We start from the raw sequence: 57671 nt of genomic DNA on the forward strand, positions 1-57671 counted from the left end.
TAAAAAATAAGAACGAAATTTTGGAAACTGAAAGCGATTCTGTGTATGTTCCATCAGAAAGCACAGGCAACACCGTTATTCATTTCAGCAAAGCTTTTCAGCATGCAGCAGGAGATACGGAAACACTTAAAATATATGCACCTGTTTCAGGCACATTGGTAAGCCTTATAAGTACTATGAACCCTTACAAAGCACTTGTTTGGAAAGATGCGCTGGGCACTAAAATAAACGGGCAGCAAAACGACAGGTTTTTTAAAGAGATAACAAACTTCTCCAGCTTTTATTACCAGGAATAAAAACCTGTAGTTAACTTATAATTTTTTAATCTTAATGGCCCGGAAAGAGGCCTCATCAACGTGATCCTGCAGGGCTATGCGGCCTTTGGTAAGCTTTCCAAAATCAGGATATGTGTGCAGTGAACTTTTGGCAACAAGTTCATTCCATTCATCACTGTTAATTAAAATATCTGCGGTTTCAACACCATTAAGCCAGAAAGTTATTTTACCATTGGTTTGCAGAATGCGGGATTCATTCCATTCGCCAAACGGTTTTGGCTGCACTTCATTTTTAACCGGCAACACGCTATATACGGCGCCTGCAATTTCTGCCGCCTTGCCTTTATGCACCTCATCATTGGCATTGTCCAGCATTTGAAATTCAGGCCCTGTAAAAAAAGTGGCCGCGTATTTTGGGTCTTCCTGCACATTTATCATTACACCGCTGTTGCCTGCTTTCTGTATTGTCCATTCAAAACGCAGGTCAAAATTTTCATAAATACTATCTGTAACAAGATCTGCATGATCAAGGTTATTAGGTATCTGCACACATTTCAATTCACCATTTTCCACTTTCCAAACAGGTGGTATATGTTTTTGATTGTAGGCATGCCATCCATTCAGGGTTTTACCATCAAACAGCAATTGCCAGCCTTCATTTTTTTCTGCTTGTGTAAGCGAATTATGCGGGTCTGTTTGTGTGCAGGAAGAAAATAAGATGAAAGCAAAAGCGAATAAATAAATACTAATTTTTCTGTAATCAATCTTCATTTGGATGTTGTTATGGAACGATATTAAAATTATACCTGTTATGCCAGCAAAATTTCAGAAAGCATCTGTTAAATAACGTTCTTGGCACGTCATGTCGAGGTAACGAGACATCCCTGCTCTGTTATAAATTCAAAATAAGGCAGAGATTTCTCCTGTCGTCGAAATGACGGTTCAATTTTCTTCTATATAGTTTAATAGCACAACACGTTAAAATTGTAATATTAAATATTTTTATAGCAACAACGCTAACTTCAATCTGCAATTTATTTTTTGATATAAGCAATAGCGGTAAATGAAAACGATTGAATGATTATAAACGTATGTGGCATACACTTAACTTGTCACCTTAAAAGATTATAATTTAAAGCGGCATTCTTTTGGCATAAAACAATTATATGAATGATTACGTGCAGCAAATAACAGGCGAATTAAAAAACTGGCAACGGAAGATGGGGCGAAGGCCTGGATTGATAAACCGGCTTTCCAAAAAAATGCAAACAAAAATAAACAGCTATATACCTGAAAAAATACATAAAGCTGTTACAACTGCCATAAAGCAAATGGTAAGGAGTGTATTGTTTGGCGCTGGCATTACCACTTCAAAACCTAATACAAAAGACAGCCTCGAAGTAAAGGAAAGGCTGATTGAAGAACGCATTAAATGGTATAAAACAACGGCAGCAGCGGAAGGCGGCGTTACAGGCGCAGGCGGCATTTTATTAGGCCTTGCAGACTTTCCTTTATTGCTGGCCATTAAAATAAAACTGCTGTTTGATATTGCTTCCATGTATGGATTTGATATAAAGGATTATAAAGAACGCATCTATATTTTGCACATTATGCAGCTTGCCTTTTCAAGCGATGAAGAAAGAAGAAATGTATATCTGAAAATTGTTGACTGGGATGGGCATGCCAGCCAGCTACCCGATGATATTAATCAATTTGACTGGCGCACTTTTCAACAAGAATACCGCGATTACCTTGACCTTGCAAAAATGGCGCAGCTATTGCCGGTAATTGGCGCACCGGTTGGCGTAATTGTAAATTATCGCCTTATAAAGAAACTTGGCATAACCGCAATGAATGCATACAGGATGCGGTTATTAAGTCAATAAACCTTAAATAAGGTTCACTGCTTTGAAGCGCTCTTGAGAGGCATGAAAAAATATTGCTTATAACGTTTTATCTTTCACGCATGAAAAAATTAAGCTTTATTTTTTTACTGTTGTTTGCAATGAAATACGGCAACGCACAAACATCCGGCAACCCAATTCTTAAAGGATGGTATGCAGATCCCGAAGCCGTTATATTCAACAATCAATACTGGATATATCCAACCTATTCTGATGTATATGAAAAGCAGGTTCTTTTCGATGCGTTTTCATCGCCCGATTTAGTGCATTGGACAAAACACGAACGCATATTTGATACATCAGCTATAAAATGGGCAAAACGTGCTATGTGGGCGCCGGCTATCGTTGAAAAAGATCATAAATATTATTTCTTTTTTGGGGCAAACGATATTCAAAGCGACAAGGAATATGGTGGCATTGGCATTGCTGTTGCCGATAAACCGGAAGGCCCTTATAAAGATTATTTGGGCAAACCATTGATAGATAAATTTTATAACGGTGCGCAGCCAATTGACCAATATGTTTTTCACGATAAAGATGGCGCTTACTATATTATTTATGGCGGATGGCGCCATTGTAATATTGCAAAATTAAAAGACGATTTTACAGGCATTGTTCCCATGCAGGATGGCACGCTGTTTAAAGAAATTACACCGGAGAAGTATGTTGAAGGCCCGTTCATGTTTATAAGAAATAACAAATATTATTTTATGTGGAGCGAAGGCGGTTGGACAGGCCCGGATTATGCAGTTGCCTATGCCATAGCCGATTCTCCTTTTGGCCCATTTAAAAGAGTGGGTAAGATATTGCAGCAGGATAGCACCGTTGCCAGGGGCGCAGGCCATCATTCCATAATACATAATGAAGCAACTGATAAATGGTATATTATTTATCACCGCAGGCCGCTGAACGAAACCGCGGCAAACCATCGTGCAACCTGCATTGAAGAAATGTTTTTTGATGAGAATGGCATGATAAAACCAGTGAAGCTAACTTTTACAGGCGTTGCACCACAGCCTTTGCAATAATTATTCAACATGCTTTTATAAATTAAAAGCAAATTTGTAAAAGCACCTGCAGCTTATGAAATATAAAAAAATTTTCTTCAGCTATTCAAGAACCGATACTGCTTTTGCCATAAAGCTTGCACTGGATCTAAAGAAAGATGATTATGATGTATGGATTGACCAGGAAGATATTCGTGCAGGCAGTGAATGGGATATGCAGATTGAACAGGCATTAACCACCTGCGATTGTTTGGTATATATCCAGTCTGAAAGATCAGCCGCTTCACAAAACGTGCTTGATGAAGTTTATTATGTACTGGAAGAAAATAAACCCGTTATACCGGTGCTCATCAGCGAAAGCAAAGCGCCCTTCAGGATAAAAAGATTGCAGTACATTAATTTCATTAATAATTATGAAGCCGGCCTGCAAAGCCTGAAAGATAATTTAAGCGGCGCAGCACTCCCCGATGTAAGCAATGGAAATTTTAAGGAAGGTAATCCGGTTTATAAAAACCGTTCAAAATATTTAATTGGATTATTGGTTTTAATAGCCGCGGCTGCCAGCCTTTTCTATTTTTTTCGCACCGGCACAACCGCACCTGAAACAATTATAAACAATGAAGATATTAGTAATAAAGACAGTGCGATTTCAAAAGAAATTTTTACAGGGAATTGGATATTGACGGGAACGCAACCTGATATGAGCGAAAGAAAAGGTTACTTGAAAATAGAGGACAGTGATAATGGAAAACTGAATATTAAAACCAGCGTGCAATTCTATTATCCCAAAACAAACGACACTGCCTATCATGAAGTGTTCAATGCTTTTGCCGAATGTAAAAATTGTGTGTTTAAAAATGAAATAGAGATAACCGATAAGCAGGTTGATGTAGGCTCGCATCGCTATATGATTTTAAAAGAAGATGAACCAGGCAAAGGGAAGGCCGGCGATACAGTATTAAATGCAGGTTTAAACACTGCAGTAAAAGCATCAGTTGTGTTGCATTTAAGCAAAGACAAAGTGTTACTTACCATCAATAAGAAAGATTCATCAGCCGCATCTTACGGCATTACTATTCCGCCATTTGAGTATGTATTCTCTTTTAAGAAAGAGGAGTAAATAATTTATTTCAACAGTTAACATTCGCATAATACATTTTACTTCTAACCTGGTAAATTTGGGTATTGGTTATAACCATTTAACCACATAGCTGCATAGCCTCTATGTGGTTTATATTATAAATGCACTTACTTAAAAATTATAAATTAAAATGCCATGCAAAACAGGAGAAGCTTTTTAAAACAAGGAATGAAAGCCATAGTTATGATTGGTGCAGGCAATGCATTACAATCATTCGCCGCATCATCGTTCAGGCTTCCGGCCAAAGAAAATGTATTGCTTCGCTTTGCCACCGTTTCTGATGGGCATTATGGCCAGCCTTCCACACAATATGAAGCTTTGCATAGCCAAATGGTTAACTGGCTGAATGCTGAACAAAAAACAAGGGGCCTTGATTTCACATTTGTGAATGGCGATTTATTTCATAACGATACTTCAATGATGCCATTGGTAAAACAGCAATGGGATAAATTACAAATGCCTTATCATGTATCGCATGGCAATCATGATATGATAGATGAAGAATTGTGGCGACAAATGTTTACAACAAAATGGCATTACAGCTTTGAAAAAGACGAAGCTGCTTTTATTGTTCTAAATACTGCCGATGAAAAAGGCAAATATATTTGCCCCGATCTTGAATTTACGAAAGAGCAATTGAATAAATATGCTGATAAAAAGCACTTGTTTGTATTCATGCACATAACGCCTTTTAATTGGACGGGCGCCGGTCTTCCATGCCCCGAACTTGTAGCCATGTTTAATAAACAATCAAATCTTAAAGCTGTATTTCAAGGCCACGATCATGATGAAGATGGCATGAAAGAAAATGAAGGCAAACATTATTTCTTTGATTCGCATGTAGCCGGCAACTGGGGCACAAAATATCATGGCTACCGGATAGTTGAAATATTAAAGAATGGCAAAGTGCTTACATATCAAATGAACCCATTAAATCAACAGCAGGTAAATAATAATACACTTACATAATTAGTTTAAGGCAGCCTTGTCCAAACTTCATGCACAGGATCACCTTTTGAACTTTTACCGCTATGGTTCCATTCATCGCCGTTAACGGAGCCATTAAAGCTTAAACTCATTCCCACCCTTGTGTTGTCTCTTGGAAAGAATTCAATATTCTCTGTATAAATACCGTTTTGAAAACTGTAATTACCACCGCCCGTTCCAAAAAAATCACCCGTTGCCGTATTAATGGCGGCCCATTGAAACCTTGTTCCTGAAAGTATTTTAATAGTCTTTCTTTCACCCGGCGTCATTTTATTCATTACACCATTCTGTTCACGGCCGGTTATAACCCATAACCCTGCAAGCGCTCCTTTATTATCGTCAATCTGCTTCCATTCTTTATCGCCATTGATAATATTACTGATAAGCGCATCATTGTTTATGGCTGCATTAAAATTTATTTTCTTTCCAACCTGCGTCTTATCTGCTGAATTAAATTCAATAAGAGCGCTGATATTATGTTCCTGTTTGCTGTAACTGCCACCCCATGTTTGTACAAACTTTTTATTGGGGACATCAAATATGGTAACGGTAAAATAAGAAGGTTCAAATATCAAAACAGTTTCAACAGTGCCTTCTTTATATTGCCAGGCGCCGGTAATATTTTCCTGCGCATTAACTGCAAACGGGCAGAGCATAATTAAAATAACAGGCAAAATGTTTTTCATACAGCATGGTTTTATTGAACGATAAAATTAGCAATTGTTGTTATAAATATCCCCGCTAATAACGCTGCATGCAGTGCTAATTTTCGGATGTTATTAACAGCATATTCCAGATATAAATTTCATCGTGGAAATTATCACCCAAATAAATACAACGATATGCTAAGAAATAAAATGAATTGCTTGTAAAAGTTTCAATTGGCATGCAATTAGCAAAACATCCTTTCCTAAAAAATATGTTATGATCAAGAAAGTAATGAAACTGGGAGTATTAACAAGTCTTGCTGCATTTTCTTTTATTGGATCAAAAGCACAAACCACAACACCAACCAACAATGGCGGAGTGTATATAAGAGGTGGTTATAACCTGTCAAATATTTCTACCAGCAATGATGGTTCTGTAAATGATTCAAGGGCATTGAGCACTTTTCATGCAGGCGTAATTGCTGATTTGCCGGTAGCGCCAATATTATCTGTACAAACCGGTTTATTGTTAAACGGGCAGGGATCTAAAGCAAACTGGTATTTGGATGATGATAATAAATCAGACAACTACGTTAAAACCAAATTCAACCCGCTTTACTTGCAGTTGCCGGTAAATGCCGTGGTGAAACTGCCGGTATCTGAATCAACTAAATTTATTGTAGGTGCAGGCCCTTACATTCAAATGGGCATAGGCGGCAAATCAAAAATTGAAAGCTCCTTTGCCGGCGTTAAATCTTCATCTTCTGAAAACATTAAGTTTAATAATGATGACCCTACAACAGGCGACCAGGAAGGTGCAAGGTATGACAGGCTGAAAAGGTTTGATGCGGGTATAAACGCACTCGCCGGTTTTGAAATTGACAGGTTTATGATAACTGCAAATTATGGTTTGGGCTTAACCAAGATCAATTCTACACAAACAGATAACGATAATAACGATAAAAATAAATTCAGAACATTCAGCGTTGGCGTAGGATTCAGGCTGTAATAACGAATTATAATAACTAATGTGAGTTGTCAGTCGTGAATCGTGAGCAAGCCCTAAGCATCCACTTACAGTTGACAATTCATTCACTTAACACATGTACTTATAATTTGTATTTTTTATTGCAATATTTTAGCAGAATGCCTGGTTTAACCGCCAGGCATTTTTATAATTATTTGGTTAAGCATTTGCTTGTATATTTAATTAAACAACTTCTATGCAATCATTTCCATTAACTGTAAGGAGATCTATTGAACTGGTGGGGCTCGTGGTATTAGGCATGGTGATAATATATGGCCAGCAAATAATAATGCCGTTGCTCATGGCTTTTTTTATGAGCATAGTATTATTGCCTGTTTACCGTTTTTTGGTGCGTAAAAAATTTCCCCGTGTTTTAGCCATTTTTCTTGCACTGCTGCTGATGATTATAATAATAACGGGCATTATGTTTTTTATAATGATGCAAACAAAACCCGTTATAAGCGACTTTGCCACCATTAAGCAAAACATCCTTAACCACATTAATGAGCTTAGTGCATGGTTTAGTGAAAAAACAAGCATTTCAACAGCGCAGCAATCGCAGTTTGCAAATGAGCAAAGTAAAAAGATATTGGATTCGGCAGGCCAGTATCTCGGCGGCGCAGCAGGTTCTATTGGTTCTGTACTTATATTTTTTGGCTTGTTGCCAATCTATACTTTTCTTATGCTGCTGTATAAAGATATACTGAAGCAGTTTGTTTATTTATGGTTTCCGCAGCAGCAGCATCCAAAAATAAAAGACGCGCTTGCCGAAACTGAATCTATTATTAAAAGTTATATCGCAGGCTTGCTGATACAAATAACCTACATCACTATTTTACTTGGCGGTGGCTTGCTGATAATGGGCATTCCGCATGCTTTATTGATTGGAGTAATATTCGCCGTCCTTAATTTAATTCCTTATATAGGCGCCCTGTTTGGCAACATACTCGGCGTATTGCTCACCTTAAGTTCTTCACCCGATTTAAGCGACGTAATAACGGTGCTTATAACCATAGCCATTGTTCAGTTTCTTGACAATAATATCCTTATGCCACGCATAGTAGGCGGTAAAGTAAGGGTAAATGCATTGGCAAGTCTTGCCGGTGTTTTTGTTGGCGGCGCTTTAGCCGGCGTTCCGGGCATGTTTCTTTCACTGCCTTTGCTGGCCGTAGCAAAAGTAATATTCGACCGCACGGAACAGTTTAAACAATGGGGTGTTTTGTTTGGCGATAAACTGCCGCAAAAAAGAAACCTTTTAAAAAGAAAACCGAAAGCACCGGTAAAAAAATGAGATCAGTTTTTCTTTAATCTCTTTTCAACGGTTGCTTTTCTTTTCTTCCATTCGGGAACGGGAGCTGGCTCATATAATTCTTTACCGCGGCTATTGGTTAAGCCAAGGCTTTTATTCAAACGCTGGCTTAATCTTTTAATGCTTGCATTTACATGCTTTTGCGCAGATTGATTTTTACGGTATTCATCAAAATGCTTAAGCCCTTTATTTATTATATCAAGCTCGTCTTTATATCTTTTTTGCTTGCGGTAAATAACCATCAGCCTTTTGTAAACTGCAGCATTAAAAGCTTTTAACTGAATTTGTTTTTTGTAGATTTTTTCAGCCAGGGCAAGATCATTATTCTTTTCAGCGGCGGCTGCCTGTTGCAACGGCGTTTGCTTTTCATCAATCACTGCATCTTTATGTTGCATAGCAACAATCTTTGCTGTTGATGACTTTTTATTTTGTTGTTTACGGGGCGCCATTTTGTAAATAACAGCTTACGCTGTTTATTAATTTTTATTTTGATAACTATCAAATGAACGGATGGCACTCCGCCGCGGCGGATCACTCCTTGTACTCCGGGCTTTTCATGGCAGCTTTATCTTTACCTGCGGCATCGTGCATTTTATTCAAACATATATATCAAACAAATGCTCCCTTACAATCAACTGTTCTTCTTTCTTCACTGCTTTGTATAGACAGCTCAATTACACGAATAATATTTCTTGCATGTGCAGCCGTTACATCTAACGGTTTATTATTCACGATAGCGTGATACACATTGCGGTAAAAATCCCTGTAGTCGCCTTTTTCGCTTTGCACCTTTCCTGAAAAGTTCACACCATTTATTTCAGTAACCAAATTCCCCCAAACACTTTCGGGCTCTATGCCCCAGTCGCTTTTTGTATGCGCTGTTAAGCCTGCTTTTAAAGCCGCTTCCTGCACATCCAAACCATATTTTACAAAGCTGCCCTTTTCACCTAAAATAATATACCGCGGCAAAGGCTGGCTCACCAGCATGCCTGCTTTCAGGGTTACTTTCAGGCCGGGATAATGTAATATCACCTCAAAATTATCTGTGGCTTTTGTGCCTTCACGCTGCACACGCACATCAGCCGTAATGGCTTCGGGCATGCCAAACAACAATAAGGGTTGGTCAATTAAATGCGCGCCGAGATCGTATAAAATACCTGCGCCGGGCTCATCTTTTTCACGCCATGCACCCGGCTTTAAATAATTCCTGAAACGGTCGTAATGGCTTTCAAATTCCACGAGCCTGCCCAGCAACTGGCCGTCCAGTATTTTTTTCACCGTTCTGAAATCGCTGTCATAACGGCGGTTATGATATACTGATAATATGCGGTTTTGTTCTTTGGCAATTTTAATAAGATCATCTGCATCGGCCGATGAAATAGTGATCGGCTTATCAAGCACCACGTGTTTGCCTGCCTGTAATGCCTGTTTGGCCAGCGGGTGATGATAGGCATTGGGCGTGGTTATTACAACCAGTTCAATAGCTGGATCGTTGATAATATCATCCGTGTTATCTTTTATTGCAGCATTGAGATAGCGTTCCTTTGCAATGGCAACTTCATTGTCTTTCCTCGCCCTTATGCTGCTGATATTATAGCCTTCCGTTGTTGAAATAATGGGTGCGTGAAATGTATTGCCGCCAACACCAAAACCTATGATGCCTGTATTAATAATCTTTTCCAATGATAAATTGTTTTACGATGAATAAGTGTGCTTCAAACTTCAGGCACGAAGTTGCAAAAAATAAATTCAAAATGTTAACCGATAATCACTGCTACTTTTTTAAATTAAGCCTGTAAGCAAACAGGCTTATAAATAAAACAGAAGAAAGCAGCAGGTGAACAGGCTGTATAAAAGCAGGGATGTTTAATGACGCCATCAAAAAACCGGCTGCTGCTGTAAGCAAAACAATAAGCAGCAGGAACAGCGCCTTCTTTTGCAGTGCCGCATGCGATAAAGAGCGCCAGAATATAAATATCACCAGCAGCGATGTTACCACGGCAACAATCCTGTGCACATCAAATATGGTATTTATCTGGCCCAGCCAGGTATCACGTTGTTCGTAATTCAAGGCCTTGGATATTTCATCAACCTGCTCCCGCACATCGGTGCCGATAATTATCTGCAGCAAAAGCACTATTAAGGCTATTGTGGTTAATATAGCCAGCCTCTTATCGTGAATTGGTTTGTTGCTATCCAGCTTATGCAGTATGAGCACCGGTATCAGGGCAAGAAATAATGCACCGAGCATGTGAAGCGTAATTTTTACAACGGCCAGGTTAGTATCCACTACCAGTTTACCAAGCCATGCTTCAAAAACGGTACCCACTAAAAAAAGGCATGACAGCCAGCATATAGACTGTCTTGAGCTGAAAAACTTTTTAAAGGTCCAGCCCACATGAACCACCAGCAAAATACCCAGTGCGCCGGTAATGAGCCTGTTAATATATTCAACCCAGGCATGCACCGGGTTATATTCCATATCTATATCCTGCTTGTCAAGGTACTTCCGGTAATCCGGAGGAAGGTCATTAACGCTGGAAGGCGGAATAAGGCGCCCGTAACAATGCGGCCAGTCGGGACAGCCCATGCCGCTTTGCGTGGTACGCACTACGCTGCCCGCAATAATGACGAGGAAAACAAAAAGCAGAACGAATTTTGTATATTTTATATAAGCATTCATCAGTTTAAAGCACCGCAAAAATAAATGCTTAAAGCTTTGCAAACAGGTTAAATAAAAAATCGCATTAAATTCTTCTCTCCGGGCAAATAAAAATATAGAAGATGCGAGTAACCCCGTTAATACGGGTAATAGAACTTTGGTTCTTTATGAAGCTGGAAAGAAATTTTGAGCACAAAAGTATAAAACCCGTCTTTTTTATTGGGGTTGCCGCGGTAACCGTAAAACTTGTAATCGTTATTTGGAATTTCATCGGCCCTGTACGAAAGCGATGCTGCCTCCTGCCCATGGGTTATGAGCAACTGCGCCGTATCGGGATATTGATGAATGCTTACATCATCCATATAATCAGTTAATGTTTTCCTGAAATTAAATTCCCCGCTGAGCATGATCTTATTGGAGAGCGCATATTTAATGCCCACACCCATTGGAAAAGATACTGACCATAAGGCATAAGGCGAGGTCTGCGCTTCCGTTCCCAAAGGCTGCAGGTAAACCTTCTTGCCTGACTGGTCATAAGTCCAGGGATTGTAATGCACCATGCCGATGCCTGCGAAAATATAAGGCGTAATTTTTTGCGGGTTTATTTCTGCAATATTATGCTCATCCGATTGTTCAATATTGAACAGGTCATATTGAAGAATGCCTGCAGTTTCCAGGATGGATGAGTGAAAGCTAAGGTTTCTGTTCACCCATTTCCAGCCATTCTTTGCATCATCGGCCTTAACGGCGCCATAACTGAAGGCAAGGCTGGCAGCAAAATGTGGTGTCAGTTGGTAGGTTACCCCTATAGTTCCGCCGAAACTTGCCTGGCTAAGTGTAATCTGCTTATCCTGCAGGTCGCCAAAATAATTCATCGGCCCGAGGCCACCGGTAATATACCAGGTTCTTTGCGCCTGCACAGTAAGCGCAGCCGCTATAATAACTATAGAAAATAATAAGCGTTTCAAGCAATTGGTTTTGGTACGGAGTACGGGTTAAAGATTATTTTTTATTGGTATCATCATCTGAAAAAAATGCAATGGCTGTGGCATCGTCTTTACCGCCTTTTCTTTTTGCATCCCGCCATTTCTTCACGCCATAGCCCACACCGGCAGCCGCCAGTATCCAGGAACCGGGGTCGAGGGGAATGTCCGGATCGTCACCGGGGTCTCCGCCGCCGCCAGGGCCATTGGTAAATGCACCATCATCATCATTGTCATCATAACCGGGACCGGCTTTGACCGTTGAAAAGATTACAATAGACATAAATGCCAGTAATGCTATTCGTTTAATTTTTTTCATGCTTAAAATTTATAATTACCTGCCAATGATTATTTGCACCTTGAATGTTTTCTTAGTATCCTCATTGTAAACTGTTAATGAATAATTACCACTGGTTAATGAGGCTCCTAACATAAACTCATAAGTAATATTACCTCCGGCGTGCTGCACTTTATAATTTCTTATTTGCCGGCCTTTCATATCAGATACCACAATCGCATAATTGCCTTTTATGAGGTTATTAAACTTAACCATCACTTTTTTATTAATTACAGGATTGGGATATACATATATACTTTCATTATTTTTTAAAGTATCAATGCCTGCTGCCACAGGCGCTTTACTGTCTGTACGCTTAAATACTAACATGAACCTGTTGCGATAACTGTTAGTATCACTGTTTGGTGTAAAGCTATACATCAATGTATCGCTCAGGTTTACGTCTATTTGTTTATTAAGATATTTATCAATCAGCCAGGCCTTTGCAGGCAAGCTGCCAACAGGGTTCTTGGTAAATATCTTGAGGGTATATGGCTGTTGCCTTAAATATAAATTATAGAATAGTGTATCGCTTTCTGTTGGCACAGGCCTGAATTCAATTGACATTGATTTTCCATTTCTTGCCAGGGCAATATTCTCTCCAAAGTTCCAAAGCTTGTTAGCATTATGAGGATCATTGAAAGCAATATAGTCTTTACCAAATCCCGAGGCCACACCATCCACCATTTCAAGCGCTCCTGTTGCACCTTGTGCAGTCATAAGATTGGTATAGATAACAGGAATTATTTTTCTTGCCTTTATTCCAAACACATCCAACTGCGTTGATGTAACCTTGTTTGCCTGCTTAAATTCAAGCTGGGGATTACTGCCTGTGGCTTCAACCATAAATGCCTGGCCGCTTTGTACCAAAGGCAGATCGTCTGAGCTATAACTTCCATTCGTATTATCACCATCGTCGGGCGCCCAAATTCCACCGCTATAAGTCACATAAGCACCGGCATTACTGCTGCCTGCCAGTTTAGGGTCCCATACTGAGAATTGTGTTTTATCAATACCCGTAGAATTACTATTGTTTAAAACACTCATTACGTCTATAGTAGCTGCAAAAGGATTACCAAATAATACCCATTTACCATTTACAGCAGCAGCATCCGTAATCTTAGATGTAATAGTATTCAAATCAATACCTCTTTCAAATAACTGTCCTTTGCTGCGCAATACAGTATTATCTGTTGGCGCATTGTTGGCCAGGGCAAGGTTAACAATCCTGCTGCCGCGAACGAAAACACAATAACCTGTGTGATCTGTAACATTTGTTGTAAGTGTTGATGGTGTTGCAGTACTCCATGACTGGCTTGCAATATCCCAGGTTTTAAGTGAAGAATTGGAGGTAGTGTTATAATCATATCCTTTACTCATGTTATTATCACCGGTTATATGGGTACCGAACCCGGGAGTATTATTTTGATTATGGTTATAATCAAGATCGGTATTCTGCTGGTTTTCCTGCCATGAAGAATGTAGTGTTTGCCCGCTGCTGGCAAATGGCAGGTTTAAAAACCGCCATGCCCTGCGGCCGGGGATAAACCGTTCTACCGTTACCGTGCCATCTATCTTGCCATATGACTCGCCCACCATGGCCGTTCCGGCAGCATCAGATTTTAGAGTCAGGTTATCATCAGCGGTTAAGTTTCCATTTGCTGTTAAAATTCCATAGCCGCCTGAATTGCCACCTGCAATATTTAAAGCGTTTGCAAGCGTTGCACTGCTTCCTGAATTAAGCGTAAATGTTTTAAGGTAATTACCAAAATCAGTTTGCGTAAAACTTAATGCTGGTGCCGCACCTCCAAGCGTTAAGCCAGACAATTGAGAACCTGTTAAACTGCCTGCACCAGATATAGCAGTATTAACTGTAAGCATTTGATCGTTTAAGGAAAGCGTATTCACAGAACCAATATTTAATGTACCCGGCACGGTTCTGTCACCGTCCATTACTATATTATTTGTATTTTGAATGGTAACGTTAAATGGCTGTCCTAACCCCAGTGTTGCACTATTTGCATTCCATTCAAGACCTGTTGTAAACGATGGTGTGACTGTGTTGTAAATTAATGTGGCAGCAGGGCCATACTTGGGTGAATTAACAGCAAGAGAACCCCCGGTATTTATTTGCAAATAATTATTAAAAGTTGAAATGTCACTACCAGGGTTTAGAGATACATTAGTAATTGCATCATGGAAGTAGGCATTACCTGGGCCAAATACTGTTGCTGCAACATTTGAAAATGTAACGGTATTCCCTGTATTGTTTAATGTGCTACTATGGCTTAATGATATGCTTCCACCTTGTATGGTATAATTATTAGTTGCAGCAAGTGTAATCCCCGTACTGAGAGGATGATTATCGCCAACCACTAAGGCTCCAAAGGTTGTTGAACTGCCTGCTACCCCGGAGAAAGATTGCAGAACACCACTACTTCCGCTAAAAGTTGTTTGTTTAGAAGATCCTGAATAAGTGTAAGTACCATTATTTACAAAATTGTGATCGATAGTAACAGCACCATCCACGATTGTCATGTGTGAAGTATTATCAATCTGTAAATCATAAAATGCTTTATTATTACCACCATCCAAATTTCCATTTCCTGTAAATTCTATAGTAGTATTTACATCTGGCTTCATAGTTCCGGAAGTAACAGTGAGGTTACGATCAATCTTGGTAATTGGCGCGGCAATAATTAAGTCAGCACCACCTGTTTGTTTTAAAGTTAAATCATAAAAAGTAGTATTCCCTTTAAGAGTCTGATTTGCAAAGCCATCAAAAGTCACTTCACGATTACTGTGAATAAATAACCCATTGTTTGTCCAGCTGCCTAAAATATATATCTTACTTGTGTTCGGATTCAAGGAAGCTGTAGAATTTATTTGTAGATTTCCAGCAATGCATCTATTTGTTGCGCCAGTTGTATTGATTGTAACATTACCATTCTGTATAATTACATTTTGCGGAACGCCATCTCCTGCACTGGTAGTTGTTGAACCGCCACTAAACCATTCCCTGCTTGTGGTATACGAGCCACTAACATTATATACAAGCGTTGAAGTATTTGTATAAATTGGGTTATATGTTATTACTGCGCCGCTGTTAACCTGGAATATTCCGGTAATAGTTGGAGCAGTTGTTAACGTCAACTGTCCATTCATTGTAATATTATTGAATGTTGTTGCTGTACCATTTATTTTTCCTGTACCTATGAAAGTTACAACTCCTGTTCCCGATTGTACAAACGTGCCGGCATTATTTGTAAATGTACCACCTGTATTTATATTAAGATTTCCGGTACCATTCATTGTAAGCGAAGCTCCATTTATAGTTAATGATTTAACCTGAGCTGTAGTACCTGGATAAATTACAGGATCGTGTGGAGTGCCTGATGGAATAACTACATCTGTTGCAGAAGTAGGCACACCATTACACCAGTTCTGCTGCTCATTCCAGTTGTCTGTAATGCCTATCCAGGTACCTTTGGCAATAACATTCACAAGTAAAGTACTGACAGGACTAATTCCGCATGTATAAGCAGCAGTCGTAGCAGTTACCGAAACACTACCACCTGTTGTAATAGCTGAGGTGATTGTAATTTCATTTGTACCCTGTCCGGTAAATGTCCATCCTGAAGGAACTGACCAATTATAAGTTAGGCCAGGTTCATTTACAACGGAATAAGTAAACCCTGATGTTTCAAAACAAATTTGTGAAGTGCCTGTGATAACACTTGGCTTCGCCGGAGTAGCACCTACTGTTAATAATACTTCTGTATAATCTGAAGAACAATCATTGGTAACAGAATACCTCAGAAATGCAGTGCCTGCCTGATGTGCCGTCACTTTACCTGTAGCATCTACAGTAAATACGCTATTATCACTACTGCTCCAGGAGCCTGTAGTATTATTCCCTTGAATAATATAATTGTAAGTTGGTCCACCAACACACAAATTAGTAGTCGGTGCAAAAATATTACCAGCTACCGCATCCGGTTTAATTGTTACAGTAATTCCGTCACTTGTTGCAGGTGTTCCGGTTGCACATGGTGTTATATCGGAAGAGAGGACACAAGTCACTACATCATTGTTCGTCCACGTGTTGCTGCTGTAAATATTACTGTTGGTTCCTACAGTAACGCCATTAACTTTCCATTGATAAATTGGCACAGTACCGCCATTGGTTGGCGTAGCCGTAAAGGTTATTGTTTCTCCTGCACAAATTGCCGTCTTATTAGATGTAACAGAAACAGATACCGGTTTTAATTCATTTACCGTAACCTGTATTCCATTACTTGTTGCAGGATTATCTGTAACACAAGGCCCTGCAGAATTAGAATTTACCTTCACAGTTACAATATCATTGTTTGCTAAGTTTGCAGGGCTAAAGGTTGAACTATTAGCGCCTGAAACAGGATTTCCATTTCTATACCATTGATAAGCCGGATTGGCACCTCCATTAACAGCAGTAGCAGTAAAGTTTATTGTTCCTCCTGCACAAATCGTTGTTTCATCAGATGTAATTGCAACAGATACCGGCAGATTTGGGTTTACAGTTACAGTAATTTCATTGCTTGTAGCAGGTGTGCCTGTTGCGCATTGTACCCCATTTGAAGTTAATATCACCCTTACCTTATCCCCGTTTGCTAATGTGCTGCTACTAAAAGATGAACCGGTTGCTCCCGCAACGTTAACCTCGTTTACCTGCCATTGATAAGTTGGAGATATGCCGCCATTGTTTGGCGTTGCTGAGAAGCTGATTGCATCTCCGGCGCATACAATAGTAGATGATGTATTTGTGATGCTGACTGATACGGGTATTTGAGGATTTATCACTACATGTACTGGTTCGATATCATAACAACCTGATGAAGATGTTCCCTTGATATAATATGTTCCTGAGGTATTTACTGCATCCGGATGTGGCAAAGCTGCCGTAGCCCCTGCATTAATCCAGTAAGTATATGTCAATCCTGATGTTGAACCGGTAGTTATTGCATTTGCAGTAAGATCAACTGTAGCTGGTGAGCATACAGATGAAGGATTTTGTATTGAAACCGTTGGTGCTGGATTAACAGTTACAATTATTGTAACGGCTTTAGTTGGATCGCTACAACCATTTGCTGATGGTGTAATAGTATATTGTACTGTGGCTGGCGACCCACCCGTGTTGGTAAGTATAGCCGGTGCAGTATTAAGCGTATAAGCCGTTCCTTGGGCAACAGGTCCAGAACTCCCTGATCCTATGCTACCGTTAACTCCAACAGTATTAATAACGCCTGATAAAACTTTCGTTGTCCACGTAAAAGTAGTTGGTGCATCTGTAATATTCCCTTTTAAAACTATATTGGCTGCACTACCGCTACATATTGGAGTTGTCGTCGGCTGTTGCATTGTTGGAAGAGGATATACTGTTAAATTTACCACGGTGGGAGTAAATACACAATTACCATTAGAAGCAGCAATGTTTACAATTGGATATATGGTCGCATTAGAGTTATTAGTAACAGTAAAATTAGCATCTCCATATAAGGTGGATTGTGGGAACCAGCCGCCAGATGTTATTATATAACCATACGATTGATTTTGAGGAAGTGGTATATTATCATGTGTATCAATTGCGGTTACATCTCCTCCGGTTGCGTTCCAACTGAAATTTAAATTATTAATCCCAAAAATACCAAGCAAAGATTTTGTTTTAACATTCATTTGAAAACTGCTTCCTGAACATAAAGGACCAGGCGGATCACTTAAAGGACTTGCATCCAATTCTACTCCAAACCCGGGCACAACACTGGTGATTGGACTAGTCGCTGATGATCCACATGTATTATCAGTAACAATTAGACGATATAAATATGTCGGTGTGAAAAGGCCAATTGGGCCTGGTGAATAGGATGGTAAATTACCGACAGATGTCCAAGGCCCAGATGTAGAGGTATTATACCTTTCCCATTGATAGGAATAAGACCCACTACCTCCCGTTACAGGAACTAGAACTGTTAACGGCGCGGGTGTTGCTCCTAAACAAATAGTTTGCCCATGAGTGATATCAAAGCCATCACTTTTAAATTCAGCATATAATATCACGTCTTTTGTTATTTCACTATAACACCCATTTGGAGAGGTTACTCTCAATGTGTAAGTAACCGTAATATTTGAAGTTGTAGTATTAACCAAAGTCTGGTTGATATTATTTGTTCCACTCGTTGCAGGGCCGGCCTGAATTCCTGATGGATCGGTCCTTGACCAGGTCAGTACAGTTCCGCTTACATTATTAGGATTAGTATAATTAATGGCAATTGGTGTATTATAACAAACTGCAGTTGGCGCACTTGTAACAGATACTGTCGGCTTTGGATTTACAAATACTGTAACCGAAAGCGGGTTTCCCGTACAACCGTATGCATCCGGAGTTACTGTATAATGTATAGTTTGCTGAATGTTCGTAATATTAGTTACAGTGCCGCTGATCATATTACCGGTTATCGAATTGATGCCGGTAACATTGTTATTATCCCAAAACAGGGTAAACGTGGTACCGGTTGTATTATTTGGATTGCTGATCACAATATCAGCAATAGGTGATCCTGAACAAACTGTTTGTGGATCGCCCGGAGTAAGTGAAACATCAGGTTTAGATTTGTAAGTTGCTGTTACCGGGGTTCTTACAGTAGAAATACAACCTGTTGTGATATCTCTGGCTTCGGCATAAAAAGTAGTAGTAGCCGAAATGGTTGGTGAATAAGAAGTTGTTCCTGTTGCAACCGGAATACCACCCGTTGGGGTTGTGTACCAATCTATCGTAGCGCCGGCGCTTGCTGTGGCTGAAATGGTTACATCGCCACCGCAACTGGTACCTGGTGAAACTGAAACTACTGTTGGCAATGGATTTACTGTGATGGTAATCACATTGGAATAGGCCTCGCTGCATATCCCGCTTGTTACTTTTGCCCTGAAATAAGTAGTTTGTGTAAGCGTACCAATTTGAGAAGCTGTTAAAGTATTTCCCACTGCCCCTACAATATCCTCAGCACTGGCGAAAGAGAGAGTTGTTGATTTTTGCCATTGAATAGTACCAACATTATCTGAAGAAAGTGTAATGTCATTTGCAGGTACTGAACCATAACAAACTTCAGGATTGGTCATTGTTGCGGTGCCGCTTACTGAAACCGGATTTACTGTAATGGTTATGCTTGCATCCGGTGAGTTATAGTTACAAGGGCTTCCATCTTCATATCTTCCATAATAAGTGGTGGTACTGCCCGGATTTACCGTTATACCATTTCCAGCAGTTACGGCGGTTCCTGAACCATTAGGGCCAGTGTACCAATGTATCGTTTCACCCGTGCCACCACCACCACCAATTAGCGTTAAGACGGTACTCTCCCCAGCGCATATAACCTGTTTGGAAGCTGTCACCGAGATAGGTTTGGCTGATTTTTTATTCACAGTTAAAATGGCGTCCGGCGATGAAACAGCCTGTGCACAAACATTATCATCTCCATTTACAATAAGGTGATAGGTTCCTGCATCACCAACAGATGTAGGGCTTATGGTAAGGGTGCTGGAAGCAGCATCGCTAACAATTGAAATATCACCGCCATCTGACAGAGTGGTTCCATCGTGCTGCCAGAAGAATGATAATCCCGTGCCTGTGGCAGTAACACTAAATACAGCCGGGTCCCCTTTGCAGATAGTTTGTGCAAGTGGCGATATCTGGCTGATAGTTATTGGCTGGTTAACGATTAATTCTGCGTAATCTGATGTAGCAGTTCCACAGGGCGATAAACCACTCACAACCACAAAGTAATTACCTGCATCAGCCGCAACAGGATTAGGGATAGTGTAGGTAGCTGATGTGGCCCCGGTAACAGGGTGCGCTATATCATTTTTATACCATTGATAAGTAAGGCCGCTTCCTGTGGCGACTACAGAAAAACTGATGGATGAATTGGTGGATCCGCAAACTTTTTGTGAAGGATCGGGCTGTGTTGTTATTACAACGGGTTCATTAACGGTTACGGTTGTTGAACCGGTTAAATCTGTGCTTGTTGAAGTACAGTTGGCATCCGATAATAATATAAGTGTATAAGTTGTAGTTGCAGAAGGGCTTACAGTAAAATCAAAAGTTCCATTTTCGGTACCTGTTGCAGTTTGATTATCGCTTAATGTTAATGTCCATTCGCCTGCGGCGGTTACGGTTCCTGTAATATGGACAGTACCCGGATTACAGATGGCAGTATTATCACTGGTAATTTGCGCCGTTGGCCGGGCATTAACCGTTAATGTACTGCCTATGCTATATGTAATATTATAATTTCCCAAACCTGTGCCCACAGCCGCGCTTGCAACTATCGGGTAAACGCCGGGCGCAGCGCCTGCAACCGATCCGGTACTTGTAAGTGTTACGCTTGTTACAGCATCACTGTTCACCAAACCGGATGTAGTAAACTCTGTTCCCGCAAATGTGAACACAGAACCGGCGCATTTTGTTTGGTTATTGGGTGTTATCGTTAAATTCGCTTTAGTTACGGTAAAAGCAGTTGCATTCCCCGCAGCTTGGGCAAAAGTGTAATTCCCATTATTAGCTGTTAGTCCGGAACCTGTAATTGGATAAGTACCTACAGGGCTTGTGATATCGGCAGTAGTGGCAAACATAAGGGTACCAGTAGTTGCATTACTTATATTTTCTCCGCTTATAAATCCGGTAACGGTTCCGCTTAACGGAGGATTAGGATCACCATAAACCCTGCTTACAGGAGTGGCTACATAAGTTAGTACTAATGAGTTGATAACGCCTGTATTATCATTAACATAAGTATAAGTATAGTTGTTTCCGCCGTTACCATCATTCACTGTACCCGACGGAGTTAATGTTTTACCTGTACCGGCATTTTGGTTAACATACGTTTCAATAAAATTGGCAACATCACCAGGCTGTAAAGCTCCGGCGGGGGTAAGCGTAGGTATGCCCGCAGCGCTGGTATTGCCATCATAAGGTTTGGTATTTGTTACCGCAGTTACCGTGATGGGCCTTTGATTGATAACACCTGTATTGGCCGAAACAAAAGTTATATCATAATTGCCTCCGGAATTTCCGTCATTGATACTTCCTCCAGGTGTAAGCGTTTTTCCGGAACCTGCATTTTTATTATCATAGGTTTCAGTAAACGAAGCTATATCTCCTGAAAATATTGTACCTGATACTACCGGTGCGGCAGCGGCAGTTACATCTCCATCATACGTTTTTGTATTGGCGGTTGCTGTAACTGTTATAGCATGTTTTGTAATTACGCCTGTGGTATTATTTTGAAGGGTGACCGTATAATTATTGCCTCCATTACCGTCATTTACTGTTCCTGAAGGAATTAATGTTTTTCCTGTTCCCGCATTTTTATTGTCATAAGTTTCCGTAAAGTTGAGTGCATCAGTGCCTATTAAAGTGCCTGCTGTTAAAGCAGGTATGGCGGCGGCGGCAGTAGTGCCATCATATCCTTTTGTGTTAGCAGATGCTGTTACAGTTATTGGGCGTGCAGTAACTGTACCTGTTACAGATTTATTAGTCATGGTATAGTTAGCGGCTAATCCGCCATTGGTTCCATCAGCCAAAGAGTAAGAAATGGTCGTTGCTTTTCCAGTACCTACATTAGCATTGGCATAATTGGCAGCAGAAGGTGTAATTATTAAAGTTTCACTTCCTACTAACCCTGTAACAGTTCCCAACGTTACCGTACCTGGTGCGGCATTGCCGTCATACACTTTAGAAGCAACTGTGGAATTTGCTGTTAATGTCTTAGGGGTAATATTTGCTGTAACGGTTGCAGGATAAGATGAAACTGAATAGTTGCCTGCACCAGTTCCTCCCAGCGTAACCCCGGAAAGGGTAACCGTTTTACCATTGCCCACATTCTTATCCGAAAATGTTCCCGCAACTGTATAAGTTACTATATCACTATTAATAATATCAGCAGAAGTAGCGCCTGTAAAGGTTGCTGTGGTATTGCCATTATAAGGCTTACTATTTGCCAAAATGCCTGTAATTGTTATAGGCTTCTTCGTAACAGTAAGTGTTATACCGGAGGATGTGCTGGAGGCGTAGGGACCATTACCATTAAACACAGCAGTAACTGTATGTGTACCTGCTGCTAATGTACCAGGGTTATAAGTTAAAGATGCATTGCCTCCGGAAACTGTAACCGGGCTTCCTGCATTATTACCATCAATTTTAAATTGAACAGTACCACCACTAGGGTTGGGGCTAACATTTGCATTAAACGTAATGGAAGATGTACCGTAAACGATAGATGAAGATGGAGTAATAGCAACTGTAGTTGATGTGGGAGTGTATAAAACTGTAACCACAACCCTGCCATCTGCACCAGATGCAGATCCTGATCCGTTACTCGCTCTACCTCCTCCACCGCCACCGGGTTGGCTACCAACCGTTGCAGCTATAGTTGGTGATCTACTGGCACCATTACCTCCATTTCCGGTTCCTGAGCCACCTATTCCTCCTATTGCATTAGATGGTGCATCTGCACCATTATTACCATTCGCATTATTAAAAGCTGAACCTCCCCCGCCTCCGCCAGAATAATTGCTAGATCCTGTTGCACCCCCTCCATTTCCCCCTTTATAGCCTATACCTGTCACAACCGCCCCTCCGGCACCAGGAGTTGTCTTCGCTTGAGCTCCTTTGCCACCTCCTGCCTCAACAAGAGTAGTTGTATTTAATCTAAATCTTGAATTCCCTCCATCTTCGGCTGCATCGCCACCGCTACCTACAGTCAGATTATATATTGTGTTTGGTACAACATTTAAAGTAACAGATGAATATGCACCGCCACCTCCACCTGCAGAAGCACCCCCACCACCGCCACCCCAAGCCTCAATTTTTATTGAAGTAACACCTGCCGGCACAATATAATTGTATGCGCCCGGCGTGCTAAACGTAGTTGTTTGCCCCCACCCCACTTCACTCTTCATCATAAAACAACACAATGCCAACAGGGAAAACAATACTGGTTTCCTTAAATGTTTAGATAGGGTAAAGATTTTCATATACAGGGAGTTGGAATGTTTTAAGTAACCGGTTAAGTGTTGTTACAGCATCTTTTATATTTTTCGTTCACATCCTACAGAGATGAAAGCAGCTTACTGGTCAATGGCAGTTTTTGGTTCTTATTATCTTATAAGCAATCAGTCCTTACATAAAAAACACAATCTTAATATTTAACCTTTCAAACAGGCTGTGCGCAATTCACCCGATAGTATAAATTATGTTTATCAGTTTAGTTAGTTCTGTCAGTCATGCCGCCAAAAGCGCTTATCCAAGCTATTATTTGAAATACACAGGAAATGGATCTTGCAGTTTTAGAGGTATTGGTATTACGGATCAAATACAAACATAAAGATTTTTATGAATCGTGCAAGAATATCTGGTATTTGATTTTAATTCTTTTTATGATCGCAGGAGCTAAAGCTGTGAAAGCATAAATTCAGGTAACGATTGTTGGAATATACCGTTATATGCAATACAGGGCGGCCTTTGGGATCAAGGCTTATTTTGAGTTTCTCGAAATGGATGGTTCACAACCGTCCCACTTTTCGTGAATGCTTATTTATTAGGCCGATTGAAATGCCTGATACATGCACCCTCAAATTTTTTAAGCCGTTTTCAAACTATAACCAACCTTGAACAATGAACCTGAAACTGATGGAAAACGGATACTTCCCTCCATACCTCCTCGTACCCTCCTCCGTACCTGGAGCATACTTACTGCTATTTAAGGACGGATACTTACCCGCAGCCTGTTTAAAATAAAATGAGGCTGCCCGATTTTGGTGCAGCCTCTCTGGTGTTAGCAGGTAAGCAAAAAATTTATGCCGTCGTTTATTTACGGATCGCTGTAATGTCAAGCGTAATATCCACATCCGGTAAAATATACAGATCGCCTTCGGGATCGCTGTAGCTATCCATGCCCCAATCGAGCCTGTTTATTTTAAATTCGGCCTGCGTAATCACCCTGTTGTTTTCAACCAAAACCTTTGCAGGAAAACGAATGCGGTTGGTTTCTCCGAGCATGGTAAAATCGCCGGTGATCAATTTATTGGCGCCTTCAATGGCATTGCCCTCTTCTCCTTTATAATCCGTGATCTCGAGTATTTTAAACCCGGCATTGGGATAAAGCGCCACGTTAAAAAAATCTTCACTTTTTAAATGATTTAATAGCTGCGGCTTTGTTGTATCCGGCAAATCATCGTTGGTAATGCTGGTAATGGGAATGATGAAATTGCCGCCGTTTATATTGCCTTGTCCATCTGTTTTTACAGTGCCGGATACATCGAATGTTCCGGTATGAAAATGGTCGGGTGCAGCGCCTTTCCATTTCACCACAGAAGCCTTTTCATTAACAGAAAAACTGTTTACATTTTTATCATCTTTTGAGCAGGCTGCGGCTAATGCCATCGCAGCAATAATTATGTATTTCCTGGTTTTCATATATTGATTGATTTGGTGTTAGAGAAATTTTATTTCATAGGTATTGGTAAGCACCTGCAGCATGTATTGCATCTGGTGCTGTGAAGGAACTTGCTGGCTGGTGCTTATTAAAGGTTCACCCTTGCATGGCTTACTGAATTCAATAAAATAATGCCACAGCCTACCAGGCGTAATGAGGTTAATGAACCTCGCCGTATCTGAAATTATTTTAAAATGATGTGGTGTATTCCTCGGCGCAAACAGGGCTTCTCCTGCATTAATCCAGGTGGTTATATTTCCAACAGTAATTTTTAACAGGCCTTCCAGCACATAAAATGTTTCATCTTCCTGCGTATGCAGGTGCGGCGGCGGCTCAGCGCCTTTTGGCAATACAAAATCCAGCAGGGCAAGTTCACCATTGCTTTGTTCAGGCGAAATAAGTGTTTTGAAATAGCCGCCCTGGTAACTGCGAAAGCCATTGATGTTTACATCGGTCAATTCAATTTGTTCCATTGTTTAATTGCGTTTTAAATTTTTTTGTGGCGCAATATTGAAACGATTTGAAAGGATGTTCAAAAGAAACAGACGGAGGTTGCCTTTTATCGACAAATGATATTTTATGAAGCTGAATGAAATAAAAACAGCCTGATGATTGCGGCAAAGAATTGTTCGGGAAAGAATAAAATAAATAAAGCCTGTTGACTTCACTATATAATATTGGCTGCGCCCGGATTAAACTTTTGAAGGCTTGCCGTTTTATAATTACGCCCTATCGGGATTTTATTGCCGGCTATAACAACATAGTTGGCATGATAACTTTCAATCTTGTTCAACGGCACAATATAAGAACGGTGAATGCGCATGAACTCGCCGATAGGCAAAAGGTTTTCTGCAACGCTTATCTTTTGCTTGGTAGTAAAAGTTCTTGTTTTGGTTACAACTTTTATATAGTCTTTTATACTTTCAATCCACCATATTTCAGCAGTATCCACTTTTACCAGTTGCCTTTCAATACGCAGGTATAAATATTGATTGTTTTTATTGGCTTCCGCTATTTCTTTTACCGGTTGCACCTGCGCTGATTCTTTTTTTATTAGCGGCATTACTTTATCCACAGCACGCAAAAAACGGTCAAAGGCAATAGGCTTTAACAGGTAGTCAACCGCATTCAGGTCAAAGCCCTCCACTGCATAATCCTGGTAAGCCGTAGTAAAAACAATCATGGGTGGATTTTTAAGGCTGCGTGCCAGGTCTGTGCCGGAAAGCCCCGGCATTTTCACATCAAGAAACAGTAAATCTATTTTGTTATGCTGTATAATTTGAAAAGCCTTTATTGCATTGTGGCAGGTATCCACAATTTCAATTTCGGGAATATTAGCCGAATACCTTTTAATGATGTCGATGGCATGCGGTTCATCATCCACAATAAGCGTTCTTATCGTCATACAACTGGTTTTGAGCCTTCGTATAATTCAAGCTTTAATTCTGTAATAAACAATTCTTCTTCATTATATACATTAAATGTATGCCTTGCCGGGTATAACAACGCAAGCCTCTTCTCCACATTTGACAAACCTATTTTACTAAAGTGCCTGCGGCTGTCAGCCACATCGCAATCGGGTTTGCTGTTGCTTACTTTAAAAATAAGTTGCCCGCCGTTAACCAAAACATCAATATTTATCCATGGCACACCAATGGTTTCGCCGGCGCCATGTTTAAAAGCATTTTCCACCAGCGGCAGCATCAGCAGCGGCGCAATCTGCTGGCCGTTTATATCACCTTTTATATTGAAGTTTAATTCCAGCCTTTCTTCATAACGCAATTGTTCCAGCTTAATATAATCGTGCAATATATCAAGGTCTTTTTTTAGCGGTACTTTTTCAGCATTACATTCATACAACATATAACGAAGGATATTGGAGAGCTCCAGAATAATCTCCGGTGTCCGCGGCGAATTATCCAATGCAAAAGCATAGAGATTATTAAGTGAATTGAAAAGAAAATGCGGGTGAAGCTGGCTTTTTAAAAAATTCAATTCCGCCTGTGTGGCGGCTTGTCTTCTTTCATACCATAATGAAATAAATTTAAGTGTAACGCCTATCCAAACAACTACATTGCTTCTTTCAAGGGCATTGGCAAAATCCAAAGGTTCCAGCAATTGCCGCCACCAGCTTTCATCCATTTGCGGCCAGTTGAGCTTTACATTTCTTTTTGTGTACCAGTGCAGGATATAAGGGTTGGATATAAAAATTTCAAATAGCCTGTACAGGCAGGCCATGCATACCATAACCACCAGCACGGCTATTACCGCCTGCACATATTTTCCGCGGGAGAAAAAGCGGGGAATTATCCAGCCGGATATAATATAAAAGTAAGTTATATGCACCGGCAGGAGCATGAGGATAATAGTTATGCCAAGGCTATAACTGTTATAAGCAGTTCCATATATCAGCGTTAACAGCAGGAAGGCAAAAACCCAAAACAATCCATGCCTGAATGCGGGATATGCCAATGCCGGTTGCCTGTTTGCAGCCATATTCACAAATCTAATTTAAAGCGTTACTATTTTAAGATTGATAGATGAACAACGGCATTTATCGACAAATGAAAGGATGCGTGAATATGGCATTTACTTAATTGTTTGTTGAAATCAGGAAGAAACCGGCTTCCTTTTTATATCGAAATATACAAAGCCATTTGCTGCACGATAATTAATAAGCAGGCTATGTGTATCTGCAATTTTCTTCACAATTGCAAGGCCGAGCCCGTTGGAATTTGCATCTGTCTTGTCCTGCGTCATAAAACGCCTGAACAGTTTCTCCTGTGGTATGGCTTCATGCAAACTTGTATTGCTGATGCAGTAACTGTTTGCCGTTATGGCTATTTCAATACGGCCGCCGGTATAATTATATTTTACGGCATTGCCCAGCAGGTTAGATACAAGCGAGTCAGCAAGCAGCGGGTGCAGTTGCATTACAAACTCGCCTTCAAAATTTGTGGTTACGGTTAACTGTTTGTCATTTATTAATTCTGCAAGCAGGCCGAGGTATTTTTTGGTTACTTCATTTAAGCTTAATGCGGCTGTTGTTTTATATTGATAGTTTTCAATCCTGGCCAGCAGCAACAGCCCCTGGTTTAATTTCGATAATCTTGTTAAAGATGTAGTGGCTTCAAGAATTAACCGGATATCCTCCTGCGATAAATTTTCATTTTGCAACAATAATTCGAGTTTGCTTTGCGCAACGCTCAACGGTGTCTGCATTTCGTGCGCTGCATTTTCCGTAAACTCTTTCATGTTGATGAAATCATTATAAATCTTTTCCGTCATGGCATTCAATGCCGCATTCAGTTCATTGAATTCCTTGGTGTAGGTTTTTTCAAAATGTGTTTCCTGGATGCGCTGCAAATCTGTGCGCCTTATTGTATGGAGTGAACGGTAAAAAGGCTTCCATAATTTTTTACTGATGATCCAGTTGAAGAATATTGTTGCAATAAAAAGCCCGGCAAAAACCAGCAATATAATTTTTGTTGTATTAGCTATTAAAGCCGCTTTTTGTTCCTGTGATTTTTTAATGATAACCTGGTAAGAAATGCCATATATGGAAACCACCTGCGACAACTGCCGGTAAGGCACTGCGGCAAGGTTACTTTTTACATCGGTGATGGCGGCATAATTATTTGGCGGTGTGTCAACAGGGTAGATGGATATATCCGGTGTTCTTAAAATAAAAGTAACGCCGGCGGCAACTTCGGTTTGCAAATATTGAATCCATGCAGCTTCTTCCTGTAATAATTCCTTATCGCTTTTATTACTTAATTCCTTGCTGAACTGGTTAAACAGGTAAAAGCCTGCCAGCAGGAGCAGCATGGTCATTGCGCTTAGAAAATATAATGTTGTTTTTGTAAGAAGCCTCATGCTGTTTTAATTATCTGTAAACCTGTATCCGGATCCATACACTGTTTTTATATAATCCCCGCTGCCTGCATCGACCAGTTTCTTGCGCAGGTTCTTGATATGCGTGTATATAAAATCATAGTTGTTTAAATATTCATATTCATCGCCCCATACATGCGATGCTATCGCATGCTTGGTGAGCACCCGCCGCTGGTTCACGATAAAATATTCCAGCAAATGATATTCCTTTTCTGTAAGCTCTACGGTTTTATCATTCACCGTAATTCTTTGCGCGTCGGGATCCAGTTTAATTTCATTAAAAACAATGGTTTTATTGCCGTCAAACGACCTGCGCCGTAATACTGCGTTAATACGCGCATTTAATTCTGATAAATGAAATGGCTTGGTGATGTAATCATCCGATCCTGATTCGAGCCCTGTTAATTTGTCTTCCAGCGAATTTTTTGCAGAGATAATAATGATGCCAGCTTTCGATTCCATATGCTTTAATTCCTTTATGATATCGAGGCCGCTGCCGTAAGGCAGGCCAATATCCACAACAATGCAATCATAATTAAACTGCTGAATTTTTTCTTTTGCATTTAAAAAATTATCTGCGGTTTCACATATATAACCCTGGTATTCCAGGTATTGCTGAATGGATTGCTGTAAAGCCTTTTCATCTTCTATTATCAGGATTTTCATGCAGGTATTTTCACTTTACAAAGCTGCGGTAATATAGTTTATTTAAAAAGTGAAAGGGCACGTTAGCCTTCTTTCATAGAATTATTATGCATAATTATGTTTTTAATCAGCATTAATATAAAGATGATTATTGTTGATGAAATTCTAAAAGATTTAATGGCCTATGCGTTTATATAAAGTACTTATTTTAAAATCGTTTATTTTTATTTAAAAAAATCATACACATGTTACTCACTACAACAAACAACATTGAAGGCAAACCAATACAGGAATACTTAGGCATTGTAACTGCAGAAACAATTATCGGCGCTAATATTTTCAAAGATATTTTCGCGGGCATAAGGGACATTGTTGGCGGCAGAAGCGGAACGTATGAAAGGGTTATTGAAGAAGCAAGAACCAATGCGCTTCGTGAACTGGAAATGAGAGCGCAGCAAATGGGCGCCAATGCCGTTGTGGGCATTGACCTTGATTTTGAAACAGTCGGTTCAGGCGGAAGCATGTTAATGGTTGTGGCTACAGGCACAGCGGTAAGGATATAATTTATACTGCAATTACAGCATTGCACAAATTCAATTTTTATGAAGCGGTTATTTTCTATCATTGTTATTGCAGCCATCGCTATTTCTTTCACAAAAAAAGATATTACATGGACCGCCATTGGCGATTCCATTACTTATTTAAATGAACATCCGGACGAAACGGCCAATCGCATAACCAAAGGTTATATGACATTGGTTACAGAAAAGCTGCCTGGTATTCATTATATAAACCAGGGGCACAATGGCTGGACTTCCGGCGGCATTGCCGATAAAATAGAATCACTGGGACTTACCAAAACGGATGTTTATTCGGTATTCCTTGGAACGAATGACTGGTGGGCGGGGCGCACTTTGGGTACCATTGATGATTATAAAAACAATACCGGCAATAATACGGTGTATGGTTCATTCCGCATCATCATTAACAAGTTGCGCAGCCTGAATAAAGAGGCTAAGATCATTCTCATTACGCCCATGCAGCGTTTGGATTTTGTGTACATCAACGATATGAAAAATAATGCCTGGGGTTCTTATAAAGCAAAGAACGGGCAAATGCTTTCACAGTTTGCAGACGCAGTTATTGCTATAGCAAAATATGAGCATTTTGATCTCGTTGACCTTTATTATAAAAGCGGTATGAATTATAAAAATCTTGTAAATTATAAGCGTGTGAGAGACCCGGAAACAGGCGCTTATAAAAATTATACCTGGCCTGATTTTATTGATATTCCCTTTAACCCTGCCACAGATGAATATCCTTATCCGGCTGATGCCGTCAACATGACTTATGATGGATTGCATCCTTCAGATAAAGGCTTCATGGTTATTGCTGATATGCTCACAAAGATCATGAAGAAATATTAAGCAGGTTTATTACAATTAATGTGTTGTGCTATTAAAATTTTAAGGAGTATAAATTAAATAATGTTCTTAGCACGTCATGCCGAGGTAACGAGACATCTCGGCACAGTTATAAATTTCAAAATAAAGCAGGGGTTTACAAATAGAATATTTTATATCACTATGGCATTTGTGATGCTTCGCATTCTCCTGTCGTCGAAATGACGATTCAATCTTTTTCTATATAGTTTAATAGCACAACACGTTACAATTATTATCTTTCTTATCCGTATTGCTCTTTAACTTATCAACCGGCCAACAATTCAACCAATCAACTTACAGTTCATCATAAAAACTCTACATACCCGTCTGTTCCATTCACGCGTATTTTCTGCCCGTCTTTTATGAGCGTGACAGCATTTTCTACACCTACCACCGCAGGTAAACCATATTCACGTGCAATAACAGCTCCATGCGTCATCAATCCGCCTACCTCAGTTACAAGGCCTTTTATGGATACAAACAACGGCGTCCAGCCTGGATCGGTAAATGAAGTAACCAATATATCACCTTCTTCCATCGCAGCATCTTTCATGTTCAGGATTACACGTGCCCTGCCTTCTATAATACCGGATGAAACTGCCAGCCCTGCAACAGCGCCGGGAGGAAGGTTTTCCTTGTTATACTTCCCGGTAATAATTTCACCTTCTGATGTTATAACACGCGGCGGCGTTAGCTTTTTAAAATGTTTGTACTCGTCTTTTCGCAGGTTGATAATTTGTTGATCAAGCCTGCCTGTGCTCACCACCTCATGCAACTCTTCAAAACTGAGATAATAAATGTCTTCTTTTTCATTTATAATATTGGCCTGTAAAAGCTGTTCTGCTTCCTTTAATAAAGCCTGTTTATAAACAAAGTAGCGGCTGACAATATCATATTTAGGATATTCCCGGTAACCGGTGAAGCTCCGCAGTAAGCCAATTAGCTTTTTTGTTTCTTCTGCTTTTTGTTCGCCATCCGGTAATTGTTTTAACCGGGTTAATAAATCCTGTTGTTTATTTAAAGCATCCTGCCGCCCCTGTTCAAATTTTCTTCTGCTTTCACCGGGTTCAAAGTTTTTAATGTTATTAAGAATAGCGGGAATAAGTATGGCAGGATTTTCTGCCCAGCGTATTCTCGTTATATCTATCTCACCGGCGCAGCGCATTCCATATTTGTTAAGATAAACAACGATAGCATCATGCGCCTCCTGGCCGCCTTTAAATTGAATCAGCTCATTCAAAAAACGATCATTCTTTGCCTGTTGCAGGTATTTTATTATTTCGGGATAAGGACGGATTACATCCGCCACATCAAGTAACTCCATACCCATTTCAGAAGTGATATTGTTTTGTACGGACAAGGAAAGTGTATCTGCCACATTTTTTTCATATAGCCAGTCATTCATTTTTTCGTTGAGCCAAGCCGAAGCATGAATGCCGGCCATTATCACGTTCAGGTTTTTCAGGTCTGTTGCACGCTGCTTTCGTTGCTGCGTATCTTCCAGAATACAATCAAACACGTCCGACCCAGATTTAGTTTGGATGTTTTGTTTTAACGCTGATAACGATGTTTCACTGCTCTTAATTAAATCAGCAACAATTGCCGGGTTGCTTCCTGCTTCCGCCAGGATATCTGCAGCCGACATGCCCTTATGGCTTTTAACAGGCCCCGGTTCGCTTTTGTCGCTGGCATCCGGTTTTATAAAATCCCGTTCTATAATAGTAATAAGTGCATCTTTTATAAGCGGATCAGAATGCCCTAAAACATCTAATAAATTTTGTTTGCCGGCAGTTGAAGCCAGGCTCTTCGTAATATCCACAAACAATCTTCCGCCACCGGTTTTAAAAATGGGCCGGGCGCCTGTTAACATCCAAACCGATATGCCTAACGGCTTCATCGCATCCGTCATCATTTGCTGATGGCCTACAGAAACATAAACATGATCTTCTGCATCATCTGCTTCCGGTACAGGATATAAGGTTGTGATGGGCCGGCTTTGAACAATATAAAATTGATCACCTTCCAAACACCATTCAACATCCTGCGGAACACCGAAATAAGCTTCAATTTTTCTGCCGATATATTCAAGTTGTAAAATTTGCCCGTTCGTTAATACCTGCTTATGCTGCTGCTCAACTTCAATCTTTCGTTCTTTTGTGCCGCCATTTTTTACAGCATAAACAGCCAGGTGTTTGCCAGCTATTTTTCTTTCTGTAATCTTACCATTACGTACTTTATAATTATCGGCATTTACAATTCCGGAAACCAATGCTTCTCCTAAACCGTAGCCTGCGTCAATGGACAATATTTTCCTGTTTGATGTAACAGGATCGGCAGTAAACAAGACGCCTGCGGCCTGGGGAAAAATCATCTTCTGAACGATTACGGCCAGGTAAATTTTACGGTGATCAAAACCGTTTTGAATGCGGTAAGTTATTGCGCGTTCGGTGAATAGCGAAGCCCAGCATTTGCTGATATTTTTGAAGATGAAATCCTTTCCAATAACATTCAGGTATGTATCCTGCTGGCCTGCGAAAGAAGCTGTTGGTAAATCTTCTGCGGTTGCACTGGACCGTATTGCATAAGCATTTTGTTCTCCAAGCCTGGAAAGATGAAGGACGATTTCATCGCGGATATTTTGAGGGATGATTGCATTTTCAATGATGCCGCGGATATCATTGCCAAGCTTAATAATTTTACTGCGGTCTTCTTTTTTCAGCAATGATAATTGATGCAGCAGTTTATCAGCTTTTGATATTTCAATGATTTTTTTAAAAGCTTCAGTCGAAATACAGAAGCCATCGGGAACGAGAATCGTTTCAATTTTAAAAAGCTCCCCGAGATTGGCAGCCTTGCCCCCGGCAATATGAAGTTTTGTTTTGTCAATGTCTTTCAGTTTTAATACAAATGAATTCATACTGATGTTTTTACTTGGCACGCGGTTTCTTTACACAGCTACCGGCCTGGCTTTTTCAAGTGGTAAAAAATTAATGAGGTGTTTACCGAAGCTTCTGGCCGTTATTCATAATCAGCCTTAACCAAATAGCTCAAACAGGCGTCTAAATTATCTGTTACGAATAACTCAAAACAGGTTTTGCAACTATATTTTTTAAGCACAACAATAGCAATAACAATTGCGTTATCTAACAAAATTATTATTGATTATACCAAACAAAAAACCCGCCTTAAAAAAGACGGGTTCAGCTTAAAGACCAGAACACTAACTATGTTTAGCCGTTCAAATCATTCAATGCATATTTATATTCTTCCTGCGGATTGTTTGGATAAATACCGCTTATAATTGCGCTGTTGCCGGCATTCTTCAAAGCATCTTTTAATTCATCTACAGTGCTTACTTTATTGCCGTTTACTTTAGTAATAATAAACCCTTCTTTAATCCTTGTCTGATCGGTTAATACGCCCTGCCCTAATTGTTTTACCACAACGCCTGAACTGATATTTAATTTGGAAGCTTTGTCTTTATCAAGGTTTTCAAATGAAGCGCCTAACTGGTCAATCACCTGTTCTTTCACGCTGGCGTAAGTGCCAGATGAACCTTTTAAAGTTATTGTAGCTGCTTTTTCAGAACCGTTATGCGTATAGGTTATATCTATTTTATCGCCGGGATGAAGCGAACCGATCCTGCCCATTAATTCTGTACCGCTGTTTAGTGTTACGCCATTCAGTTTGGTAACAAAATCGCCTTTTTGTATGCCGGCCTCTTCTGCAGCGCTGCCTTTGGCCACATCCATCACAAAAACACCATTGCCATCTTTAATATTATTTTTAGCACGTTCTTCTGCGCTTAACTGATCATTGGGAAACATTATGCCGAGATAAGCTCTTTTTGCGCTGCCATATTTTATAATATCATTAGCCACCCGCTGCACCAGGTTTGATGGAATAGCATAAGCATAACCTGCATAAGAACCGGTGGGAGAGGCAATAGCGCTGTTAATGCCAATAAGATCGCCATCTGTATTTACCAAAGCACCGCCGCTGTTGCCGGGGTTAACGGCAGCATCTGTTTGAATGAAAGATTCAATGGCAGAACTGCTGTTGCGGCTGTTAATACCAATATTTCTTGCCTTTGCACTTACAATGCCTGAAGTAACGGTTGTTTCAAGATTAAGCGGGTAACCAATTGCCAAAACCCACTGACCAAGATGCACATCGTCTGAATTGGCGAAGGTGATATAAGGAAGATCTTTTGCGTCAATCTTAACAACAGCAAGATCAGTGCTGGGATCAGTGCCAACAACTTTGGCTTTGTAATCGTTTTTATCGTTAAGCGTAACGGTTACTTCTTTGGCGCCATCCACCACGTGATTATTCGTTACGATATAACCGTCTGAAGTAATGATAACACCAGAACCCGAAGCTTTCTGATCGGGCATTGAATTTTGATCGCCGTCGCCAAAGCCAGGCCCGAAGAATTGCCTGAACGGGTCAGGTATCTGCGACATATCTGCCGTTTGCGTAGCCTTTAATACGGTTTTAATGTGTACAACAGCAGGAGTTGCTTTCGTGGCTGCTTTTTCAAAATCAACCATTGGTGCAGGCGGGTTGCCCTCTGAATACTTTGCATTCTTAAAAAGCGAATTTGCTTTTTGCGTATAAGTTAAAGGATTTTTTTCCTGGAATTTAGAATAAGCCCAAACGCTTCCTGTAGCAACAATCGCCGTTAAAAGCATTGCCGTTAGAATCTTCTTTAATGTCATGTCTTTAAAATTTAATTATTTAAAGACCAAATTTCAAATGCAGTTCTAAAGCAATTCTGAAGAAAACTGTAAACAGCCTGTTAAACGCTTTGTTTTAACGTTAAAAAAAACACTGGCTCATTAAAGAGAATTTACATAAACAATTATTGTTTTAAAGCTGTAGAATCTCTTGCCTTAATAGAATCTTTGCGGTATTGGCTGGTATCAATATCAGCATTAGGCGGCGCATAGCCGTCAGGGTTTGGGCCAACTGCCGTATCCATTATGCCGTTACTTTCATCAATTGCATTCATCGAATCCATTTCAGAGGCGTCTTTTGGCGCTGTAGAGCAGCTTAATGCCATTATGCATATAACTGCCATCAAAATATTTTTCATAGAATCTTTTCTAAATTCTATCAACTATTTTGCCGTTATGGAATATTGAACAATTGAGGGCGTATTTTATGTGCGCATCCTTGATAATAACCAATTCAATGAATGAATTGTACAGAAATATCCCTAAGTTTTTAAATCGGGGAAATTATTTTATTTCTTCAAAATCTATATAATCTTCAGCGGGAGGTTTAGATTTTACGGAAGAACTTTTTGAAGTATTAGCAGCATTACTGTTATTCGAATAGGTATTGCCCGCAGCCTGTTGCTGGTAAGCTTGTTGCTGGCGGTTCATTTCATTCATTTTATTGCGCACCTGCGACGTAGCCTTTGAAACAGGCAGCACAAAATTGAAGATGAATTTGTATAAAAGATAGAAAACTAAAAACGTAAAAAGCCATTTGAGTATCATGTGGTAAAATTACAATATTCCAATTATTGGCTTTTACCGCTCTTAATAATTTCACAACTGGTTAACCAGCTCAATATTTGGATGATAATAAATAACATTATACATTTGCAACCGGAAATCATTTTTGGAAGGGAACGCAGTCGTTCCCTTCTCTTTTTACCATATATGAATTCGGATTCTGTTTTAAATAGCATTGAGCAAATAGTAAGCACTTTTCTTGAAAGCGAGCCCGGTTATTTCTTGGTTGAAATAAAAATTAAACCAACCAATAATATAAAGGTTTTTATTGATGGCGACAACGGCATTTCCATTGAAAAATGCGTTCAGTTTAACAGGCAGTTATATAAACTAATCGAGAGCAAAGATTTTTTTCCACCCGGCGATTTTTCACTTGAAGTTTCATCTCCCGGCATTGATAAACCTTTAAAACTGCAAAGGCAGTATTTAAAGAATGTGGGCCGAAACGTGGAGGTAAGCTTTAACGATGGCGCTGCCGTAAATGGCCGCCTGCTGCAGGTTTCAAACGATGATATTATTGTAGAGCAAACAACAGGCAAAGGAAAAAAAACCGAAACAAAACAATTGGTTATTCCATTTTCAAACATAAAAACAACAACAGTTCAAATTGAATTTTAATCGTGCGGTTTGTAAATCGTACTTCATAAATCGTAAATCGTATGGCAAGTATAAACCTAATTGAAGCCTTCCAGGAATTTAAGGAAGCTGAAAATATCGACAGGCCTACTATGATGAAAGTAGTGGAAGATGTGTTTAAAACACTGCTTAGAAAAAAATATGGCAGTGATGAAAACTTTGATGTGATAGTAAATGCCGAAAAAGGTGACCTGGAAATTTTTCGTCGCCGCATGATCGTGGAAGATGGCGAGGTACAGGACCCGCTGGCTGAAGTTGCTTACAGCGATGCGATAAAAATTGAACCCGATTTTGAAGTGGGTGAAGAATTGTACCAGGAAGTAGATATGCTCGATTTTGGACGGCGCGCTATTCTTGCGGCAAAACAAACTTTAGCAAGCCGCATCAGCGATTTAAAAAAGAATGTGCTGGTAAAAAAATATGGCGACAGGATTGGCGAAATAATTACCGCGGAAGTTTACCAGGTTTGGAAAAAAGAAGTTTTACTGATGGATGAAGAAGGCAACGAATTAATTCTGCCTAAAAGTGAACAAATACCGCAGGATTATTTCAAGAAGGGCGAAAACATCCGCGCCGTTGTTGCCCGCGTGGATATGAAAAATAATACGCCGGTCATCATATTAAGCCGCACCAGTCCCGATTTCCTGGCTAAGTTGCTTGAAATTGAAGTACCTGAAATTTTTGACGGCCTCATCACCATAAGAAAAATAGTAAGGGAACCAGGTGAACGCGCTAAAGTGGCAGTGGAAAGTTTTGATGACAGGATTGACCCGGTGGGCGCCTGCGTTGGTATGAAAGGCAGCCGCATTCATGGCATAGTTCGTGAGCTGAAAAACGAAAACATTGATGTAATTAACTGGACAAATAACATTCAGTTATTGATTCAGCGTTCACTTACGCCCGCCAAAATAAGTTATATGGACCTCGACAATGAAAATAAACATGCTGATGTTTATTTGAAAGCCGACCAGATTTCTTTGGCAATCGGCAGAAGAGGAGTGAATATTAAACTTGCCTGCGAACTTACTGATTACGACATTGATGTATTCCGCGAAAATGAAGGCGAACAGGAAGAATTTGATATCGACCTGGATGAGTTTAGCGACGAAATCGATACATGGGTTATCGACGAATTAAAACGCGTTGGATGCGATACAGCCCGCAGCGTAATGGATTTAAGCATTGACGAACTGGAACGCAGAACAGACCTGGAAAGAGAAACGATAGAGGATGTAAAAAGAGTATTAAAAGCAGAATTCGAAAAAGAATAATATTGCAGGTATAAAAATTGATTGAAATTAGTGCACTTAAAAAAACAAAGTGCGACAATTAAAAAAACTTCAAAAAACTGAAGCCTGCACAAAACAAAAAAAATTGAATGGCTGAAATTAAGTTACCAAGATTATTAGGCGCTGCCAAAGAATTCAATATTGGTCAGGACACACTTATTGAATTTTTGGTAGGCAAGGGTTTTGATCGGGACGAATTAAAGCCTACGGCTAAGCTTACCCTTGAAATGTATGAGGCTTTACAGCACAATTTTCAGGGAGATAAAAACGCAAAGTCGAAGGCCGACCAGATTGAAATTCCCAAAAGTGTACAGGCTGAAAGGAAAAGAAAAGAGGAAGAAGAAATTACATTCAGAAAAGAAGAACCTAAGCAGGCCGCACCGGAAGCTGTTGCCCCCAAACCTGCGGAAACAGTTGTGGAGCCTGAAGCAAGTCCTGAGCTTCCAAAACCCGCTGAGCAGGTAATTAACGAAGAAAAAGTTGAAGAGCCGGCTGCAGAGGTTGCTGCCAGTGAGCCAGAAGTTATAAAAATCGAAGCCCCTGAAATTGAAGGGCCGAAAATCATTGATAAAATAGATTTATCTGCAGTGGGTAAGCCCAAAAAAGCTGAGCAGCCGCAACCTCAGCCGCCTGCAGAAGAGGTTCCAGAGCCTGCTGAAGAAGTGCCGGTGAAAGTGCCTGCAGAAGAAGCGCCTGAAGCCGCCCCCCCGCAGGAAGAAGAGGCTGCTCCCGCACCTGATGAGCCTGTGGTTATACAAAATATCAGGGCAGAAAGAATTGAGGGCCCTAAGGTTTTAGGCAAAATAAGTTTACCGGTGGAAAACGATACAAGGCCCAAACCTGGACCGGCGGCCCCCCAGCGCGAAGAAAAACGCAAGCGTAAACGTATTCCTATCGATAAAAAAGGAGTTGGCAGTAATAATCCGCCTGAAAGAAGAACGGAAGGCCAACAACAATCATCACGGCCACCACATGGCGGTGGCGGCGATAACCGTTTCCGCAGGGACGGTGGAGGTGGTGGCAACCGCGGCCATCATCCGCAACGTGGCGGTGGAGGCAGGGATAACCGCAGGCCACCTATACAGCACGACAGGGAAATTGATCCAAATGAAATAAAGAGGAAAATACAGGAAACTCAGGCCATTCTTTCCGGTTCTGCAGGCAAGGGCAAATCAAAAGCCAAGCATCGCAGGGAAAAAAGAAATGAGGCTGCGGAAAACCCGGTTGAAGGAGAAACAAACAAGCTGCAGGTTACAGAGTTTGTAACCGTGAGCGACCTGGCAAACCTTATGGACGTAAGTTTTGCCGATATCATCAGCAAGTGTATGAGCCTGGGTATAATGGTGTCTATTAACCAGCGTCTTGATGCGGAGGTTATTGAGCTGGTTGCCGGCGAATTCAATTACGAGGTTGAATTTATCGGCCTTGATGATGCTGAGGAAGAAGATGAAGAAATTGAAGATGATGAAGAAGATTTATTGCCGCGGGCACCCATTGTTACTATAATGGGGCACGTAGATCATGGTAAAACTTCTTTGCTTGATTATATCCGGAGTGCTAATGTGGTTGCCGGCGAAGCCGGTGGTATTACCCAGCATATCGGCGCCTACCAGGTAACAATTAATGGCGACAAAAAGATAACTTTTCTTGACACGCCGGGTCACGAAGCGTTTACAGCCATGCGTGCCCGCGGCGCCAAAGCTGCGGACGTTGCAGTTATTGTAATTGCCGCTGATGATGCTGTAATGCCGCAAACAAAAGAAGCTATCAGCCACGCACAGGCTGCCAGCCTGCCCATGATATTTGCCATTAACAAAATAGATAAAGATGGTGCAAACCCGGCTAAGATATATGAGCAGTTATCGCAAATGAATATTCTGGTTGAAGAATGGGGCGGCAAATATCAAAGCCAGGAAATATCTGCCAAAAAAGGATTGAATGTCGATCTCCTGCTGGAGAAAATATTACTGGAGGCCGACCTGCTCAACTTAAGGGCAAACCCGGACAGGGAAGCATCCGGAACTATTATTGAAGCCTCACTGGATAAAGGCCGCGGCTATGTTGCCACAGTGCTGGTACAAAACGGAACGCTCAGGCAAAGCGACCTCATGGTTTCCGGCCAGTATTTTGGAAGATTGAAAGCGTTGACCAACGAACGTAACCAGCGTGTAACTGAAGTACCGCCATCAGCGCCGGTTCAGATATTAGGTTTGAACGGAGCGCCGCAGGCCGGTGAAAAATTCAAAATATATACAGACGAATCAGAAGCGAAGGATGTTGCCACAAAGCGTTCACAGATTATTCGCGAACAGGGATTAAGGACCCGCAAACATATCACCCTTGATGAAATAGGCCGCCGTCTTGCATTGGGCAATTTCAAAGAATTGCAGATTATTATTAAAGGTGACGTGGACGGTTCTGTGGAAGCGTTAAGCGATTCGCTGCAAAAGCTTTCAACCGAAGAAATTGTGGTGAATGTAGTGCATAAAGCTGTTGGCCAGATTTCTGAAAGCGATGTATTGCTGGCAACTGCATCAGATGCCATTATCATCGGCTTTAATGTGCGCCCGTCAAGCCAGGCAAGCAGGCTTGCACAGAATGAAGGCGTGGAAATAAAAACTTACTCTATCATCTACAATGCAATTGAAGAGGTGAAGAGTGCCATGGAAGGCATGCTTGAACCAAAGGTTGAAGAGAAAGAAGTGGCCACAGTTGAAATTCGTGAAGTATATAAGTTTGATAAGGCCACTGTTGCCGGTTGTTACGTACAGGAAGGAAAAATTAAACGCGACAGCAAAATTCGCCTTTTCAGGGATGGTATTCTTATCTACCCGAGACAGGAAGGCGCATTTGCTGAACTGGGCAGCTTAAAACGCTTTAAAGATGATGTGAAAGAAGTAGCCACAGGTTATGAATGCGGTTTAACAATTAAAAATTTCTCAGATATAAATCCTTCTGACACCATTGTAGCATACGAAAAAGAAGAAGTAAAGCGCACATTATAAATCGCACAAATTCTTTGTTAAAACAAAAGCAGGCACCATGCCTGCTTTTTTAATCATTTACTTTTGGGTTGATTAACATATTAGTATGAAAAAAATCTTTTTGTACCTCTTTCTTTTCACATTGGTTACAGCAGCAGCTTCTGCTCAAACACAGCGGATTGTTGCAGACCAGATTATAGCAAAAGTGGGGGATAAAATTATTCTTAAATCTGATATTGAGAATGCTATATCAGACTATAAAAGACAGGCGCAAAATGTTCAACTGCCACCAAACCCCGAATGCGCTTTCCTTGAAGGTCAACTGGTGCAAAAAGTATTGGTGTTACAAGCCAATAAGGATTCAATAATTATTGGGGATGATGAAATTGATGCATTGCTCGATAACCAGATACGTTATTTTATAAGTCAATATGGCTCTAAAGATGTACTGGAGCAAATTGCCGGTAAAACGGTTTACCAGTTAAAGGAAGACCTGCGCCAGCCATTCATTGAGCGCCAGTTAGCTGATAAAATGCGTGCAAAAATTTTGGAGAATGTAAAAATAACGCCTTCTGAAGTACAGGCTTTTTATGATAAAATACCTAAAGACAGCCTGCCTTTTTACGAAAGCGAACTTGAAGTGGCGCAGATTGTAATTTATCCTAAAGCCAATAAAGACATTGAAGATTATATAACCAACCAGTTGAATGATCTTAAAAAGCAGGTGGAAAGCGGCCAGAAAAAATTTACAGACCTGGCTAAAGTTTATTCACAGGACCCGAGTGCAAAAGAAAATGGTGGCCAGTTTAGTATAAACCGCACGGATAAAGGCATTGACCCAACTTTTTTGTCTGCGGCATTTAAATTGAAGGAAGGGCAGATATCCCCTGTTATAAAAAGCAAATTCGGTTTGCATATTATTCAAATGGTTAGCCGCGCCGGCGATGATGCCGTGGTAAGGCACATCCTCATTATTCCGGCGGTAACGGAAACAGAAATAAATGCTGCCAAACAAAAGCTGGACAGTGTTCGTTCAAAAATTGTGGCCGGCACGCTGAATTTTAATGAAGCAGTAAATAAGTATAGTGAAGATGATGCTACCCGTTACAATGCAGGCCGTATATCTTCTCCTTATGATGGTTCTACAAGGTTAACCATCGATCAATTAGATAAAGGCATAGTGGCCAATTTGAAAAGTATGAAAGCCGGTGATATATCCCAACCGCTTGTTTATACAGACGACCGGGGCAAACAGGCTGTGCGGTTAGTTTACCTGGCGCATCAAACTCAGCCACACCGTATGAATTTAAAAGATGATTACGACCGTGTGTCACAACAGGCATTGGGAGAAAAGAAACAAAAAGCGCTGGATGGATGGTTTAAGCAACATATCTCAGACTTTTATATAGATATTGATCCTGAATATCATACATGCAAAAGCCTTGATTTTTGGTTTGCTTCCGAAACAACAGCTTCTAACTAAAAATAAAAACCTCAGTACAAGCTGAGGTTTTTATTTGGCAAATTAGATGTATGTACATATATTTGCACTGTGAAACTGGAAGAAGCAATTAAAAGTAATAAATTTAAGAATGAAGTGCACAAAGCTGCTTTAAACATTCTTTACACTTCATGGTGGCTTAAAACCAGCATGAGCAAAGAACTGAAGGAATACGGGTTAACGCATGAGCAATATAATGTGCTGCGTATACTAAAAGGAAAACATCCCGAGCATATTTGTGTAAAGGAAATTGCATGCAGGATGATTGAGAAAAGCTCAAATGTCCCAAGAATAATAGACAGGCTTGAAACAAAAAAACTGGTTAAGCGCACCTCATCTGAATCGGACAGGCGTGAAACGGTGATAGTATTAACGCCTGCCGGAATTAACATCCTTGAGCATAGTACGGAACGAATAAATAAGCTGATGGATAAAATAATGATGATGGATGAAGATAAGGCAAGGGAATTAAACGGCATCCTGGAAGAAATAAGAGAAACTGAAAAATAAAAGCTTTTACCCAGATACATGTACATACATAAATACTAATAAATAGATAATCACAAAAACAAACAGTTATGGCAACTTACAAAATTGATGCTTCACACAGCGAAATAGGCTTTAAAGTTAAGCACCTTGTTATTAGCACCGTTAGCGGTAATTTTTCAAAATTTGATGCAACTATGGAGGCTGAAAAAAGTGATTTCACCGATGCCTCTATATCTTTTGAAGCAGATGTTGACAGCATTTCTACCAAGAGTGAGCAGAGAGACGGGCATTTAAAAAGCGATGATTTTTTCAACGCAGAAAAACATCCGAAAATCACTTTTAAATCAACATCAATTGAAAAGAAAGACGATAATGAATATATATTGCATGGAGATTTAACCATTCGCGATGTAACGAAAAATATTGCTTTAAAAGTTGAACACGGCGGCAGTGTGCTTGACCCATGGGGACAAACAAGGGAAGGTTTTGAGCTTACAGGCAAAATAAGCCGTAAAGAATTTGGTTTAAAATGGCATGCTCTTACCGAAGCCGGCGGCGCCGTAGTTGGTGATGAGGTACGCCTGTTAATAAATGTTGAAATGGTTAAGCAGGCTTAAGAAGAAAAAATAACATGAATATAGAGATAGTATCGGGCAGCCCGCGCATAAACAGTGTAACACACCGGTTGGTTTTGCATCTTCAAAAACATTTGTCGGCAACAACAGCCCATAATGTGAATATAATTGATGTGAGGGACTGGGAACTGAATGTATTGCAGCAGGAGGTTTTCAGAAGTGTAGAAACCACACCGGTTGAATTTAAGGCGCTTGCACAGCGTATGTTTAGCGCGGATGCCTTTATAATTGTAACACCTGAATATAACGGAAGTTATACCCCGGCCATTAAAAATCTCTTTGACCATTTCCCGAAACAATCAAAAAAACCGTTTGGTATTGTTACTGCATCGCCAGGCACTTTAGGCGGCATACGGGGCGGGCTGCAGGTGCAATTGCTTATCTACGCCTTGTTTGGCATTGGTTCACCTCACATGCTTATAACACCCTTTGTTGATAAAAAATTTGACGAACAGGGCAACCTGCTTGATGCTTCTTTTCAAAAGAACATCGATGTGTTTACAAAAGAATTTTTATGGCTGGCTGAACGTGTGGTTGCAGAAACAAAAACTTTTTAACAAGGCTGTTTATATTTTATATTAACATAAGCATTTAATGAATAATTGTAAATTTGCGCCTTCAATTCCCCAATGAGTGATGCAATAAAACATGAATGCGGCCTCGCCCTCATTCGTTTAAGAAAAGATTTTTCTTATTATCTCCAACAGCATGGAACGGTAATGTACGGGCTTAACAAGCTCTACCTTTTAATGGAAAAGCAGCATAACCGCGGTCAAGATGGCGCAGGTATTGCTGCAGTTAAATTAAATACCACTAACGGCTCACCTTTCCTTCATCGTGTACGCAGTAATGCACAGCAACCTATTGCTGATTTGTTTTTTAAGCTTGGTGTAGAAATAAATGAGCTGGAAAAATATCAGCCTGATATTAAAAAGCACCCGGAATTAATGAAAGGCCATGTGCCGCTGGTTGGAGAATTGCTGCTTGGCCATTTACGGTATGGCACCCAGGGCAAAAATGATGTTGAATTTTGCCATCCCTTTATAAAGAGAGATTTCACGCCCGGCAAAAACCTTGCACTGGCAGGTAATTTCAACCTGGTAAACAAAGACGAATTATTTGATCTCATCAATATAAACCCCGGCCCGTTTCAAAAGCAAAGCGACCTGGCCGCCATGATGGAAGTAATACATCATTTCCTGGCGCTTGAAGAAGACAAAAACCCCGCTAAAGCCTGCATTGCCAACGCCCTGAGAAAGGCTGCTGTTTTGTTTGATGGCGGCTTTACGGTTGGCGGTCTCACCGGTAATGGCGCTTCATTTGTTTTAAGGGATGCGCATGGCATTCGTCCTGCTTATTATTATATAGACGACGAAGTGGTTGTTGCAGCGAGTGAACGTGCAGCCATCCGCACCTCGTTTAATGTGGGTGAAAATGAAGTGCATGAATTAATGCCGGGCAAGGCATTAATAATTGATGCGGATGGGAATTATGTAATGGAGCAGGTGCTTGAACCAAAAGAAAGAAAAGCCTGCAGCTTTGAACGTATTTATTTCAGCCGTGGCAGCGATGAAAAAATTTACCGTGAGCGTATTGCACTTGGCTATCATTTAAGCAAGGGCGTTTTAGATGCCGTTAATTACGATTTAAAAAACACCATCTTCTCCTATATTCCTAACACTGCGGAAGTTGCTTATTTTGGTTTATGCAAAGGCATGGAAGATTACCTTAATCAAACCAAAGTTGAAAGAATCTTAAGCTGGGGAAATGATGTTACGGAAGAAAAGCTGCAATCCATCATTAACCGTAAAATCCGGCAGGAGAAAATTGCGATTAAAGATGTAAAACTGCGCACCTTTATTACGGAAGACAGCAGCAGGGATGAAATGGTGCAGCACGTTTATGACATAACCTACGGCACCGTTCGCAAAAATGAAGATACGCTGGTTGTTATAGATGACTCCATTGTTCGCGGCACAACGCTTAAGGAAAGCATTGTGCGCATGCTGGCAAGGCTTCAGCCAAAAAAAATAATCGTTGTTTCTTCTGCACCGCAAATACGCTATCCTGATTGTTATGGTATTGACATGAGCAAGCTTGGCGATTTTATTGCTTTCCGTGCAGCAATTGAACTGTTGAAAGAAAGTGGCAATGAATGTATTATTGAAGACGTTCATCAAAAAATACTGGAACTGGAACGCTGCAATAAACTCACCGAAGAAAATATGGTGCGCCATATATATAAACCATTCACAACGCAGGAAATATCAGATAAAATAGCCCGGCTCATCACACCAAAAGACATAACTGTACCTGTACAGGTTATTTACCAAACTATTGAAGATTTACACGAAAGCTGTCCCACCAATACCGGCGACTGGTATTTTACCGGCAATTATCCAACGCCGGGCGGCAACCGGGTGGTAAACAAAGCTTTTTTGAATTATATAGCTAAAAAAAACGTAAGAGGTTATTAGAATTTTCATTCATGCAATGACTGCTAATCTTAATTTCCCTTAAATTCCTATTACATTTATAGGATTATTGGAATTTAATCCTTTATTTTGAAATCGAAAACCAGCAACTTACCACCAAAAATGTCTTTATGGTTTCAAAACTTAGCTCTGAAGAAGTGCTTAGCTTTCTCATTATTGTAAGTATTATACTCATTACAGCCCGCGTTTTAGGAGAAGTATTCCGTAAGTTTAAACAGCCTGCAGTAATAGGCGAAATACTTGCCGGTATCCTCTTAGGGCCATCCTTGCTTGGCACCGTGGCGCCTGATGTTTTCAATGATCTGTTTACCAGCAGCAATGGAATTCCTTACAAAGCTTTTGACGGCCTTGCCCAGATAGGTATTATTCTTCTCATGTTTATTGCAGGTTTTGAGGTTGACCTGAAGCAGATACGTTTGCAGGGAAAAAAGGCCGCTTCCATAAGCCTTATGGGTTTGATATTCCCTTTTGCGCTTGGATTTCTGGCGGTGTGGTTTTTTTACGAAAGGATTTTTTCGGATGCGGCCCACACCAATCTTGTTATACCCGCCATGTTTTTTGGCACCGCATTATCTATAACCGCCTTATCTGTAATTGCCAAAATATTGCTTGACCTCAATATTCTTCGTTCCAAAATAGGCAACCTTGTACTTACCGCCGCAATGATAGATGACTTTCTCGGATGGATATTATTTTCCATTATTATCCAGATGATGGGTAAAACAGGAGAGGGATCATTTGCGTCGGTGGCAATGGTTCTTGGTTTTACCGTTTTTATTTTAACTATCGGCAGATGGCTTGTTGATAAAGTATTAATGATTGCAGATAAATTTTTATCTACCGGCGGCGTAATGACCTTGTCCGTAAGCCTTTGTCTTTTAAGCGCCGTTTTAACGGAATATCTTGGTGTTCGTGGCATATTTGGCGCCTTCCTGATGGGCGTGGCTATTGGCGATTCCAAATATTTTCCTGAAAGGTTACAAAACATTCTTCACCAGTTTGTAGTAAATATTATTGCACCTTTATTCTTTGCATCAATAGGGCTGCGGGTAAATTTTGTTACCAATTTCAATTTTGAAGTTGTTGCCATCATCCTGTTCATTGCATGCTTCGCAAAAATTATCGGCGCAGGCATTGGCAGCCGCATGAGCGGCATGACGAAAAACGAATCTTATGCGGTTGCATTTGGAATGAATGCCCGCGGTTCGCAGGAAATTGTACTCGGCGCTCTGGCGCTGCAGGCGAAAATAATTGATGAGCCCATTTTTGTAGGCCTGGTGGTTATGACCGTAGTTACCATTTTGATAGCAGGCCCGCTAATGAAATATTATATAGGTAAGGAGCATAAATTAACCCATAATAAAGTAGCAGGCGGGCAGCCACCAGGTATTGAAATTATGAGCCAGCCGGAAAAGACTATTGCCGGCATTTAATAAATATTAAGCGTTTTATCACCATCAAACTCCGGCAACTATGGTTTCCAAACTTAGTTCTGAGGAAGTATTGAATTTTTTAATTATTGTAAGTGTTATCCTGGCTGCAGCCCGAATCCTGGGAGAAATATGCAAAAAATTAAAGCAGCCGGCGGTTATAGGGGAAATATTTGCGGGTATTTTATTGGGCCCTTCCTTATTTGGAGCTTTCTTTCCCAACACTTTCCAGCATGTTTTTATATCGCAGCCACGGTCTTATGCGGCTTTTGACGGCCTCGCCAATGTAGGCATTATATTACTGATGTTTATCGCCGGTTTTGAAGTTGATCTGAAGCAGATACGCAAGCAGGGTAAGCAGGCCGCCTCCATCAGCATACTTGGATTGATTTTCCCTTTTATGCTTGGCTTCGCCACGGTTTATTTTTTTTATGACAACCTTTTTTCTTCTGCAGAAAGCAACAGGGGCATTGCAGCCATGTTCTTTGGCACCGCATTATCCATCACAGCTTTGTCGGTAATTGCAAAAATTTTGCTGGACATGGATATGCTGCGCTCCAAAATAGGCAACCTTATACTTACGGCTGCCATGATCAATGATTTTTTGGGATGGATACTATTCTCGATTATTATTCAGCTAATGAATACCGGGAAGCAGGAAGGCTCCTTTACCTCGGTGAGCATGGTATTGCTATATACTGGTGTGCTGCTTACAATAGGAAGATGGCTGGTTGATAAAATCCTCATGATCGCCAGCAAGTTTTTTTCAATAGGCGTAATGATAACTTTGGCCGTTTGCCTTTGCTTGTTAAGCGCCGTTCTCACTGAATTTCTCGGCGTGCGGGGCATATTCGGGGCTTTTATAATGGGCGTTGCTGTTGGCGACTCTAAATTTTTTCCTGAAAAACTACAGCAGATATTGCACCAGTTCGTCATTAATATTATTGCACCGTTATTTTTTGCTTCAATAGGCCTAAGAGTGAATTTCATTGCCAATTTTAATATTGAAATAATTTTAATAACGGTACTTATTGCAAGCGTAGCTAAAATTATCGGTTCCGGAATTGGCGGCAGAATAAGTGGCCTTTCTAAAAATGAATCAAATATTATTGCTTTTGGCATGAATGCACGTGGTTCGCAGGAAATTGTATTGGGCGCTCTTGCCTTGCAGGCCAAAATCATTGATGAACAGGTTTTTGTGGCTTTGATTGTAATGACCATAGTAAGCATTTTAATCGCCGGCCCTGCCATGAAATATTATCTTAACAAAGAAATTGCAGAAAAAAAGCTTGCAGAGCCGCAGATTGCAGTTGTAACTGCAACAGAAAGTAAAGTAGCCGGTTGAAAAATGGAAGCAAATATCATTTGGTAGTGAACCCCGCCCGGCTTATCTTTGCGCTCCTTTAAATTTAAAATACGGCAAAATCCGTAGAAAATTATAGTTATGAAAAAAGATATTCATCCAAAAGCATACAAGCAGGTAGTGTTTAAAGATATGAGTAACGGTTATAGTTTTTTAAGCCGTTCAACAGCTTCTTCCAAAGAAACTGTTAAGTGGGAAGATGGAAACGAATATCCGCTTATAAAGCTTGAAATTTCGAATACGTCGCATCCATTCTATACAGGTAAAAATGTATTGGTTGATACAGCCGGGCGTATCGACAAATTCCGCAAACGTTACGAAAAGAAAAAATAAAAAAGTTCAAATCCCTCCGGCAAACGGGGGGATTTTTGTTTACACCAATCCTTCCCTTAAAAATATTTCACAGGATTTATTTTTGCAGGAGAGCAAACAATTATGAGTAAGACTACTTCTTATCCCAAAGAAAAAATTAATATTCTTTTTCTTGAAAACATTAGTGATAAAGCTGTTGACCTTTTTAAAAGAAACGGTTATGTAAATGTAAAAAAGCTTGGCGGCGCTTTATCGGAAGATGAACTGATAAAGCAAATTGCCAATGTGCACCTTTTAGGTATCCGTTCAAAAACGCATATAAGCGGGAAGGTTTTAAATGCGGCTAAAAAGCTGCAGGCAATTGGTTGCTTTTGCATTGGCGTAAACCAGGTGGATTTAGAAGCCGCTACAAAACATGGCGTTGCAGTTTTTAATGCGCCGTACAGCAATACCCGCAGCGTGGCCGAACTGGTAATTGGCTTAAGTATCATGCTTATTCGCCGCATACCTGATAAAAATAAGGCAGCACATGAAGGCGTTTGGATGAAAGATGCGAAGGGCAGCTATGAATTGCGCGGTAAAACGCTCGGTATTATAGGGTACGGCAATATTGGTTCACAGGTGAGCGTGTTAGCTGAAGCGCTTGGAATGAAAGTGATATTTTATGATGTGGAAACAAAGCTTCCGCTTGGCAATGCCCATGCCGCTAAAAGCATGAAAGATTTACTGGGCCAGGCCGATATAGTTTCATTGCACGTACCGGAAGTGGAACAAACAAAGAACATCATCAATAAAAACACACTCAAGCATTTTAAAAAAGGAGCAATACTTATAAATTATGCAAGGGGAACCGTTGTTGAAATCCCGGCGCTGGCAAAAGCTTTGCAGGAAGGTTTATTAAGCGGCGCAGCTATTGATGTATTTCCTGTGGAGCCGAAAAAAAATGGTGATAAATTATCCAGCCCATTGCAGAACCTTCCTAATGTAATTCTTACCCCACATATTGGCGGCTCAACTGAAGAAGCGCAACAGAATATTGGCGAGGACGTAAGCATCAAGCTTTTTAATTATCTTGAAAATGGCGTTACCAATGGTTCTCATACGGTGCCTGCCATAGGCCTGCCACCGGTTGAAGGCGCTCACCGCATCTTGCATATTCATAATAATGTGCCCGGTGTTTTAAGCGCTATTAATACGCAGCTTTCCGATCATAACATTAACATCGTGGGACAATATTTAAAAACAAATGATGAAATTGGCTACGTTGTGCTTGATGTGGATAAACGCCTTTCCAAACAGGCAATGGAGTTGCTGAAAGATGTAAAGGAAACCATTAAAGTAAGGGTGCTGTATTAATTGGTTTCAACTAAAATAAAGCTATAACAGCAATTCTTTATTCCTGATATTAATGCCTTCAAAAAGTTTGTAAAAGCTCTTCCTGGATGCAAGGTCTTTCAGGCCGTTCAGGTGGTTTTCGTGGTGCATATCTGTTCCCACCAAAGTAACCATATTTTTCTTCAAAAGATTTTGAGCGGTTTTCTTTGGCCCTTCGCCATAATAGCCCATCAGTGATAAAATGTTTATCTGCAAATAACAGCCAAGATCAATAAAACGCTGAAATGTTTCAATATTGCCTGCGTAATAATTATAACGTTCAGGATGAGCGAGCACAGGTTGCAAACCTTTAAGCTTAAGCTGGAAAATGGCGCTCTCAATATTGTTCGAAGCTGCCACATACGACATCTCGATAAGAATGAGGCTCTTTCCAAACGTAAGTAAAGGCTTGCCTTCCATAACATGGTTTTCAAAGTCAAGGTCAACCATATATTCGGCTGCAGCCTCCACCTGTATACCAATGTTATTTTCCAGTAAAGCGGTGCGAACCAGTTCAAGTTTTGGCAAAATGGTTGCGGGCGAGTTAGGATAAACTTCAGCCAGGATATGCGGCGTACAAATAAGCTTCTGATAACCCATTTGCTGCAACTGCCGTATATAACTTACCGTTTGATCAATTGTTTGCAGGCCATCGTCAAGGCCCGGCAATAAATGCGAGTGCATATCTGCACCAATAAAGGAAAGATCGGGCGTTGCTTTTTTAGTACCAAACAATGAAAACATGCGCGAATTTAAGTTATGAGAGGGTCATATTATCATCATTATAATGCGTGTTTTTAAGATGAAGGTGTTCCACCGGGAATTCAACAACCAAAACCTGTTCAAGGCTTTCGAGCCGTACATACACCTTTTTATTTCCACCTTTTAATACGGTGCCTTCAGCATCCATAAAAACACCTTTTCTTATCACCACTTTATTATTTGTTTTAAACTGCCGCAGGTTTTCTACCGTTATATGCGCATCTTTTTCGAGCAGGTATAACTTTATCAGTTCAATTTCCTCATCGCGTATAACCGCAGGCTTTTTTAAATGATGAACAAATTGCACAGCGCCATCGGTTGACAGCACTTTTATTCTTTCATCATCGGTTATGTGCACAAATACATACGATTTAAACAGCGGGTCTTCTATAATTTTTTTCCGGTCGCTCCACTGGCTCTCTTTTTTTTGTACGGGGCACCAGCTTTCAACGCCTTTTTCCAGCAACTTGCTGTTTACTTTTTTTTCCCAGCGGGGCCTGGTGTAGATGGCAAACCATTTTTTACCGCTTTTGTTTTCCATGGTAAAATTTCATAGTGAGATATTTCCCAAAAATAATAAGGGCATCTTAAATAAAAGAATGCCCTTATTAAACTAATAAAATCAGTGCGCTTTATTAATATCGTTAATTACGTTTACCGTTTCGTTTATATAAATATCTTTCTGAACATTCTTCAGCCACTGCAGGTACCTTCCGCCTTTTGCACTGTCGGCATTGCTGTAATATTTGGCACTGTCTTCCGGAACAGGCTGAATATTCATTGGAACTTTTAAACTGAATAAGCTGTCATCCTGTTTAACTGTATTTCTAAGAAGGCTTTGCTGTTTCCGGTATTCGGTAAGATTAAGGCTGTAATTTCTATTTGCATTTTCTTTCAGCCATAATGCATTTTTTGCCAATGCATTAAATGCGGGGTTTGCCTGTATACGGTTTTTGGCTTCAGTTTCAACTGCAGCCCAGTTTATGCCGGTGTTAAATTCTGTATAATCAGCTTTTGGCAACTGGTCCCAGGCGAGCGCTGTTGGCTGATCCCTTTCGCGGATCTTTAAATAATCGTAAGGATCAGGCATTGCAATATCGGGCGATACGCCTTTCAACTGGGTAGAGCCACCGTTTATGCGATAGAATTTTTCAAACGTAAGTTTAAGCGTACCGTATTCTGTTTGCCCGCTAAACAAATCAAGCGGTTTACCCAGTGGCAGTGTGCGCTGTACCGTTCCTTTACCATAAGTATCAGAGCCTACGATTATGCCGCGTTTATAATCCTGTATGGCAGCGGCAAAAATTTCAGATGCCGATGCGCTGAACTCATTTACCATTACCGCCAGTGGGCCTGTGTATAAAGCGGAGGTATCATTGTCTGGCAAAATAGCCGGTTTACCGTTGCGGTCTTTTACCTGCACAACCGGTCCGCTTTTAATGAATAAACCAACCATATTTACAACCTCAGGAAGTGAACCGCCGCCATTGTTGCGCAGGTCGAGAATAATGCCCTGCACATTTTCTTTTTCAAGTTTTATGATCTCGTTGGCCACATCCTGCGAGCAGCGGTTGCCATTCGGCCTTTCAAAATCTGCATAAAATTCCGGCAGGAATATGTATCCTATTTTTCCATTGGGCTGATTGATAACAGCGCTCCTGGCAAACTGTTCATCCTGCACAATTTCATCTCGTATAAGTGAAACAACTTCTGTGGTGCCATCCGCTTTTTTGAAAGTGAGCCTCACTTCAGAACCTTTTGAGCCGCGAATGATTTTAACGGCATCGGTAACGGCATAACCTCTTACATCAACCGGCTCCTGGTTACCCTGTGCCACTTTTATTATCTCATCATTTACCTGCACTTTACCACTTTTCCAGGCCGGGCTGCCTGTGATTAAGCTGGCAATTTTTATAGCGCCGTCATCATCTTTTAACTGTGCGCCTATACCATAGAAACGCCCGCTTAAATCTTCTTCAAACGAACGACTCTCTACAGGTGGAAAATATTCGGTATGCGGGTCCATGAGATCGGTAACAACATTCACATACGCATTGAATTGCTCCTGGCCGTTAAAGATTAATTTCTGACGGTTAAAACTGCGGTCTAAAACAGTTTGCACTTTTGAACGTGCCATTTGTTCGAGCTGTGCATCTGTTTTTTTCCATGCGGTATCATCCAGATTGCGGCTGCGCTGCTGAAGAAGATCTGTATATTGCTCCAGTGTAAGATACTTTAAACGTTTGCGCCATAATTCTTTTCTTGAAGCTTCATCAACCGCATATTGGGCTTTATCATTATCCAAACTTATTTCTTCCTTAATGGTAAAATCAAAAGGCCTGGCGAGTATTTCTTTATACAAAGCCATTATTTCATCCACCCTTTTTAAATAAATGGAAGCCGCATTGCTGTAAAATTGCAAAGGGACGCCCTTATTAATTTCATCGTCAAGAATAAGCTCATATTTTTTCAAATAATCAACATCTGACTGCAGAAAAATATTTTTGTCAGGGTTAAGCGCCTGGAGATATTTTGTAAAAACCTGCTTTGAAAAATTATCATCAATGGGTTTGGGCGCATAATGTTTTTGCTCCAGTATAGTGCCTATAGCGGTTAACAGCATTTGCTCCTTCGTTTCCGGGGATTTATCGTTTCTCTTAAAAGCCCACAAAGTAATGCCCAGCAAAACGATCAGTGCCGCCGGTAATACGGTTCTTTTCAACATAATTTTAGAAATTTTTAATTGCATACGCACATTCAAAAATAAATTAAAAAAAAGATGCCATTTTTTTTATTATTTGAATTAACAAGACCTGAACAAATAAACGTTAAAAATGTATTGGCAAGTGTTTGCTTGCAACGCTTAATTCAGTTATTTTTGCACCCCTGTAAAACACGGAGATTGTAGCTCAGTTGGTTAGAGCGTCAGATTGTGGCTCTGAAGGCCGTGGGTTCGAATCCCATCATTCTCCCGGAAAGTCCCGCAAAAAAGCGGGGCTTTTTTTGTGCCAGAATCCGGCGAAATAGAAAGGAATTAATACTGCTGCTTACATTGTATGGCAGCGCAGCGAATATATTCTCAACCATTTGATTCAGTTATCAACCTTAAGATGTGTGCCTGCTGATGTTTCGGCAAGCATATAATTTTCCATTGCATTTGCCTATTGTGAACGCGACAATATAGAAGGCAAAACCAGGACAGATGATACAATGGTGCTTTATTACAATACAGCAGCCGGTTATCAATAATTCAAAAAACTTTTAAGTTTTCTAATCTCATCAGGATTATTATTTTGTATTATAATTGCATCTTCACAATTGCAAAAGCCTTTCATACCATTTAAAACACTTTTATGCATTTAAAAAATACTATTCTTTTATCAGCGGTATTGCTTTTTGTTTATTCAACAGGCTGTGCCAATGATGAAACATCTATTGCAAATAATACATCAAACAGCAGTGATACAACAGGGCTTGCTCCCGTTGAAACCAAATCTCCCAACAGTAATTATAAACCTGCTTTTGCAGGCCAGACAAGAATAAGCGGCGCCAAAACAACAACGCCTTATAAAGTGGAAAAGATTGCTGAAAAAATGGGTGCGCCTTTTGCCGTTGTGGCCATGCCTGATGGAAGATTGATGGTTACCTTGAAGAAAGGTTATATGGAAATTCATGATGCCAATGGTAAGCTGGTTAAGAAGATTGAGGGATTACCAGAAGTGCTGTTTGCAGGCCAGGGCGGCTTACTCGATGTTGCTTTCGATCCGGATTTTAAGAACAATAAAATGATGTATTGGTCTTACTCTGAAAAGAATGGTTCCAAAAACTTAACGGCTGTTGCAAAAGGCAAACTGAATGAAGCTGCCGGCAGAGTAGATAATCCAACAGTAATATTTCGTGCTACGCCTGCATTAAACAGCAACCTGCATTTTGGTTCAAGATTAATATTTGATAAGGATGGAAATCTTTTTGTAAGCGCCGGTGAAAGGTCTATTCTTGAAGGAAGGGCGCAGGCGCAGTTGCTTGAATCACATCTTGGTAAAGTATTTAAGATAACAAAAGATGGCAAGCCTGCACCGGGCAATCCATTCATTAATAAAGCGGGAGCCGCACCTGAAATTTACAGTTATGGCCATCGTAATCCGCAAGGTTTAGATATTAATCCCGCAACAGGTGAATTATGGGAAGTGGAATTTGGCCCTCGTGGCGGCGATGAGATAAATATTATTCGTGCCGGCAAAGATTATGGCTGGCCTGTTATTACGTATGGCATTGAATACAGCGGTGAAAAAGTGGGCGATGGCATTCAGCAAAAAGCAGGATTAGAACAACCGGTTTATTACTGGGACCCGGTTGTATCCCCAAGCGGCATCAGTTTTTATAAAGGCAATTCAATTCCGGAATGGAAGAACAATTTATTTATTGCCTGTTTAAGCGGCCAGCATATTGACAGGCTCATCATTAAAAATAATAAAGTGGTTGGTGAAGAAAGATTACTTGCAGATAAGAATGAGCGCTTTCGCGATATAGCTTACATGAATAATGCTTTATATGTGCTTACTGATAGCGGCGATTTGTATAAGATAAGCAGAAAGTAATAAACTAAACTTTTGGAAAGCTTTGAGCTTTCCAAAAGTTGTAACTATTATATTGAATGTATGTAAGGAACACTGTCTTTAAAATTTTCAAAACCCATCTCCACAAAATAATTTTTTACGCCGCCTGTTTTGGCAGCAGCAAAAAATTCTTTCCAGTTAATAACGCCTTTACCAATCGGCACTTCTTTTTTATCAGCCGTCCAGTCTGATAAATGTGATGATATAAACCTGCCTGGATATTTTTTAAAATAATCGGCTGCCTTATATCCCAGGTTAATCACTTCAGTTTGAAACTGCATCTTCACCAGATCAGGATTCAACTGCTTCATTAATGCATCATAAATTAGCTGGCCATCCAATGTTGCAAATTCAAATTCATGGTTATGAAAACCAGTTTGCATGCCTGCGGCTTTTATTTTTTCGGCAGCTTTATTTAACTTATCAGCAGCAGCGAGATAATCATTTAACGTTGCTGTTTTCGGCAGCCAGAAAGTAGAGCAAATCATTTGTGTCAAACCCATATCATGCGCAAACTGAATAGTGTCATCAATTTTATCAGCAGCAAATTCAGCAGCTCCAAAATGACAGCTCGGGCAGGTTAAGCCAGCATCTTCAATTGTCTTTTTCACATCGGCTGTTGGCATTGAAGCAAGAAAGCCAAAACCAATTTGCGCATAGCCTTTTGGCGAGCACAGTTCAATAAGTTTATAACCCATATCGGCCATAGTTTTCAAGGTGCCGGCAAAGTCTTTACCAAGTTTATCTTTTACACTCCATGATTGAAAGCCGATAGGCATATCATTGGACGCAGCAGCAGCCAATAACTCTTTTGGCAACTGTGATAATGCAAATGCAGCGCTTAATCCCAACGATGCTTTTTTAATAAATGAACGACGATGAATTGTATGCATAAAAAATGTTTTGTACGTTATTAAATTGTTTTGTTGATACTTCCCTTCGGGGATTGGGTTCAGATATTTTCCCATCCGCTCCTGTAAGTCCTGCTTAGATATTTGTTGGCATCTGATGAATTGGTGATCTTAACATTGGCAGCATCGTACTGCAACAGTTTATTCGATCTTAATGCTACAGCATATAAGTTCACTGCTTCAGTAATAGGCTCCGCTTCCCTGAAACTGCCAGGATATTGCTTGCCCGATTTACAGGCTTCAACAAATAATGGCAAAGCTTCTGACGTTTGCGTTACCTGGTCACGCGCATCAGCATTAGCTTTGGGCGCATCCATTTTCTTCCCTGAAATAATCTCGGGATTGTCCACATTAAAGCCTGCCAATATTTTTCCTTCTGTGCCAACAAACATCATCCCTTCCTGCGGCAGTTCTTTATTCTGGCTGAATAATTCTTCGGGAATGGGTGGCCTCATGCCGCCATCATACCAGCAAAGATCAACAGGCGGCCTGTTGCCGTTGGCAGGATATTTAAAACGAACCATGCTGGCCATGGGGAAAGAAAAATCGTTATTGATAC

At 40.4% G+C, this 57671-nt stretch carries 45 protein-coding genes and 1 tRNA gene (2 of these 46 cut by a window edge); 23 read left to right on the plus strand and 23 right to left on the minus strand.

What is annotated here, in order from left to right; translation table 11 throughout:
- A protein-coding gene (locus BM015_RS12805) for a hypothetical protein (RefSeq protein ID WP_143075854.1) crosses the window boundary here: on the plus strand, positions 1-296 show its 3' end. 742 nt of this gene lie to the left of the window's left edge; 296 of the gene's 1038 nt are visible here — the last part of the coding sequence; its start codon lies beyond the left edge, outside the window; the stop codon is at positions 294-296.
- Positions 297-311: 15 nt separating this feature from the next.
- On the opposite strand, the gene BM015_RS12810 is transcribed toward BM015_RS12805, so the two are convergent.
- Complete coding sequence (locus tag BM015_RS12810) at positions 312-1046, minus strand: 3-keto-disaccharide hydrolase (protein WP_090658997.1); 735 nt, start codon at positions 1044-1046, stop codon at positions 312-314.
- Between the two features lie 395 nt (positions 1047-1441).
- Here BM015_RS12810 and BM015_RS12815 point away from each other — a divergent pair, with 395 nt between their 5' ends.
- From BM015_RS12815 to BM015_RS12830, 4 genes are all read left to right on the plus strand, one after another.
- Entirely contained in the window at positions 1442-2161 is a 720-nt protein-coding gene (locus tag BM015_RS12815) for an EcsC family protein (RefSeq protein WP_090659000.1), read from the plus strand.
- Between the two features lie 80 nt (positions 2162-2241).
- Positions 2242-3207 (plus strand): glycoside hydrolase family 43 protein, encoded by a 966-nt coding sequence (locus BM015_RS12820; protein ID WP_090659002.1) that lies wholly within the window; start codon positions 2242-2244, stop codon positions 3205-3207.
- Positions 3208-3262: 55 nt separating this feature from the next.
- Positions 3263-4306: a toll/interleukin-1 receptor domain-containing protein gene (locus tag BM015_RS12825; RefSeq protein ID WP_090659004.1), complete on the plus strand. Its 1044-nt coding sequence runs from the start codon at positions 3263-3265 to the stop codon at positions 4304-4306.
- A 156-nt stretch (positions 4307-4462) separates the two neighbouring features.
- On the plus strand, positions 4463-5296 hold the full coding sequence (locus tag BM015_RS12830; RefSeq protein WP_090659005.1) for a metallophosphoesterase family protein: 834 nt from the start codon (positions 4463-4465) through the stop codon (positions 5294-5296).
- A 5-nt stretch (positions 5297-5301) separates the two neighbouring features.
- Here the strand turns inward: BM015_RS12830 and BM015_RS12835 are convergent, their stop codons facing one another.
- Positions 5302-6000, minus strand: coding sequence for a hypothetical protein (locus tag BM015_RS12835; RefSeq protein WP_090659007.1), 699 nt, complete (start codon positions 5998-6000; stop codon positions 5302-5304).
- A gap of 238 nt (positions 6001-6238) precedes the next feature.
- Between BM015_RS12835 and BM015_RS12840 the strand changes: the two genes are divergently transcribed.
- Positions 6239-6970, plus strand: coding sequence for a porin family protein (locus tag BM015_RS12840; RefSeq protein ID WP_090659009.1), 732 nt, complete (start codon positions 6239-6241; stop codon positions 6968-6970).
- Positions 6971-7184: 214 nt separating this feature from the next.
- A complete protein-coding gene (locus BM015_RS12845; protein WP_090659011.1) occupies positions 7185-8279 on the plus strand; it encodes an AI-2E family transporter in 1095 nt (364 codons plus the stop codon).
- A gap of 2 nt (positions 8280-8281) precedes the next feature.
- Here the strand turns inward: BM015_RS12845 and BM015_RS12850 are convergent, their stop codons facing one another.
- The 12 genes from BM015_RS12850 to BM015_RS12905 form a co-directional block, all read right to left on the minus strand.
- On the minus strand, positions 8282-8692 hold the full coding sequence (locus BM015_RS12850) for a hypothetical protein (RefSeq protein ID WP_143075855.1): 411 nt from the start codon (positions 8690-8692) through the stop codon (positions 8282-8284).
- A 214-nt stretch (positions 8693-8906) separates the two neighbouring features.
- On the minus strand, positions 8907-9980 hold the full coding sequence (locus BM015_RS12855) for an oxidoreductase (protein ID WP_090659015.1): 1074 nt from the start codon (positions 9978-9980) through the stop codon (positions 8907-8909).
- A gap of 91 nt (positions 9981-10071) precedes the next feature.
- Complete coding sequence (locus tag BM015_RS12860; RefSeq protein WP_090659017.1) at positions 10072-10980, minus strand: COX15/CtaA family protein; 909 nt, start codon at positions 10978-10980, stop codon at positions 10072-10074.
- A gap of 116 nt (positions 10981-11096) precedes the next feature.
- Complete coding sequence (locus BM015_RS12865) at positions 11097-11927, minus strand: DUF6089 family protein (RefSeq protein WP_090659018.1); 831 nt, start codon at positions 11925-11927, stop codon at positions 11097-11099.
- A gap of 34 nt (positions 11928-11961) precedes the next feature.
- Entirely contained in the window at positions 11962-12261 is a 300-nt protein-coding gene (locus tag BM015_RS12870) for a hypothetical protein (RefSeq protein WP_090659020.1), read from the minus strand.
- Between the two features lie 15 nt (positions 12262-12276).
- Positions 12277-23274: a YDG domain-containing protein gene (locus BM015_RS12875; RefSeq protein ID WP_143075856.1), complete on the minus strand. Its 10998-nt coding sequence runs from the start codon at positions 23272-23274 to the stop codon at positions 12277-12279.
- A gap of 904 nt (positions 23275-24178) precedes the next feature.
- Positions 24179-24787, minus strand: a complete 609-nt coding sequence (locus tag BM015_RS12880) for a YceI family protein (RefSeq protein WP_090659025.1) — start codon at positions 24785-24787, stop codon at positions 24179-24181.
- A gap of 18 nt (positions 24788-24805) precedes the next feature.
- On the minus strand, positions 24806-25279 hold the full coding sequence (locus tag BM015_RS12885; RefSeq protein WP_090659027.1) for a cupin domain-containing protein: 474 nt from the start codon (positions 25277-25279) through the stop codon (positions 24806-24808).
- Positions 25280-25473: 194 nt separating this feature from the next.
- Positions 25474-26211, minus strand: a complete 738-nt coding sequence (locus tag BM015_RS12890) for a LytR/AlgR family response regulator transcription factor (protein WP_090659030.1) — start codon at positions 26209-26211, stop codon at positions 25474-25476.
- Positions 26208-27302, minus strand: coding sequence for a sensor histidine kinase (locus BM015_RS12895; RefSeq protein ID WP_090659032.1), 1095 nt, complete (start codon positions 27300-27302; stop codon positions 26208-26210). The genes BM015_RS12890 and BM015_RS12895 overlap by 4 nt, the downstream gene beginning before the upstream one ends.
- 114 nt (positions 27303-27416) lie before the next feature.
- The gene (gene porY / locus BM015_RS12900; RefSeq protein WP_090659034.1) at positions 27417-28682 is read right to left on the minus strand and encodes a PorY family sensor histidine kinase; all 1266 of its coding nucleotides are present in this window, start codon (positions 28680-28682) and stop codon (positions 27417-27419) included.
- 6 nt (positions 28683-28688) lie between these two features.
- Complete coding sequence (locus tag BM015_RS12905; protein ID WP_090659036.1) at positions 28689-29366, minus strand: response regulator transcription factor; 678 nt, start codon at positions 29364-29366, stop codon at positions 28689-28691.
- A gap of 224 nt (positions 29367-29590) precedes the next feature.
- Here BM015_RS12905 and BM015_RS12910 point away from each other — a divergent pair, with 224 nt between their 5' ends.
- Both BM015_RS12910 and BM015_RS12915 read left to right on the plus strand, forming a co-directional pair.
- Entirely contained in the window at positions 29591-29908 is a 318-nt protein-coding gene (locus BM015_RS12910) for a heavy metal-binding domain-containing protein (RefSeq protein ID WP_090659038.1), read from the plus strand.
- 39 nt (positions 29909-29947) lie between these two features.
- A complete protein-coding gene (locus BM015_RS12915; protein ID WP_090659040.1) occupies positions 29948-30772 on the plus strand; it encodes an SGNH/GDSL hydrolase family protein in 825 nt (274 codons plus the stop codon).
- A 322-nt stretch (positions 30773-31094) separates the two neighbouring features.
- On the opposite strand, the gene ppsA is transcribed toward BM015_RS12915, so the two are convergent.
- From ppsA to BM015_RS12935, 4 genes are all read right to left on the minus strand, one after another.
- A complete protein-coding gene (ppsA, locus tag BM015_RS12920) occupies positions 31095-33707 on the minus strand; it encodes a phosphoenolpyruvate synthase (RefSeq protein ID WP_090659043.1) in 2613 nt (870 codons plus the stop codon).
- 313 nt (positions 33708-34020) lie between these two features.
- Positions 34021-35511, minus strand: coding sequence for a Do family serine endopeptidase (locus BM015_RS12925; protein ID WP_090659045.1), 1491 nt, complete (start codon positions 35509-35511; stop codon positions 34021-34023).
- A gap of 143 nt (positions 35512-35654) precedes the next feature.
- Positions 35655-35873 carry a hypothetical protein gene (locus tag BM015_RS12930; RefSeq protein ID WP_143075857.1) on the minus strand — a complete coding sequence of 73 codons (219 nt, stop codon included), beginning with the start codon at positions 35871-35873 and terminating at the stop codon, positions 35655-35657.
- Between the two features lie 160 nt (positions 35874-36033).
- Positions 36034-36297, minus strand: coding sequence for a DUF4834 family protein (locus BM015_RS12935; protein ID WP_090659049.1), 264 nt, complete (start codon positions 36295-36297; stop codon positions 36034-36036).
- A gap of 165 nt (positions 36298-36462) precedes the next feature.
- Between BM015_RS12935 and BM015_RS12940 the strand changes: the two genes are divergently transcribed.
- The 12 genes from BM015_RS12940 to serA all read left to right on the plus strand — a co-directional run bounded on the left by BM015_RS12940 (position 36463) and on the right by serA (position 50805).
- A complete protein-coding gene (locus BM015_RS12940) occupies positions 36463-36933 on the plus strand; it encodes a ribosome maturation factor RimP (RefSeq protein WP_090659205.1) in 471 nt (156 codons plus the stop codon).
- A gap of 41 nt (positions 36934-36974) precedes the next feature.
- Entirely contained in the window at positions 36975-38222 is a 1248-nt protein-coding gene (gene nusA / locus BM015_RS12945; RefSeq protein ID WP_090659050.1) for a transcription termination factor NusA, read from the plus strand.
- A gap of 107 nt (positions 38223-38329) precedes the next feature.
- Complete coding sequence (gene infB / locus BM015_RS12950) at positions 38330-41245, plus strand: translation initiation factor IF-2 (protein WP_090659052.1); 2916 nt, start codon at positions 38330-38332, stop codon at positions 41243-41245.
- Positions 41246-41330: 85 nt separating this feature from the next.
- Positions 41331-42707, plus strand: coding sequence for a peptidylprolyl isomerase (locus tag BM015_RS12955; protein WP_090659054.1), 1377 nt, complete (start codon positions 41331-41333; stop codon positions 42705-42707).
- Between the two features lie 69 nt (positions 42708-42776).
- On the plus strand, positions 42777-43235 hold the full coding sequence (locus BM015_RS12960; protein ID WP_090659056.1) for a MarR family winged helix-turn-helix transcriptional regulator: 459 nt from the start codon (positions 42777-42779) through the stop codon (positions 43233-43235).
- A 68-nt stretch (positions 43236-43303) separates the two neighbouring features.
- A complete protein-coding gene (locus BM015_RS12965; protein ID WP_090659058.1) occupies positions 43304-43831 on the plus strand; it encodes a YceI family protein in 528 nt (175 codons plus the stop codon).
- A 14-nt stretch (positions 43832-43845) separates the two neighbouring features.
- Complete coding sequence (locus tag BM015_RS12970) at positions 43846-44406, plus strand: NADPH-dependent FMN reductase (protein ID WP_090659060.1); 561 nt, start codon at positions 43846-43848, stop codon at positions 44404-44406.
- Positions 44407-44478: 72 nt separating this feature from the next.
- Positions 44479-46326 carry an amidophosphoribosyltransferase gene (locus tag BM015_RS12975; RefSeq protein ID WP_090659062.1) on the plus strand — a complete coding sequence of 616 codons (1848 nt, stop codon included), beginning with the start codon at positions 44479-44481 and terminating at the stop codon, positions 46324-46326.
- 128 nt (positions 46327-46454) lie between these two features.
- Positions 46455-47777, plus strand: a complete 1323-nt coding sequence (locus BM015_RS12980; protein WP_090659065.1) for a cation:proton antiporter — start codon at positions 46455-46457, stop codon at positions 47775-47777.
- A 40-nt stretch (positions 47778-47817) separates the two neighbouring features.
- The gene (locus BM015_RS12985) at positions 47818-49119 is read left to right on the plus strand and encodes a cation:proton antiporter (protein WP_090659067.1); all 1302 of its coding nucleotides are present in this window, start codon (positions 47818-47820) and stop codon (positions 49117-49119) included.
- A 99-nt stretch (positions 49120-49218) separates the two neighbouring features.
- Positions 49219-49470, plus strand: a complete 252-nt coding sequence (locus BM015_RS12990; RefSeq protein WP_090659069.1) for a type B 50S ribosomal protein L31 — start codon at positions 49219-49221, stop codon at positions 49468-49470.
- 102 nt (positions 49471-49572) lie between these two features.
- Complete coding sequence (gene serA / locus BM015_RS12995; protein WP_090659073.1) at positions 49573-50805, plus strand: phosphoglycerate dehydrogenase; 1233 nt, start codon at positions 49573-49575, stop codon at positions 50803-50805.
- Between the two features lie 21 nt (positions 50806-50826).
- Here serA and BM015_RS13000 read toward each other — a convergent pair whose 3' ends face one another.
- From BM015_RS13000 to BM015_RS13010, 3 genes are all read right to left on the minus strand, one after another.
- The gene (locus tag BM015_RS13000) at positions 50827-51567 is read right to left on the minus strand and encodes a tyrosine-protein phosphatase (protein WP_090659075.1); all 741 of its coding nucleotides are present in this window, start codon (positions 51565-51567) and stop codon (positions 50827-50829) included.
- 13 nt (positions 51568-51580) lie between these two features.
- Positions 51581-52126, minus strand: coding sequence for a UpxY family transcription antiterminator (locus tag BM015_RS13005; RefSeq protein ID WP_090659077.1), 546 nt, complete (start codon positions 52124-52126; stop codon positions 51581-51583).
- Between the two features lie 81 nt (positions 52127-52207).
- Complete coding sequence (locus BM015_RS13010; protein ID WP_090659207.1) at positions 52208-54310, minus strand: carboxy terminal-processing peptidase; 2103 nt, start codon at positions 54308-54310, stop codon at positions 52208-52210.
- Between the two features lie 172 nt (positions 54311-54482).
- Between BM015_RS13010 and BM015_RS13015 the strand changes: the two genes are divergently transcribed.
- Both BM015_RS13015 and BM015_RS13020 read left to right on the plus strand, forming a co-directional pair.
- Positions 54483-54558 (plus strand) — tRNA-His (locus BM015_RS13015).
- Between the two features lie 380 nt (positions 54559-54938).
- The gene (locus BM015_RS13020; RefSeq protein ID WP_090659079.1) at positions 54939-56183 is read left to right on the plus strand and encodes a PQQ-dependent sugar dehydrogenase; all 1245 of its coding nucleotides are present in this window, start codon (positions 54939-54941) and stop codon (positions 56181-56183) included.
- 47 nt (positions 56184-56230) lie between these two features.
- On the opposite strand, the gene BM015_RS13025 is transcribed toward BM015_RS13020, so the two are convergent.
- Together BM015_RS13025 and BM015_RS13030 are read right to left on the minus strand one after the other, a co-directional pair.
- Entirely contained in the window at positions 56231-57094 is an 864-nt protein-coding gene (locus BM015_RS13025; RefSeq protein ID WP_090659209.1) for a sugar phosphate isomerase/epimerase family protein, read from the minus strand.
- 59 nt (positions 57095-57153) lie between these two features.
- Positions 57154-57671: the 3' end of a Gfo/Idh/MocA family protein gene (locus BM015_RS13030; RefSeq protein WP_090659081.1), read on the minus strand. The gene runs 1039 nt beyond the window's last position; the window shows 518 of its 1557 coding nt (coding positions 1040-1557); the start codon falls outside the window, past its right edge — the gene reads right to left on this strand; the stop codon is at positions 57154-57156.

This window comes from Parafilimonas terrae (genome assembly GCF_900115755.1).
Classification (GTDB): Bacteria; Bacteroidota; Bacteroidia; order Chitinophagales; family Chitinophagaceae; genus Parafilimonas; species Parafilimonas terrae.

Excerpts from the sequence above, each read along its gene's own strand:
- ppsA (WP_090659043.1), bottom strand. The coding sequence starts at position 33,707 with ATGAATTCATTTGTATTAAAACTGAAAGACATTGACAAAACAAAACTT.
- BM015_RS12965 (WP_090659058.1), top strand. The coding sequence starts at position 43,304 with ATGGCAACTTACAAAATTGATGCTTCACACAGCGAAATAGGCTTTAAA.
- BM015_RS12885 (WP_090659027.1), bottom strand. The coding sequence starts at position 25,279 with ATGGAACAAATTGAATTGACCGATGTAAACATCAATGGCTTTCGCAGT.
- BM015_RS13005 (WP_090659077.1), bottom strand. The coding sequence starts at position 52,126 with ATGGAAAACAAAAGCGGTAAAAAATGGTTTGCCATCTACACCAGGCCC.
- BM015_RS12935 (WP_090659049.1), bottom strand. The coding sequence starts at position 36,297 with ATGATACTCAAATGGCTTTTTACGTTTTTAGTTTTCTATCTTTTATAC.
- BM015_RS12860 (WP_090659017.1), bottom strand. The coding sequence starts at position 10,980 with ATGAATGCTTATATAAAATATACAAAATTCGTTCTGCTTTTTGTTTTC.
- infB (WP_090659052.1), top strand. The coding sequence starts at position 38,330 with ATGGCTGAAATTAAGTTACCAAGATTATTAGGCGCTGCCAAAGAATTC.
- BM015_RS12985 (WP_090659067.1), top strand. The coding sequence starts at position 47,818 with ATGGTTTCCAAACTTAGTTCTGAGGAAGTATTGAATTTTTTAATTATT.
- BM015_RS12910 (WP_090659038.1), top strand. The coding sequence starts at position 29,591 with ATGTTACTCACTACAACAAACAACATTGAAGGCAAACCAATACAGGAA.
- BM015_RS12975 (WP_090659062.1), top strand. The coding sequence starts at position 44,479 with ATGAGTGATGCAATAAAACATGAATGCGGCCTCGCCCTCATTCGTTTA.
- BM015_RS12980 (WP_090659065.1), top strand. The coding sequence starts at position 46,455 with ATGGTTTCAAAACTTAGCTCTGAAGAAGTGCTTAGCTTTCTCATTATT.
- BM015_RS12930 (WP_143075857.1), bottom strand. The coding sequence starts at position 35,873 with ATGGCAGTTATATGCATAATGGCATTAAGCTGCTCTACAGCGCCAAAA.
- BM015_RS12830 (WP_090659005.1), top strand. The coding sequence starts at position 4,463 with ATGCAAAACAGGAGAAGCTTTTTAAAACAAGGAATGAAAGCCATAGTT.
- BM015_RS12990 (WP_090659069.1), top strand. The coding sequence starts at position 49,219 with ATGAAAAAAGATATTCATCCAAAAGCATACAAGCAGGTAGTGTTTAAA.
- BM015_RS12905 (WP_090659036.1), bottom strand. The coding sequence starts at position 29,366 with ATGAAAATCCTGATAATAGAAGATGAAAAGGCTTTACAGCAATCCATT.
- BM015_RS12925 (WP_090659045.1), bottom strand. The coding sequence starts at position 35,511 with ATGACATTAAAGAAGATTCTAACGGCAATGCTTTTAACGGCGATTGTT.
- BM015_RS12880 (WP_090659025.1), bottom strand. The coding sequence starts at position 24,787 with ATGAAAACCAGGAAATACATAATTATTGCTGCGATGGCATTAGCCGCA.
- BM015_RS12955 (WP_090659054.1), top strand. The coding sequence starts at position 41,331 with ATGAAAAAAATCTTTTTGTACCTCTTTCTTTTCACATTGGTTACAGCA.
- BM015_RS13010 (WP_090659207.1), bottom strand. The coding sequence starts at position 54,310 with ATGTTGAAAAGAACCGTATTACCGGCGGCACTGATCGTTTTGCTGGGC.
- BM015_RS12890 (WP_090659030.1), bottom strand. The coding sequence starts at position 26,211 with ATGACGATAAGAACGCTTATTGTGGATGATGAACCGCATGCCATCGAC.
- BM015_RS12815 (WP_090659000.1), top strand. The coding sequence starts at position 1,442 with ATGAATGATTACGTGCAGCAAATAACAGGCGAATTAAAAAACTGGCAA.
- nusA (WP_090659050.1), top strand. The coding sequence starts at position 36,975 with ATGGCAAGTATAAACCTAATTGAAGCCTTCCAGGAATTTAAGGAAGCT.
- BM015_RS12845 (WP_090659011.1), top strand. The coding sequence starts at position 7,185 with ATGCAATCATTTCCATTAACTGTAAGGAGATCTATTGAACTGGTGGGG.
- BM015_RS12915 (WP_090659040.1), top strand. The coding sequence starts at position 29,948 with ATGAAGCGGTTATTTTCTATCATTGTTATTGCAGCCATCGCTATTTCT.
- BM015_RS12810 (WP_090658997.1), bottom strand. The coding sequence starts at position 1,046 with ATGAAGATTGATTACAGAAAAATTAGTATTTATTTATTCGCTTTTGCT.
- serA (WP_090659073.1), top strand. The coding sequence starts at position 49,573 with ATGAGTAAGACTACTTCTTATCCCAAAGAAAAAATTAATATTCTTTTT.
- BM015_RS13025 (WP_090659209.1), bottom strand. The coding sequence starts at position 57,094 with ATGCATACAATTCATCGTCGTTCATTTATTAAAAAAGCATCGTTGGGA.
- BM015_RS12895 (WP_090659032.1), bottom strand. The coding sequence starts at position 27,302 with ATGGCTGCAAACAGGCAACCGGCATTGGCATATCCCGCATTCAGGCAT.
- porY (WP_090659034.1), bottom strand. The coding sequence starts at position 28,682 with ATGAGGCTTCTTACAAAAACAACATTATATTTTCTAAGCGCAATGACC.
- BM015_RS13000 (WP_090659075.1), bottom strand. The coding sequence starts at position 51,567 with ATGTTTTCATTGTTTGGTACTAAAAAAGCAACGCCCGATCTTTCCTTT.
- BM015_RS12875 (WP_143075856.1), bottom strand. The coding sequence starts at position 23,274 with ATGATGAAGAGTGAAGTGGGGTGGGGGCAAACAACTACGTTTAGCACG.
- BM015_RS12840 (WP_090659009.1), top strand. The coding sequence starts at position 6,239 with ATGATCAAGAAAGTAATGAAACTGGGAGTATTAACAAGTCTTGCTGCA.
- BM015_RS12870 (WP_090659020.1), bottom strand. The coding sequence starts at position 12,261 with ATGAAAAAAATTAAACGAATAGCATTACTGGCATTTATGTCTATTGTA.
- BM015_RS12820 (WP_090659002.1), top strand. The coding sequence starts at position 2,242 with ATGAAAAAATTAAGCTTTATTTTTTTACTGTTGTTTGCAATGAAATAC.
- BM015_RS13020 (WP_090659079.1), top strand. The coding sequence starts at position 54,939 with ATGCATTTAAAAAATACTATTCTTTTATCAGCGGTATTGCTTTTTGTT.
- BM015_RS12850 (WP_143075855.1), bottom strand. The coding sequence starts at position 8,692 with ATGCAACATAAAGATGCAGTGATTGATGAAAAGCAAACGCCGTTGCAA.
- BM015_RS12835 (WP_090659007.1), bottom strand. The coding sequence starts at position 6,000 with ATGAAAAACATTTTGCCTGTTATTTTAATTATGCTCTGCCCGTTTGCA.
- BM015_RS12940 (WP_090659205.1), top strand. The coding sequence starts at position 36,463 with ATGAATTCGGATTCTGTTTTAAATAGCATTGAGCAAATAGTAAGCACT.
- BM015_RS12970 (WP_090659060.1), top strand. The coding sequence starts at position 43,846 with ATGAATATAGAGATAGTATCGGGCAGCCCGCGCATAAACAGTGTAACA.
- BM015_RS12825 (WP_090659004.1), top strand. The coding sequence starts at position 3,263 with ATGAAATATAAAAAAATTTTCTTCAGCTATTCAAGAACCGATACTGCT.